General features: G+C 66.5%; 54 protein-coding genes (1 of these 54 cut by a window edge). 22 read left to right on the top strand and 32 right to left on the bottom strand.

What is annotated here, in order from left to right:
• On the bottom strand, positions 1-1,652 hold the 5' portion of the coding sequence (locus tag AD89_RS0104620; RefSeq protein ID WP_025777441.1) for a gamma-glutamyltransferase family protein. 154 nt of this gene lie to the left of the window's left edge; only the first 1,652 of its 1,806 coding nucleotides appear in the window; it begins with the start codon at positions 1,650-1,652; its stop codon lies beyond the left edge, outside the window.
• Positions 1,653-1,859: 207 nt separating this feature from the next.
• On the opposite strand from AD89_RS0104620, the gene AD89_RS0104615 reads away from it, so the two are divergent.
• Together AD89_RS0104615 and AD89_RS0104610 are read left to right on the top strand one after the other, a co-directional pair.
• Entirely contained in the window at positions 1,860-2,561 is a 702-nt protein-coding gene (locus AD89_RS0104615) for a YoaK family protein (RefSeq protein WP_025777440.1), read from the top strand.
• 63 nt (positions 2,562-2,624) lie between these two features.
• Positions 2,625-3,578, top strand: coding sequence for a PCC domain-containing protein (locus tag AD89_RS0104610; RefSeq protein WP_025777439.1), 954 nt, complete (start codon positions 2,625-2,627; stop codon positions 3,576-3,578).
• Between the two features lie 120 nt (positions 3,579-3,698).
• On the opposite strand, the gene AD89_RS0104605 is transcribed toward AD89_RS0104610, so the two are convergent.
• The 10 genes from AD89_RS0104605 to AD89_RS0104560 form a co-directional block, all read right to left on the bottom strand.
• The gene (locus AD89_RS0104605; RefSeq protein WP_025777438.1) at positions 3,699-4,466 is read right to left on the bottom strand and encodes an SDR family NAD(P)-dependent oxidoreductase; all 768 of its coding nucleotides are present in this window, start codon (positions 4,464-4,466) and stop codon (positions 3,699-3,701) included.
• Between the two features lie 116 nt (positions 4,467-4,582).
• Positions 4,583-6,097, bottom strand: coding sequence for a TRAP transporter large permease (locus AD89_RS0104600; protein ID WP_025777437.1), 1,515 nt, complete (start codon positions 6,095-6,097; stop codon positions 4,583-4,585).
• Positions 6,094-6,648, bottom strand: a complete 555-nt coding sequence (locus tag AD89_RS0104595; protein WP_025777436.1) for a TRAP transporter small permease — start codon at positions 6,646-6,648, stop codon at positions 6,094-6,096. Before AD89_RS0104595 ends, AD89_RS0104600 begins: the two co-directional genes overlap by 4 nt.
• Position 6,649: 1 nt before the next feature.
• Positions 6,650-7,690 (bottom strand): DctP family TRAP transporter solute-binding subunit, encoded by a 1,041-nt coding sequence (locus AD89_RS0104590; protein WP_231488424.1) that lies wholly within the window; start codon positions 7,688-7,690, stop codon positions 6,650-6,652.
• Positions 7,691-7,861: 171 nt separating this feature from the next.
• Positions 7,862-8,785: an SDR family NAD(P)-dependent oxidoreductase gene (locus AD89_RS0104585; RefSeq protein WP_081770334.1), complete on the bottom strand. Its 924-nt coding sequence runs from the start codon at positions 8,783-8,785 to the stop codon at positions 7,862-7,864.
• On the bottom strand, positions 8,782-10,449 hold the full coding sequence (locus tag AD89_RS0104580) for an AMP-binding protein (protein WP_025777433.1): 1,668 nt from the start codon (positions 10,447-10,449) through the stop codon (positions 8,782-8,784). The genes AD89_RS0104585 and AD89_RS0104580 overlap by 4 nt, the downstream gene beginning before the upstream one ends.
• A complete protein-coding gene (locus AD89_RS0104575) occupies positions 10,449-11,612 on the bottom strand; it encodes a thiolase domain-containing protein (RefSeq protein ID WP_025777432.1) in 1,164 nt (387 codons plus the stop codon). Before AD89_RS0104575 ends, AD89_RS0104580 begins: the two co-directional genes overlap by 1 nt.
• A 236-nt stretch (positions 11,613-11,848) precedes the next feature.
• Positions 11,849-14,413 (bottom strand): GcvT family protein, encoded by a 2,565-nt coding sequence (locus AD89_RS0104570; protein ID WP_025777431.1) that lies wholly within the window; start codon positions 14,411-14,413, stop codon positions 11,849-11,851.
• Positions 14,414-14,482: 69 nt separating this feature from the next.
• A complete protein-coding gene (locus AD89_RS0104565) occupies positions 14,483-15,997 on the bottom strand; it encodes an iron-sulfur cluster-binding domain-containing protein (protein ID WP_025777430.1) in 1,515 nt (504 codons plus the stop codon).
• Entirely contained in the window at positions 15,994-17,214 is a 1,221-nt protein-coding gene (locus AD89_RS0104560; protein ID WP_231488435.1) for an aromatic ring-hydroxylating oxygenase subunit alpha, read from the bottom strand. Before AD89_RS0104560 ends, AD89_RS0104565 begins: the two co-directional genes overlap by 4 nt.
• 262 nt (positions 17,215-17,476) lie before the next feature.
• Here AD89_RS0104560 and AD89_RS0104555 point away from each other — a divergent pair, with 262 nt between their 5' ends.
• On the top strand, positions 17,477-18,409 hold the full coding sequence (locus AD89_RS0104555) for a LysR family transcriptional regulator (protein ID WP_025777428.1): 933 nt from the start codon (positions 17,477-17,479) through the stop codon (positions 18,407-18,409).
• A 163-nt stretch (positions 18,410-18,572) separates the two neighbouring features.
• Positions 18,573-19,787 carry a formaldehyde dehydrogenase, glutathione-independent gene (gene fdhA, locus AD89_RS0104550; RefSeq protein ID WP_025777427.1) on the top strand — a complete coding sequence of 405 codons (1,215 nt, stop codon included), beginning with the start codon at positions 18,573-18,575 and terminating at the stop codon, positions 19,785-19,787.
• A 135-nt stretch (positions 19,788-19,922) separates the two neighbouring features.
• Here fdhA and AD89_RS0104545 read toward each other — a convergent pair whose 3' ends face one another.
• Complete coding sequence (locus AD89_RS0104545; RefSeq protein WP_025777426.1) at positions 19,923-21,122, bottom strand: M20 metallopeptidase family protein; 1,200 nt, start codon at positions 21,120-21,122, stop codon at positions 19,923-19,925.
• 156 nt (positions 21,123-21,278) lie between these two features.
• Here AD89_RS0104545 and AD89_RS0104540 point away from each other — a divergent pair, with 156 nt between their 5' ends.
• Entirely contained in the window at positions 21,279-21,836 is a 558-nt protein-coding gene (locus tag AD89_RS0104540) for a dihydrofolate reductase family protein (RefSeq protein ID WP_025777425.1), read from the top strand.
• A gap of 56 nt (positions 21,837-21,892) precedes the next feature.
• On the opposite strand, the gene AD89_RS0104535 is transcribed toward AD89_RS0104540, so the two are convergent.
• A complete protein-coding gene (locus AD89_RS0104535) occupies positions 21,893-22,228 on the bottom strand; it encodes a winged helix-turn-helix transcriptional regulator (RefSeq protein ID WP_025777424.1) in 336 nt (111 codons plus the stop codon).
• A gap of 67 nt (positions 22,229-22,295) precedes the next feature.
• On the opposite strand from AD89_RS0104535, the gene AD89_RS0104530 reads away from it, so the two are divergent.
• Together AD89_RS0104530 and AD89_RS0104525 are read left to right on the top strand one after the other, a co-directional pair.
• Positions 22,296-23,078 (top strand): NAD(P)H-dependent oxidoreductase, encoded by a 783-nt coding sequence (locus AD89_RS0104530; RefSeq protein ID WP_025777423.1) that lies wholly within the window; start codon positions 22,296-22,298, stop codon positions 23,076-23,078.
• Between the two features lie 57 nt (positions 23,079-23,135).
• A complete protein-coding gene (locus AD89_RS0104525; protein ID WP_025777422.1) occupies positions 23,136-24,311 on the top strand; it encodes an epoxide hydrolase family protein in 1,176 nt (391 codons plus the stop codon).
• Here the strand turns inward: AD89_RS0104525 and AD89_RS0104520 are convergent.
• Entirely contained in the window at positions 24,292-24,648 is a 357-nt protein-coding gene (locus tag AD89_RS0104520) for a VOC family protein (RefSeq protein ID WP_025777421.1), read from the bottom strand. The two genes, AD89_RS0104525 and AD89_RS0104520, sit on opposite strands and share 20 nt — an antisense overlap.
• 178 nt (positions 24,649-24,826) lie before the next feature.
• Between AD89_RS0104520 and AD89_RS0104515 the strand changes: the two genes are divergently transcribed.
• The 5 genes from AD89_RS0104515 to AD89_RS18105 all read left to right on the top strand — a co-directional run bounded on the left by AD89_RS0104515 (position 24,827) and on the right by AD89_RS18105 (position 29,756).
• Positions 24,827-25,612 carry a SurA N-terminal domain-containing protein gene (locus tag AD89_RS0104515; protein ID WP_025777420.1) on the top strand — a complete coding sequence of 262 codons (786 nt, stop codon included), beginning with the start codon at positions 24,827-24,829 and terminating at the stop codon, positions 25,610-25,612.
• Between the two features lie 204 nt (positions 25,613-25,816).
• Entirely contained in the window at positions 25,817-27,187 is a 1,371-nt protein-coding gene (locus AD89_RS0104510) for an L-lactate MFS transporter (RefSeq protein WP_025777419.1), read from the top strand.
• Positions 27,188-27,203: 16 nt separating this feature from the next.
• Entirely contained in the window at positions 27,204-27,374 is a 171-nt protein-coding gene (locus AD89_RS19860) for a hypothetical protein (RefSeq protein WP_155807369.1), read from the top strand.
• Between the two features lie 180 nt (positions 27,375-27,554).
• Positions 27,555-28,937 (top strand): S1C family serine protease, encoded by a 1,383-nt coding sequence (locus AD89_RS18110; RefSeq protein ID WP_197021713.1) that lies wholly within the window; start codon positions 27,555-27,557, stop codon positions 28,935-28,937.
• Positions 28,938-28,982: 45 nt separating this feature from the next.
• The gene (locus AD89_RS18105) at positions 28,983-29,756 is read left to right on the top strand and encodes a TVP38/TMEM64 family protein (RefSeq protein ID WP_025777417.1); all 774 of its coding nucleotides are present in this window, start codon (positions 28,983-28,985) and stop codon (positions 29,754-29,756) included.
• Positions 29,757-29,774: 18 nt separating this feature from the next.
• On the opposite strand, the gene AD89_RS0104490 is transcribed toward AD89_RS18105, so the two are convergent.
• From AD89_RS0104490 to paaA, 9 genes are all read right to left on the bottom strand, one after another.
• Complete coding sequence (locus AD89_RS0104490; RefSeq protein ID WP_025777416.1) at positions 29,775-30,551, bottom strand: enoyl-CoA hydratase/isomerase family protein; 777 nt, start codon at positions 30,549-30,551, stop codon at positions 29,775-29,777.
• 34 nt (positions 30,552-30,585) lie between these two features.
• Positions 30,586-31,455 (bottom strand): 3-hydroxyacyl-CoA dehydrogenase family protein, encoded by an 870-nt coding sequence (locus tag AD89_RS0104485; protein ID WP_025777415.1) that lies wholly within the window; start codon positions 31,453-31,455, stop codon positions 30,586-30,588.
• Positions 31,452-32,201, bottom strand: a complete 750-nt coding sequence (locus tag AD89_RS0104480) for an enoyl-CoA hydratase/isomerase family protein (protein ID WP_051505055.1) — start codon at positions 32,199-32,201, stop codon at positions 31,452-31,454. Before AD89_RS0104480 ends, AD89_RS0104485 begins: the two co-directional genes overlap by 4 nt.
• Positions 32,202-32,278: 77 nt before the next feature.
• Entirely contained in the window at positions 32,279-33,442 is a 1,164-nt protein-coding gene (locus AD89_RS0104475) for a thiolase family protein (protein ID WP_025777413.1), read from the bottom strand.
• Between the two features lie 106 nt (positions 33,443-33,548).
• Positions 33,549-34,667 carry a 1,2-phenylacetyl-CoA epoxidase subunit PaaE gene (paaE, locus tag AD89_RS0104470; protein WP_025777412.1) on the bottom strand — a complete coding sequence of 373 codons (1,119 nt, stop codon included), beginning with the start codon at positions 34,665-34,667 and terminating at the stop codon, positions 33,549-33,551.
• Positions 34,667-35,230, bottom strand: a complete 564-nt coding sequence (paaD, locus tag AD89_RS0104465; protein WP_081770340.1) for a 1,2-phenylacetyl-CoA epoxidase subunit PaaD — start codon at positions 35,228-35,230, stop codon at positions 34,667-34,669. The genes paaE and paaD overlap by 1 nt, the downstream gene beginning before the upstream one ends.
• A 5-nt stretch (positions 35,231-35,235) precedes the next feature.
• Positions 35,236-36,216 carry a 1,2-phenylacetyl-CoA epoxidase subunit PaaC gene (gene paaC, locus AD89_RS0104460; protein WP_025777410.1) on the bottom strand — a complete coding sequence of 327 codons (981 nt, stop codon included), beginning with the start codon at positions 36,214-36,216 and terminating at the stop codon, positions 35,236-35,238.
• Positions 36,217-36,229: 13 nt separating this feature from the next.
• Entirely contained in the window at positions 36,230-36,571 is a 342-nt protein-coding gene (paaB, locus tag AD89_RS18100; protein ID WP_025777409.1) for a 1,2-phenylacetyl-CoA epoxidase subunit PaaB, read from the bottom strand.
• Positions 36,568-37,587, bottom strand: a complete 1,020-nt coding sequence (gene paaA / locus AD89_RS0104450; RefSeq protein ID WP_025777408.1) for a 1,2-phenylacetyl-CoA epoxidase subunit PaaA — start codon at positions 37,585-37,587, stop codon at positions 36,568-36,570. The genes paaB and paaA overlap by 4 nt, the downstream gene beginning before the upstream one ends.
• A gap of 547 nt (positions 37,588-38,134) precedes the next feature.
• On the opposite strand from paaA, the gene paaI reads away from it, so the two are divergent.
• The 3 genes from paaI (at position 38,135) to AD89_RS0104435 (ending at position 40,957) form a co-directional block, all read left to right on the top strand.
• Positions 38,135-38,662 carry a hydroxyphenylacetyl-CoA thioesterase PaaI gene (gene paaI / locus AD89_RS18095; protein WP_025777407.1) on the top strand — a complete coding sequence of 176 codons (528 nt, stop codon included), beginning with the start codon at positions 38,135-38,137 and terminating at the stop codon, positions 38,660-38,662.
• A gap of 159 nt (positions 38,663-38,821) precedes the next feature.
• Complete coding sequence (locus AD89_RS0104440) at positions 38,822-40,117, top strand: AMP-binding protein (protein ID WP_025777406.1); 1,296 nt, start codon at positions 38,822-38,824, stop codon at positions 40,115-40,117.
• 138 nt (positions 40,118-40,255) lie between these two features.
• Positions 40,256-40,957 carry a TetR/AcrR family transcriptional regulator gene (locus tag AD89_RS0104435; protein WP_035319913.1) on the top strand — a complete coding sequence of 234 codons (702 nt, stop codon included), beginning with the start codon at positions 40,256-40,258 and terminating at the stop codon, positions 40,955-40,957.
• 22 nt (positions 40,958-40,979) lie between these two features.
• Here the strand turns inward: AD89_RS0104435 and AD89_RS0104430 are convergent, their stop codons facing one another.
• Both AD89_RS0104430 and vapB read right to left on the bottom strand, forming a co-directional pair.
• Entirely contained in the window at positions 40,980-41,387 is a 408-nt protein-coding gene (locus AD89_RS0104430) for a PIN domain nuclease (protein WP_035319911.1), read from the bottom strand.
• Positions 41,384-41,593, bottom strand: coding sequence for a type II toxin-antitoxin system VapB family antitoxin (gene vapB, locus AD89_RS0104425; protein ID WP_025777403.1), 210 nt, complete (start codon positions 41,591-41,593; stop codon positions 41,384-41,386). The genes AD89_RS0104430 and vapB overlap by 4 nt, the downstream gene beginning before the upstream one ends.
• Before the next feature lie 16 nt (positions 41,594-41,609).
• Here vapB and AD89_RS0104420 point away from each other — a divergent pair, with 16 nt between their 5' ends.
• Both AD89_RS0104420 and AD89_RS19215 read left to right on the top strand, forming a co-directional pair.
• Positions 41,610-42,638, top strand: a complete 1,029-nt coding sequence (locus tag AD89_RS0104420) for an FAD-binding oxidoreductase (protein WP_025777402.1) — start codon at positions 41,610-41,612, stop codon at positions 42,636-42,638.
• Positions 42,635-43,600, top strand: a complete 966-nt coding sequence (locus tag AD89_RS19215; protein WP_025777401.1) for a diacylglycerol/lipid kinase family protein — start codon at positions 42,635-42,637, stop codon at positions 43,598-43,600. Before AD89_RS0104420 ends, AD89_RS19215 begins: the two co-directional genes overlap by 4 nt.
• Before the next feature lie 144 nt (positions 43,601-43,744).
• On the opposite strand, the gene paaZ is transcribed toward AD89_RS19215, so the two are convergent.
• On the bottom strand, positions 43,745-45,781 hold the full coding sequence (paaZ, locus tag AD89_RS0104410; protein WP_025777400.1) for a phenylacetic acid degradation bifunctional protein PaaZ: 2,037 nt from the start codon (positions 45,779-45,781) through the stop codon (positions 43,745-43,747).
• A gap of 249 nt (positions 45,782-46,030) precedes the next feature.
• On the opposite strand from paaZ, the gene AD89_RS0104405 reads away from it, so the two are divergent.
• Positions 46,031-47,365, top strand: coding sequence for an MFS transporter (locus tag AD89_RS0104405; protein WP_025777399.1), 1,335 nt, complete (start codon positions 46,031-46,033; stop codon positions 47,363-47,365).
• A gap of 145 nt (positions 47,366-47,510) precedes the next feature.
• Positions 47,511-48,560, top strand: a complete 1,050-nt coding sequence (locus tag AD89_RS0104400; RefSeq protein WP_025777398.1) for a serine/threonine dehydratase — start codon at positions 47,511-47,513, stop codon at positions 48,558-48,560.
• A gap of 25 nt (positions 48,561-48,585) precedes the next feature.
• On the opposite strand, the gene AD89_RS0104395 is transcribed toward AD89_RS0104400, so the two are convergent.
• Complete coding sequence (locus tag AD89_RS0104395; RefSeq protein ID WP_025777397.1) at positions 48,586-48,777, bottom strand: hypothetical protein; 192 nt, start codon at positions 48,775-48,777, stop codon at positions 48,586-48,588.
• A gap of 82 nt (positions 48,778-48,859) precedes the next feature.
• Positions 48,860-49,663, bottom strand: a complete 804-nt coding sequence (locus tag AD89_RS0104390) for an ABC transporter ATP-binding protein (RefSeq protein ID WP_025777396.1) — start codon at positions 49,661-49,663, stop codon at positions 48,860-48,862.
• Between the two features lie 189 nt (positions 49,664-49,852).
• On the opposite strand from AD89_RS0104390, the gene AD89_RS0104385 reads away from it, so the two are divergent.
• Positions 49,853-50,776, top strand: coding sequence for an IclR family transcriptional regulator (locus AD89_RS0104385; RefSeq protein WP_025777395.1), 924 nt, complete (start codon positions 49,853-49,855; stop codon positions 50,774-50,776).
• A gap of 33 nt (positions 50,777-50,809) precedes the next feature.
• Here AD89_RS0104385 and AD89_RS0104380 read toward each other — a convergent pair whose 3' ends face one another.
• Positions 50,810-51,724 carry a LysR family transcriptional regulator gene (locus AD89_RS0104380; RefSeq protein ID WP_025777394.1) on the bottom strand — a complete coding sequence of 305 codons (915 nt, stop codon included), beginning with the start codon at positions 51,722-51,724 and terminating at the stop codon, positions 50,810-50,812.
• Positions 51,725-51,798: 74 nt separating this feature from the next.
• Here AD89_RS0104380 and AD89_RS0104375 point away from each other — a divergent pair, with 74 nt between their 5' ends.
• Together AD89_RS0104375 and AD89_RS0104370 are read left to right on the top strand one after the other, a co-directional pair.
• A complete protein-coding gene (locus AD89_RS0104375; RefSeq protein WP_231488422.1) occupies positions 51,799-53,400 on the top strand; it encodes an aminotransferase class I/II-fold pyridoxal phosphate-dependent enzyme in 1,602 nt (533 codons plus the stop codon).
• 55 nt (positions 53,401-53,455) lie between these two features.
• On the top strand, positions 53,456-54,445 hold the full coding sequence (locus AD89_RS0104370; protein ID WP_155807367.1) for an Ldh family oxidoreductase: 990 nt from the start codon (positions 53,456-53,458) through the stop codon (positions 54,443-54,445).
• Positions 54,446-54,530: 85 nt separating this feature from the next.
• Here AD89_RS0104370 and AD89_RS20320 read toward each other — a convergent pair whose 3' ends face one another.
• From AD89_RS20320 to AD89_RS0104355, 3 genes are all read right to left on the bottom strand, one after another.
• Positions 54,531-54,758: a dihydrodipicolinate synthase family protein gene (locus AD89_RS20320; protein WP_231488420.1), complete on the bottom strand. Its 228-nt coding sequence runs from the start codon at positions 54,756-54,758 to the stop codon at positions 54,531-54,533.
• The gene (locus AD89_RS20315; protein ID WP_025777390.1) at positions 54,749-55,003 is read right to left on the bottom strand and encodes an NAD(P)-binding protein; all 255 of its coding nucleotides are present in this window, start codon (positions 55,001-55,003) and stop codon (positions 54,749-54,751) included. Before AD89_RS20315 ends, AD89_RS20320 begins: the two co-directional genes overlap by 10 nt.
• 395 nt (positions 55,004-55,398) lie before the next feature.
• Positions 55,399-56,124, bottom strand: a complete 726-nt coding sequence (locus AD89_RS0104355) for a universal stress protein (RefSeq protein ID WP_155807366.1) — start codon at positions 56,122-56,124, stop codon at positions 55,399-55,401.
• Positions 56,125-56,302: the final 178 nt, after the last annotated feature.

The raw sequence follows: 56,302 nt of genomic DNA, 5'->3' as shown, positions 1-56,302 counted from the left end.
ACATCCTCGCCGAGGCGGTCCTCGACGACCGCTCCGCCCGGAACCCAGGTGCGCGGCCAGAACGACCCCGCCAACGATGTCGTGTGCAGAGCGGGGGCATCGATGGCCTCCTGCGCGTCGTACCCGCCGACGAGCATGCGCAGGATGAGCAGCAGCTGCCACTGTTCCTGCTGATCACCGCCGGGTGAGCCGAGAGCGATGACCGGCTGCCCGTCTCGGGAGATCAAGGTCGGGGTCAATGTCGTGCGCGGACGCTTGCCCGGGCGCAGAGCCGAGGGGGCCGCCTCGTCGAGCCACATCATCTGCAGCCGAGTGCCGAGACAGAATCCGAGCCCGGGGACGGTCGGCGAGGACTGCAGCCAGCCGCCCGACGGGGTCGCGGAGATCATATTGCCCCACCGATCGACGACGTCGAGGTGGCAGGTGTCGCCGTTGTTGACGCCGTTCTTCTGTACTGTCGGTTCCCCGATTCCGGCCTTGATGAGTGCTTCCTTGTCCGCGCCTTCGGAAATGAGCGGAGTGGTGAAGGCGGGAGCGGAGCCGTCCCGCCCGGAACCGGGCCGGAATTCGCCGGAGGCCTCCTCGGTGATGAGTTCTCGCCGGTCCGCCGCGTAATCCTCGCTGAGCAGCCAATCGAGGTCGACGTCGGCATCACCGTAGTAGGTGTCGCGGTCGGCCATGGCCAGCTTGAGCGCCTCGAGGATCGTGTGGGCTCCGATCTCGGTCGACGGGTCAAGGCAGTCATCGTCGAACCCTTCGAGGATCTTCAGCGTCTGCAGCAGCGCCGGGCCCTGACCCCAGGCTCCGATCTTCGCGACCTGGTAGCCGCGGAAGTCGATGGTGACGGGATCTTCGAAGCCGGCGTCGAAACCGGAGATGTCCTCCAGGGTCATCACTCCGGCGTGGTCGCTGCCGGTCGAGTGTCGGTGGGCGGTGGTGATGAAGTCCGCGATCGCCTTCGCGACGTAACCGGACTTCCACTCCTTGCGGGCCGCTCGGATCCGCTCCTCACGCGTGGCAGCGCCGTCACCAGCGGCGATGAGCCTGCGAAGCACATCGGCGTAGACGCGGTTGAACACCAGCTCGCCGGCTTCGGGAACGCGGCCTTCGGGCATCCACTGCGTGGCCGAGGTCGGCCAATGCTCAGTGAAGAGTTCACTGACGTTCTCGATCGCCCCGGCGGCCCGGGCGAGAATCGGATGCCCGTTGTCGGCATAGTCGATCGCGAATTCCAGGACGTCGGCGAGCTCCCACGTTCCGTGGTGTTCGAGCAGGTTGAACCACGAGTCGACGGCTCCGGGAACAGCGGCGGCGAGCGCCCCGGAGCCGGGGACCATGTCGAGGCCCTCGCTGCGGAAGTGCTCGATCGTCGCCGCGGCCGGGGCCGGCCCCTGCCCCATCATCACCTGCGGCCGGGAAGGTTCTGCGGCGGTGGCGAAGATCCCGGTCATGTCACCGCCGGGTCCATTGAGGTGGGGTTCGACGACGTGGAGGACGAAGGCTCCGGCGACCGCGGCGTCGAAGGCATTCCCGCCGCGTTCGAGCACCGCCTGCGACGTTGCGGTGGCCAACCAGTGCGTCGAAGCGGCCATCCCGAAGTGACCCTCGAGGGTGGGTCGCGTGGTGAACGCTGGGGGCGGGGTAAAGGTCATTTGCGTTGTCCTTCGGCAGTGGTCAGCTGATCGTCGTTCGGCGCGTCAGTCTCGGTCAGCAGTCGACACCGACGATACCCGGACAACTCCGAGCTAACCCTCGATTGCATGCCAACTGTCACCTGATTACAGTTTTGTATACAAATTACACCTCTTGGCGACATTCCGGCACTGCCGCCGGCTCCACTCGCCTGCGAAAGGACACCCATGACTCGTCGCCTCGACTTGGCCATGCTGCTGTTGCTGACGTTCTCGACCGGTATGGTCGACGCCATCGGCTACCTCGGCTTCGACAAGGTCTTCACCGGCAATATGACCGGCAACGTCGTCATCCTCGGCATGGGTCTCGCCGGCGCCGATGGCGTCCCCGTCCTCCGCCCCGCCCTCGCGCTCGTGTTCTTCATGGTCGGCGCGGCACTGTCCGGGCGCATCCTCGGCGACATCGGCGAGAATTGGCACCACCGGACGACCGTGATCTTCTCGGCCGTCGCCGTCGGCTGTGCCGCATTGTCCGTCTACGTCGCGGTCGTTCCCGACCCCGAGATCGGGCTGGCCGGCACGATCTTCACCTCGGCCCTGTCCGCGCTCATGGGTGCGCAGGCCGCGGCCGCACGGAAGATGAAGATCGCCGATGTCACCACCGTGGTCGTGACCTCGACGATCGTCGGCCTCGCTGCCGATTCGAGTCTGGCCGGCGGTGACAATGTCCGCTGGATTCGCCGGGCACTGGCCGTCGTGCTCATCCTCATCGGCGCGCTGGCCGGTGCCGCCACGCTCATGCTCAATCAGTGGATCGGGATCGCCCTCGTCGCCGCCATGATCGCCGCCGCGGCAGTGATCGGCCACCTCGGTGAGAAGAAGAGACGAACCCGCGCCGAGGCGGCCGCCGCCGTTGCGTCGAACGCCTGAGTTCACGTTCCACGACATGGATTCTCGGCGACATCGACGCTGGCCGCCGACGATAATCGAGCCATGAGCAATGGAGCCGAGACGACAGACCTGCCGCAGCCGACCTTCCCACTCAAGGCGCCGGGAACGACGGTCATCCACGCGGGACAGCGACAGAGTCCCCGCATCGTCTCCGTCCCGACCCTCTGCACTGAGCACCTCCTCGAACTGCCGGAGGGCGCTGACGTCTTCGCCGCCCTCGAGCAGTCGCTGACCGATTTCGCCGTTCCCGGCATCATGGCCGAGTTCGTGTCCGGGGACTTCGGACACATCGACTACGTCCACCCCGCCTACGGTCCCGACGCAGAGCACCCGATGTCCTTCACCGAGACATTCAGCGTCGATGTCCCCACCGGACTGCGACACGCGTCGGCCACCATCGGCGTCCGTGACGGCTCTCCGTTCAACCACGTGCACGCATCGTGGACCGGTCCCGGCAACGAAGCCAGAGGCGGGCATCTGCTGCCGGGCACGCTGGCAGGGCCGGCCGGACTGACGATCCGACTCTTCGCCCTCGACGACGCGCGACTGATCAGCGACGTCGATCCCGAGACCGGGTTCTCCGCGTTCGCGCCGATCCCTGCCGGCAGTTGCCCGACGGAATCGGTGCGCCCCCTCGGCGAGGCGGTCGAAGACTCGGTCTCCCACGATGCCGTCGTCTCCCGCATCCGTCCCGGTGAGATCCTCGACGAGGCGGTCCTCGCCGTCTGCCGGACCGCCGGCTTCGACTCCGCCGAGGTGACGGCGAGCCTCGGCAGCACGACCGGAGCCGTGTTCACAGGCGGCAGTGCCCCATGGCCGGCCGTCGAGTTCACCCACCTGAGCGGAACCGTCACCGACGCTGCGAGCGAGACCCCGCAGGTCAGCCTCTCCGGCGAGGTCGTCGACGTCGCCGGAGACGTCAGCTTCGGCACCCTCGAACCCGGAGCCAACCCGGTGGCGGTGACCTTCGAACTCTTCGTCCGCCGCACGGACTGACCGCGCACGTCGCCCAACCGGACAGATCCGCAGACGCAACGATCCCCGCACCATCCTGAGAATGCTGCGGGGATCATCTGCTCGCGACCGACCGCTCCAGCGACCGACAATGTCAGCGACTCACGACATCACGGCCCCGCCGTCGACGCGCAGGATCTGTCCCGTCGTGAATGCGGCACCGTCGGTAGCGAGGTAGGCGACCGCCTCGGCGATCTCATCCGGCTGACCCATGCGGTCGAGCGCCTGACCCGAGGTGTCATAGGTCTGTCCAACGGTGAGCGCGGACTCGACCGGTCCCGGCGCCACCGAATTGCAGCGGATGCCCCGGCGTCCGTACTCCTTGGCCACCCATTTCGTCAGGGCGATGATCCCGCCCTTGCTCGCCGCATACGCCGGACCCGAGCGGGCACCGGCCTCCCCGTCGGAGACCGCTCCCCCGTTGATGCCCGAGATCGACGAGATGTTGATGATCGACCCGCTCCCGGCCTCCCACATGTGCGGGTGGACGGCGGCCTTGATGAAGTTGAACGTCCCGCCGAGGTTGGTCTCAATATCGCGTTGCCACTGTTCGGCAGTGATCTCATCGATGCCGATGCGTACAGCCGTGCCCGCATTGTTGACGAGGATATCGAGACCCCCGAAGGTCGACACGAACGACCCCACTGCGGCAGTCACCTCGTCGGCGTCGCGGACATCGAGTGAGAACGCCGCGAATCGCTGATCCGGGTACTCCGAAGCCAGCCCGGCCGCGGCCTCCTCCGCGCCCTTGAGGTCGACGATCCCGACCGAGGCGCCCCGCCTGGCCAGTGCGGTGGCGATGGCCAGGCCGATGCCCTGCGCGGCACCGGTGACCAGGGCGGTCTTGTTCGTGAGCAGATACGGTTCCATGATTCTCCTTCGACAGAGGTGAGTGAGACGTGAGATTCCCGGCCCGACCGAATGGCCGGGCCCGCCGGCCGAGGCCGACGCCCGCAGGCACCGACCCCGACAGCAGGCAGCCCGAACTATCCGACCCCGAGCAGGTCGGGCAGCCAGTTCGAGATCGCCGGGATGTAGGTGATGAGCAGCAGGGCGATGATCGCGCAGATGAGGAACGGCATGATTCCGCGCGCGACCTCCTCGAGTCTGATCTTCCCGATGCCCGCGCCCACATACAGGTTGAGCCCGACCGGCGGGGTGAACAGACCGATGGCGAGGTTGACGGTCATGAACACGCCGATCGTCGTCATGTCCACGCCCACGCCGATGAGGATCGGCACGAGGATCGGGACGAACAGGTAGAACGCGCTGATCGCGTCGACGAAGGCCCCGACGATGAGCAGGATGATCGTGATCGCCGCGAGGATGAGGTACTTGTTGTCCGTCACTCCCAGCACCGCCGTCGAGATCCGGTCGGCCACCCCCTCGACGGTGATGACATAGGAGAAGAGGCTGGCCACGCCGACGATGAACATGATGACCGCGGTCGAGACCCCGGATTCGAGGAACACCTTCGGCATGTCTTTCCAGGTCAGCTCCCGGTAGACGAACACTCCGACGACGAGCGCGTACACGGATGCGACGGCTCCCGCCTCGGTGGGGGTGAAGATTCCGCCGTAGATCCCGCCGAGGATGATCACCGGGATGAGCAGCCCGGGAATGGCCTTGATCAGCGCGGACATGAACTCGCCGAACCCGCCGTCGTGATGGTCCGTGACCGTCGGATCGACGGTTCCGACGCCCGTTCCGGTGGATCCGGAACTCGCCGAGGCGGCCTTCCCGTTCGTCGTCAGCAGCTGAGTCTTCCCCGCTGCCGCAGAATCGCCTGCCACAGACGCACCTGAACCGCCGTTGCCGGCGGAATCAGAACCCGCCGCAGTCGACCCGGCCCCCGCCTCGGCGCCGGTCTTGGCCCTCACCGGCAGGCCGGCGAGCTCACGCACCCGCGGGACGAACAGGGCGGCGATGAAGAATGCGAGCGCCATGATGATGCCGGGCACGATGCCGGCGATGAACAGCCGGGAGATCGAGATCTTGCCGAACTCGGCGGCGACGACGGCGAAGATGATGAACGCGATCGACGGGGGCACGACGATGCCCATCGACCCGGAGGCCGCGACGAGGGAGACCGCATGCTTCTTCTGGTACCCGTGGCGCACGAGCGCGGGGATGAGGATCGCACCGATCGCGGCCACGGTGGCCGGCCCCGATCCGGAGATCGCGGAGAAGAAGAACGCGGAGATGATCGTCACCGCGGCCAGACCGTGGCGCAGGCGTCCGAAGATGAGGAACGCGAGGTCGACGAGCCGCTGTGAGATGCCCGTGTACTGCATGACGATGCCGGCGAGGATGAAGAACGGGATCGCCAGCAGCGTGCCCGAACTCATCGACGGGAACATCACCGAGGGCACAACGTCCAGGACCTGGAAGCCGTCGGTGGTCACGAGCGTGACGACGGCGGACAGGCCGAGGGCGAAGGCGACGGGGATCCCGAGGCCGAGGAAGAGGAAGAAGCTGCCGAAGAGCAGAAGCGCGATCATTTCCGGCCTCCCTTGACATCTGACGAGAATTCGGACGAGTCGACGGTCGGGGTCGCCTCACCTGCGAGTCTGTCGACGACCGCCTCGGCGGAGGTGTCCTCGCCCAGAGCCGTCCGCAGGGCCTGGATGCTGCGGATGATTCCGAGCAGACCGGCCAAGGGGATGGACAGGGTGAACAGCCACTGCGGGATGCCCAGCGACGGGGTCGCCCGGCCGCGCAGACCCTGCGCGATCGTCATCTCCCCGCCCCAGATGAGGAGGACGGCGAGGAAGACGACGATGAGTCCGGTGCCGGTGAAGAGCAGTGCGCGGCGGACGCTGCTCTTTGCATTCTCGACGAGGTAGGTGAACCCGAGATGCGCGCCGAGGCGGATCCCGACGACGGCTCCCATCATCGTGAGCACGACGAGGAGGTTGATGGTGATCTCCTCCGAGAAGGCCAGCGAGGCCTTGAAGATGTAGCGGGAGAGGACGTTGACGAAGGTGACGATCACGATCACCATGAACGAGGCGATGACGACCCAGTCCTCGAAGAATCTGATGACTCTCATCTCACAGTCCTTTCGGGATGAACGCCTGGGCCATGTCCGGTCCCCAGACCTTGCGGTATTCGCTGTAGATCGGACCCAGCTTCGCGCGGAAGGCGTCCTTCTCCTCGTCGCTGAGTTCGTTGACCTCCATACCGGATTCCTTGAGTTCGTCGATGAGCTCGGACTCACCGTCACGGTTCTTCTTGATCTGGAACGCGTTCGCATCACCGGCCAGCCGGGTCACGAGCTTCTGATCCTCGGGCGTCAGGGAGTCGTAGAGATCCTTGTTGACGCCGAGGATGAGCGGGTCGTAGGAGTAGTTCCACAGCGTCAGGTACGGCTGGACCTCCTGCAGGTTCGCCGAGTAGATGACGTCGATCGGGTTCTCCTGCCCATCGATGGCACCCTGCTGCAGCGAGGTGAAGACCTCGCTGAAGGGCATCGTCGTCGGGTTCGCGCCGATCTGCCGGTAGAGGTCGGTGTACATGCCGAAGCCGGGGATGCGGAACTTCATGCCCCGCATGTCCTCGGGGGTGTGGATGGGCCGGTGCGAGTTCGTCAGCTGCCGCATCCCGGACTCGCCGAAGCCGAGCAGGTGCACGCCGCGTTCGGCGAGGTAGTCCTTGTACACCTGCCCGCCGGCACCGGCGAGCGCCTCCTGTCCGTCCTCGACGGAGTCGAAGACGAAGGGCGCGGTGACGGCGCCGAAGCGCGGGTCGACGCCGGCGTAGATGATCGGCGAGTTGTAGGAGAAGTCCTTCGCACCGTCCATGAGCTGTTCGACCCCGGCGGTGGGTTCGCCGGCGGAGAGTCGTTCGCTCGTGAAGATCTTCATCGTGATCCGACCGTCGGTCTCGTCCTCGAGGTCCTTCGCCAGCTTCTGTGCCGCGAGGTACCACGTGCTCGTCGAGCCCGTCGTCACCGTCATCTTCCAGCGGTAGCGCTGCTTGCCGTCGTCGGTGGTGCCGAAGTTCGTTCCGCACCCCGCCAGCAGCAGGGCGCACACCATCAGTACGGCGGACCAGACGAGCATCGTCCTCGTCGTCCGTGTTCTCGGCACCATTGCCTCCTTTGTTTCCGTTATCTCACTGTCGTTGAGTTCGGTGGGGTCGGGCCCCGACCGCGGCGCAGTCCCTCGCCGAGGCGGCCGTTCCATTCACACTCGAGTTCCCCGCCATGTTCGCCGGGTTCTCCGTCACCGAGTTGGCCCGAACCGTGCACACGTCCGTCCGCGTCAACGTTTCGGCATCCCCGCGTAATGGGTCAGTCCCCCGTCGACGGGGATAAGCGTGGAGTTGATATAGGTCGACTCGCGTGATGCGAGGAACACCGCGAGGTCGGCGACGTCCTCGGGCCGACCCATTGACCCGGTCGGTGACTGCGCGTGACGGGCGGCGAGCATCTCCTCGACCGAGTCGTAGTGACCCGAGATCGAGCGGTGGATGAGCGGGGTCTCGATGAGGCCCGGGGCGATCGAGTTCGCGCGGATGCCTTCAGAGGCGTACTGCGCGCCGACGACCTTCGTCAGTTCGATGAGCCCGGCCTTCGAGGCCGCATACGCCGGGTAGTCATAGCCCATATACCGCATCCCGCCGACCGAGGACACCGTGATGATCGACCCGTGCCCGGCCGTGCGCATATGCGGCAGGGCATGCTTGATCGCGGAGAACGCCCCGGTGAGGTTGATATCGAGGGCTCGGCGGAAGCCGTCGGTGGCGAGGTCGTCGACTCCTCCGTTGACGACGATTCCGACGTTGTAATGGAGCACGGTCGGCCCGCCGAGGCGGTCGGCGCAGTGCGCGAACGCCGCCGCCAGCGAGTCCTCGTCGCCGACATCGGCGACGACCGTGGTCAGTTGAGCGTCGAGATCAACCTGGGCATCGAAAGCGGCCCCACCGAAGTGGCCCCGCCCGGCCGTGACCGCACCGTTCGAGTCGGCCCGGGCGGCCGCCTCGGCGAGGGCCCGTGTCGCTTCGTCAAGCGCACCTGGGTCACGGTCGACGATGCAGACCTTCGCCCCCTCACGAAGGAATCCGATCGCCGCAGCGAAGCCGTTGTTCACCTCCCCGTCCGGAGTGCCGCAGCCGATGGCCATGATCGTCGTGCCGACTAACCTACCTGCCGGCCCTGACACGGCTGCCGTGTCTGTTGTGCTCATCGTGCGCTGCCTCGTCCCTGTGAGTATTCGGCCTTGAGTTCCTTGCGCGCGAGTTTGCCGTAGGCGGTCACCGGCATCGTCTCGACGACGTGAATCTCCTTGGGCACCTTGTACTTGGCCAAACCGGACCTGCACAGCGCGGTCAGCCGCTCGGCCAAGTCGGCGATGCTGCTTATGTTCGCGGCATCGGCCCGGTCGCCGCCACCGACACCACCATCGGCACCGGCCGGCGCTTTCGCGCGTTCGATAACGGCCACGCCGATCTCGCCCCACTGCGGGTCGGGCACGCCCACGACGACGGCCTGGGCCACCTCGGTGTCGGTGAGGAGGAGCTCCTCGATCTCGCGGGGGTAGACGTTCGATCCGCCGGAGATGTACATATCGGACTTCCGGCCGGTGAGGAAAAGGTATCCGCGGTCGTCGAGGTAGCCGACGTCGCCGGTGTGGAAGAGTCCGCCGGCGAAGGATTCGGCGTTGGCATCGGGGCGACCGAGGTAGCCTGCGCACACCGTCGGTCCGGCCACGCAGACCTCGCCCTGGACACCGGTGGGCAGCTGCGTGCCGGTGTCGTCGACGATGACGATCTCGACTCCGGTGCGGGCGCGGCCGCAGGTGCCGATGCCGGCATCGTCGACAGGGATGACTCCGTGGTCCTCGGGCCGGAGGATCGTGATCGCACCGGTCACCTCGGCGAGGCCGAAGTACTGGACGAGGCAGGGTCCGAGCCGCTCGAGCGCCCGAGCCTGGTCGGTCGCGAGCATCGGGGCACCGGCGTAGATGACGCGCTCGAGCGTGTGGTCCTCGGGTCCGCGGCCGTCGGGAAAGCCGGCGACGATGCGGTTGAGGATGGTCGGGACGGTGAAGGCGTTCGTGATCCCGTAGGCGTCGATGACCGGCCACAGGGACTCCACGCCGGGCTTGCCGCCGGGGTGGATGACCGACGGGGTGCCGCCGAAGACCTGTCCGAGCATGTGGATGCCCGCCCCGTGCGACAGCGGCGCGAGCACGAGCGAGGCTCCCGTCTCGTCCTCATTGGGAAAGAGGTCGCAGCGGTGATTCATGAGCACCGCGCCGAGGTGGCGGTGCGTGAACGTCGCGGCCTTGGGTCGGCCGGTCGACCCGGAGGTGAAGAAGTACCAGCAGGGATCGTCCTCATCGACCGTCGAGTCGACGGCCTCTGCCGGAGCGGCCGCCGCCTGAGCCGTGGGCAGCTCCCCGATCCAGAAGACGGGGCCGGTGAAGCCGGTGTCTTTGAGGGCCGTGACGAAGTCGGCGTAGGCGCGGTCGGCGATGACGGCGGCAGGGGCCACCTCGGCGCTGATGCCGAGCAGCTCCTCGGTCGACAGGGCCGCGTTCGGTGGGGCGATGACCCCGCCGGAGCGCAGGATCCCCCAGAACGACTGGATCACCTCGGCGTGATTGGCCGAGACGAGGAGGACGGTGTCGCGACGATCCACGCCACCGGCTTGGAGGGCTGCGGCGAGCGCCTCGGCGCGGGCGTCGAGTTCGGCCCAGGTCCACCGCTGCCCGTGATCGTCGTCGACGACGGCGAGGCGGTCGGGCAGACGCCGGGCGGTCTGGGTGAGGAAGTGGGAGACGTTGACACCGCGCCTCGGTGTGGGCGCGAAGTCCTTGGCCGGGGAGGTCTGGGAGACGGCGCGCATCAGCGGACGCGCTCGAGGATCGAGGCGAAGTTCGACACGGCGGCACCGCCCATGTTGAAGACTCCGGCGAGTTCCGGGGACTCGATCTGGATGCCGGGTGAGCGACCGGTCAGCTGAGCGGCGGCCAGGGCGTGCATGGATACACCGGTCGCGCCGATGGGGTGGCCCTTGGCCTTGAGTCCGCCGGAGGGGTTGACGGGCAGACGACCGCCGATCTCGGTGGCGCCCTCGTCGAGCAGGGTGTGTCCCTGACCGGGGGCGGCGAGGCCGAAGGCTTCGTATTCGAGGAGTTCGGCGATGGTGAAGCAGTCGTGGGTCTCGAGGAAGTCGAGGTCGTCGATGCCGATGCCGGCGGCCGTGAGCGCCTGGTCCATGGCCGCGCGGGCGCCCGCCATCTCGAGCGGGTCGCGCTGGGACAGCGGCAGGACGTCGTTGGCGTTGCCCATGCCTCTCCACGTCACGGCCTGCGGCGCGGAGGCGGCGACATCCTCGGCGGCCAGGACCAGCGCCGCGGCTCCGTCGGAGACCATCGAGCAGTCGGTGCGGCGCAGGGGTTCGGCGACATACGGGTTCTTCTCGCTCACGGTGTTGCAGAAGTCGAAGCCGAGGTCCTTCTGCATGTGCGCCAGCGGATTCTGCCATCCGTTCGCGTGGTTCTTCGCGGCGATCTTCGCCAGTGTCTCCGAGTGGTCGCCGTAGCGGTCGAAATACTGGCGGGTGATCTCGCCGAAGACTCCGGCGAAGGATTTGAAGTGCTCTTCCTCTTCCCGGAAGCTGGCGCTGAGCAGCACCTCGTTGACGTCGTGGCCGGAGGCTTGAGTCATGCGTTCGGCACCGATGACCAGGGCCGTTGTGTGGCGGCCGGCGGCGATGGAGTCGTGGGCGGCGAAGATCGCGGCAGACCCCGTGGCGCAGGCGTTCTCGTGCCGGTGGGCGGGTGTGCGGGCGAGTTCGGGGAACACGGTGCCCGGCAGGGCGGCTTCGAAGCCTTGGCGGGAGAGTCCGTTGTTGAAGACGCCGACGTGGATGACGTCGATGTCGGCGGGTTCCAGTCCCGCCTCGGCGATGGCATCGCGGGCGACGTCGGCCATCATCTGGGGCAGCGGTGATTCGGACCGGCCGAACTTGCCGTGGGACCAGCCGATGATCGCAGGTGAGGACATGGACACTCCTTCGGGTACCGGGCTCTGCGGAACGAGCACTGTCCTCACATACTTTCCCGGTCCCATCAGCCGGTCAAAGAAAATCCACCATATGGAACATTGGTGTCGGCCTTCTCCACTCCACCACAGACCCAGCCGCCGAAAAACGGGCGGAGCGTCGAGAAACGGGCGCGTACACCCGTTTCTCGACGCTCCGTGCGTTTTTCGATGAACTTCGGCAGCGACGCCGCCCCGGCTCACCCCTTGAGGCGCGTCATCTCCGGGTCGAAGAGCGGCTCGGCGGTGACTGTGGCGGGCAAGCGACGGCCGAGGTACTCGATCTCCACGGCATCCCCGACCGACAGGGTGTTCGGCAGCCAGGCGTAGGCGATCGACTTCCCGATCGTGTAGCCGTACGCCGCCGAGGTGACGTAGCCATCGGCGGCACCTGAGCCGACCGATCCGTCCGACTTCGCCGAGGCGGCCCCGCCATCGGCGGCACCTGAGCGTTCCCCGCCCACCACGTACACCGGTTCTTTGCCGAGCACGACATCAGAGGGCACGTCGAGGGTGAGGCAGGTCAGCTTCGTCGTCGCCTCAGCCGCCCTCGACTCGAGCGCGGCCTTGCCGATGAAATCGTCGGTCTTCGACGCCTTCACGGCGAATCCGAGTCCGGCCTGAACCGGTTCGTGTTCGCTGGTCATATCGGTGCCGAAGGACCGGAAGCCCTTCTCCAGGCGCATCGAGTTGAACGCTTCGCGACCTCCGGCGATGATGCCGAATTCCTCACCGGCTTCCCACAGCACATCCCACAGCCGCGAACCCAGGTCCGCCGAGGTGTAGATCTCCCAGCCGAGTTCGCCGACGTAGGACAGGCGCATCGCCGTGACCGGCACTCCCCCGAGCACCGCGGGCTTCGTCCGGAAGTACTTGAGTCCGGCGTCGCTGAAGTCCTCATCGGTGACCTTGGCGATGACGTCCCGGGCCAGGGGTCCCCACAGCCCGATGCAGCAGGTTCCCGGTGTCGTCTCGCGCACGGTCACCCACTTCGACGGGTCGGCGGCGGACTGATGCTTGGCCGCCCGCGAGATGGCCGCGAGGTCGATGTTCGAGTTCGCTCCCACCTGGTAGGTCTCTTCGTCGAGGATCGCGACCGTGATGTCGCTCGTGATGCCGCCGGCCTCATCGAGCAGCAGCGTATAGCTGACCGCTCCCGGTTTGCGCAGCATCGACGAGGTGGTCATCCCGTGCAGCAGCTCGCCGGCACCGGGGCCGGTGACCTCGAAGCGTTTGAGCTGGGTCATGTCGAACATCGCCACCGAGGTGCGGGTCTTCCACGCTTCGGCTGCCGCGATGGGCGAGTGGAACTGATCCGCCCAGGAGTCGCGTTCCGGTGCCGCCCACTCGGACGGCATCTCCGACAGCAGTGCGGCGTTCGCGTCGAACCAGTGCGGCCGCTCCCAGCCGGAGGTTTCGAGGAAGAACGCACCGAGCTCCTCCTGCTGCCTCCGGAACGGGCTCGACCGCAGGTCACGCGGGGAGACCCGTGGTTGCAGAGGATGGATGATGTCGTAGATCTCGACGAAGTTCTGCTGAGAGGTCTTGCTGACGTAGTCCGGAGTCGTCTGCACGTCATCGAACCGGTTGAGATCGATGCCGGACAGGTCGGTCTTCGACCGTCCTTCGGCGATGAGCTCGGCCACGGCGCGGGCGATACCGGCACCATGGGTCACCCACACCGCCTCGGCGACGAAGAACCCGTCGACCTGACGTGACTGTCCGACCAGCGAACCGCCGTCCGGGGTGAAGGAGAAGATTCCGTTGAACCCGCGCTGGATCTGCGTCTGTGCGAGTTCGGGCAGCAGAGTCTTCGTCGCCTCCCATTCGGGGGCGAAGTCGTCCGGAGTGAACTCGAGGCTCGAGGGCATCCGTTCGCTCGTGATCTCGTCAGGCGAGTAGGTCTGCAGGGTGTCGAGGTCGACGGGCATCGGACGGTGGGCGTAGGAGCCGATGCCGATCCGCTCGCCCCATTCGCGGTAGTACAGGTCCTTGTCCTGGTAGCGCAGGATGGGGCGCTTCGCCCCGGCGGGCAGTTCGTTCGCACCCACCAAAGAGGGCACCTCGGTGGTCCAGGCGAATTGGTGGCCCAACGGCAGCAGAGGAATCGGGGTGCCGACCATCTCACCGATCTTCGGTCCCCAGAACCCGGCGCAGGAGACGACGATATCGGCCGGTATCCGGTCATCGCCGCAGATCACAGCGCTGACCCGCCCGCCTGTCGTCTCGATATCGGTCACGGTGGTCCGGTCGCGGAATTCGACTCCAGCGGCACGGGCACGGTCGATGACAAGCTGAGTTCCCTTCGCCGCCAATGCAAGCCCGTCACCCGGAGTGAGCAGTCCGCCGTGGACCATGTCCCGGTTGAGCATGGGGAAGAGCTTCGCGCATTCGTCGGCGTCGATGACGTCGGCGTCGACCCCATAGGACCGGTTCCATCCGGCCCTGCGGTGCAGATCCTGCAGCCGATCCTCGGTGGTGGCGATCTCGAGTCCGCCGACGGGCAGGAACGAGCCGCGGCCGTCGGCGTCCTTGAGCGAGGTGAGCTTCTCGATCGTGTACTGCGCGAACTCGGTCATCGACTTCGACCCGTTCGAGGAGAAGACGAGTCCCGGGGCGTGGGAGGTCGAGCCGCCCGGGATGGTCAGCGGGCCCTGTTCGATGACGAGGGTGTTGGTCCAGCCCAGCTGCGCGAGTTCGTCGGCGAGGTTGGCGCCGACGATGCCGGCTCCGATGATGACGACTCGTGGTGATGTCTTCGGCACTGAGTACTCCTTAGTGGTGAAAGTGGTGGAGGCTGATGTCGCAGCCGATGTCCGACAGGTGCCCGTGATTCAGGCGTCGATGACGAGGTCGGTCTTCGCCGTCGAGCAGCACGGCAGGAATTTGCCCGCGTCGATCTCCCTGGCGCGGATTCCGCCCAGATGATTCATCTCGACGTCCCCGTCGAGCTTGACGATCTTGCAGGATCCGCACATGCCCTCCTGACAGTTCGCGGGGATCTTCACCCCCGCCTTCCGCGCGGCCAGCAGGACCGTTTCGTCCTCCCCGACGCAGACATTGAGGCCGGTGCGCACGAACGACATCGTGTGCTCACCCTCACCCACAGTAGGCAGTGCGGCGGGGTCGACGACCTCCGTTTCGTCATCGTCGGACGATCCCGTCGCCGAGGCGGCCGTCCGGCTCCCCGCCGAACCCGCAGACCCAGCGTTCGACGCGGACCCGGAACCCGCCTCGGCGAGGTTCTCGTCGGTGACCCCGACGACCTCGATCTCGACCTCGTCCTCGACGGGCACGACCGCCTCGGCGTCGACCGCTTCGGTCGGTGCGCCGACGGCCTCGACGGGACCATCGGCGTCGTACTCGGGTTCGTACAGATCCAGCGCGGCGGGCTGAGACTCGAAGTACTCCTCGGTCGTCGCCGCGATCTCCTCGGCGATCTCACCGGCGATGGCGACTTCCTCGGCGTATTCGGCACGGATCTCGCGGTCGCCGGAGAAGAACTCCATGAACACCGAGGTGTCGTCGACGCCGACGCTGCGCAGCAGCTCGGTCGCGGAATTGAGGTAGCCCTCCGGACCGCAGGCGAAGACCTGCCGGCCGTTGGCATCGGGGACGAGTTCCTCGAGCAGCTCCTGCGACAGACGACCCGTCCGCCCCGTCCACTCCTCACCGCACTCGCGATCGCCGAGGCAGTAGATGACCTTGATCCTGAAGTCTGCCTTGGCGAGGAAGTCGAGCTCCTCGGAGAAAGCGAAGGAGTCGGGGGCCGAACCGTGGTAGAGGAGGACGACGTCGGCCTGCCCGGGCAGGGCATGGACGGTCCGGATCATCGACATCAGCGGGGTGATCCCGGCCCCGGCTGCGAGCAGCAGGAACCGTGCCCTCCGGTCGTAATCTGCGAGGTGGAACGCACCGACCGGGCCGAGCATGTCGAGGACAGTGCCGGGGCGGAGGTGGTCATGCGCCCATGGCGACACCTTGCCATTGGGGTCGCGTTTGATCGTGATCGAGAACGTCCACGGCTCGGTCGGGGCCGAGGAGATCGAATAGCTGCGCGACACCGGCTCGGCATCGGGTCCGTCGATGGGGAAGTCGATGTTGATGTACTGCCCGGAGCGGAACGCCAGGGGCGCACCGTCCATGCGACGGAAGACGAAGACCATCATGCCACCCGCCTCGGGGATGGTCTCCACACATTCGGCGGTGAACTCCTGCGGGTGCCAGGGGCCCAGCGCGGTGGCGGCCCCGGCCGGGCCCGCGGTACTCGACAGCACCCGGTTCCACGGCATCTCCAGGCCCCGAACCCGCTGGGCGAGCGGTGTCGCCGGCGCAGCGGAGGACCTCATCCGATGTGCTCCCGCATCCGAGTCACGTACCAGTTGATGAAGGCCTCGACCTGGTACTCGCTCTTCATGTACGGGCCCTGCTCGTAGAACGGGCTCGCCGCTCCCTGCTGGCAGAGTTCGACGAAGGCCTTGTCCTGCAGGTTCGTCTGCTTCCACGTGTACGTGAGGGTTTCAAGGTCATAGTCGACGCCTTCGACGGCGTCATCGGCAACGAGCCAGGTGGTGCGCACCAGCGTCTGGTGTGCGTTGATGGGGTACGCGCCGAACGTGATGACATGATCGCCGAGGAGGTGGAACCAGGAGTTCGGCTGCAGATGCATCGAGCAGCGACCGAGGCGGAAGTCCGGCAGGTCGCCGAGCAGCTTCTTCGACAGCCGGCGCCCGTCTGCCGAGAAGGACTCTCCCGCCCCATCGAGCGATTCGCGGGAGATGCGGATGCCGCCGACGCGGGTGTCGAGCTCTTCGACGACCTCGTAGGGCAGGCCGTAGCGGCGGCAGCGGTACTCGAGGGAGGCCTGGGCCTGCTGATTGCGATCCCAGACGTCTTCGAGGTGCGGCGGGATCGTCTCGTCGGTCAGGCCCCACGTGGGGAACAGCGAGCACGCGAGCTCGGGGTGGCCGTCGCAGTGATAGCACTCGCGGTTGTTCTCCATCACGAGCTTCCAGTTGCCCTCTTCGACGATGTTCTGCTGAAAGGCGACCTTCGTCTTCTCCAGCTCGTGCGGGGCGATATAGGGTTCGAAGATCTTCGCGGTCTCGTGGAAGTCCGTCGGCGGCTCTTCGGCCAGGCAGATGAACACGAGTCCGGCGGCGATCTTCCCGTGCGCGCGTTTGAGCGCGTAGCAGGACTTGTCGAAGGTCATCTCCCCCGGCGCCGAGGCGTGGATGAGGTCGCCCTCGGGAGAGTACGTCCACGAGTGGTAGCCGCAGACGAGGTTGCCCGTCGTTCCCTGCGGATCGGTGAGGACTCGTGCCCCGCGGTGCCGGCAGACGTTGTGGAGGACGTTGACGCCGCCATCGTCGCCTCGCAGGACGATGAGGGAGTACGGACCGTAGTCGAGCGTGACATAGTCACCCGGCTCGGGGATCTCGGCGACGCTGCACGCGAAGACCCAGTGCTGACCGAAGATGGCCTGCATGTCGAGGTTGAACAGATTCGGATCCGTGTAGAACGGCGCCTCGAGCGAGAAGCCTGTCCGACGGGTGTCGAGTCGGATGCGGGTCTCGTCGAGCTTCTCCTCGGTGAAGCCGGCAGGGAAGCCCTTCTTCGTCGGTGCCAGGTTGGTAGCGGTCAATTCTCATCTCCCTTGATGTCTGCCTGCAGCGGCCCACCGGTGGAACGGGCGAATTCCTCGGCGGAGACCGCGGAAACCGTGTGCTGCCGGAACGATCTCGACAGTCACACTAGCGAGGAACACCCTGCAGAAAAAGCGCGAGATTTCGTTACATATTCTGCGGATTCACTGCATAATTGTGCGCATGATCGATCCGCGCCTGACGACGCTGCGCACCTTCGCCGCCTGCGGCACCGTCGCCGCCACCGCCGAGCTCACCGGCTACTCCGCATCGGCGGTCTCCGGCCAGCTCAGAGAGCTGCAGCAGGCCCTGGGAATGACGCTGCTCGTCAAGGACGGACGCGGCCTGCGATTGACGTCGACCGGCCGCTATCTCGTCCGCCGCTCCGACGAGCTGACCGCCGCGTGGGAGGACATCCGCGCCGGTGCGCTCGGAGCCGGCGACCAGGCACCGACGCATTTCGGCATCGGCGGCTTCTCCACCGCCTCGTCGAATCTGCTGGCGCCGCTGGCCGCCAAGCTGCGCACGACTCGTCCCGGGATCAGCGTCCACGTCATCGAAGCCAGCCCAGCTCGCTGCTTCGAACTTCTCATCGCCGAGCGCATCGACCTCGCCGTCATCGTCTCGATGCAGGGCAATGTCCAGGTCGAGGAGGACGACCGGTTCGAGAGCATCGACCTCCTCGACGATCCCCTCGACGTCATGGTGCCCTCCGATCACCCGGTTGCAGGTCGGGAGTCAGTGACGCTGAGCGAACTCGCGGGAGAGGAGTGGATCACAGCAGGCCCGGGATCGCCCTATCACTCGCTTTTCATCGCTGCTTTCACAGCGGCGGGAGTGACACCATCGGTGGCACACGAGTCGGCCGAGTGGGAGACCTCGGCAGCCCTGGTCGGGGCAGGCATCGGAGTCAGCCTGCTGCCGCGACTGGCGAGTCTCGCCGGCGAAGACAACGTCAGCCGGGTTCGCCTGACAGGCTCCGGCCGACTGAGCCGAAAGATCATCGCCGCCATGCGGGCAGGCAGTCGCAGATCTCCGCTGATCAGGGATTCCCTTCAACATCTGCGCACGACCTCCCAGTACATTCTCTCGACGCGCCTGCGCGAAGACTCCTGAGCCTGCAGATGTTCCCTGCAGGGGGCTTGACAGAGCTCTCTCACGACGGCGAGACTGCATCTAAGTCTGATGTCAGACTGATATGTCAGAGCTGTCGACGCACTCCCGTTCGTCGCACTCGCATATCGAATTCCCACGCTTTCGCACCCATGGAGGCTCAACGATGAGCAATAAGGCAATCAGCTATGCAGGTCCCGGGAAGGTCGAGGTCATCGACACCGAGTACCCGGACTTCGTCCTCAAGGACGGGCCTGGAGTCAATCCCGCCAATATCGGTCGCAAGGTCGATCACGGTGTCATCCTCAAGACGGTGGCGACGAACATCTGCGGCTCCGACCAGCACATGGTCCGGGGCCGTACGACTGCCCCGGAGGGGCTGGTACTCGGTCACGAAATCACCGGTGAGGTCGTCGAGGTCGGGCGGGACGTCGAGTTCGTCAAGGTCGGCGATCTCGTGTCGGTGCCGTTCAACATCTCGTGCGGTCGCTGCCGCAACTGCAAGGAAGGCAAGACCGGAATCTGCCTCAACGTCAATCCGGACCGCCCGGGTTCGGCGTACGGCTATGTCGACATGGGCGGATGGGTCGGCGGACAGGCCGAGTACGTGCTCGTGCCCTATGCCGATTGGAACGTCCTGAAGTTCCCGGACAAAGACCAGGCGATGGAGAAGATCCTCGACCTCACGATGCTCTCCGACATCTTCCCCACCGGCTTCCACGGTGCTGTCAGCGCCGGTGTCGGTGTGGGTTCGACGGTCTACGTCGCCGGTGCGGGTCCCGTCGGAATCGCCGCGGCCACCTCGGCGCTGCTGCTCGGTGCCGCCTGTGTCATCGTCGGCGATCTCAACGAAGATCGTCTGGCACAGGCCCGCGGATTCGGCTGCGAGACGGTCGACGTGTCGAAGGGCGACCCGAAGGATCAGATCGCGCAGATCCTCGGCGAACCCGAGGTCGACTGCGGCATCGACGCCGTCGGCTTCGAAGCGCGCGGACACGGCAAGGACGCCGGTCACGAAGCACCGGCGACGGTGCTCAACTCGCTCATGGACATCACCCGAGCCGGCGGCAGCCTCGGCATCCCCGGTCTCTACGTCACTGGCGATCCGGGCGCGCCCGATGAGGCGGCGAAGGAAGGATCGCTGTCGATGCGCTTCGGGCTCGGCTTCGCGAAGTCGCATGTGTTCGTCACCGGCCAGTGCCCGGTGATGAAGTACAACCGGGGGCTGATGCAGGCGATCCTCCACGACAAGGTCTCGATCGCGAAGAACGTCAATGCGACCCCGATCCGCCTCGAGGATGCCCCGCAGGGCTACGCCGACTTCGACTCCGGTGTGGCGAAGAAGTTCGTCCTCGACCCCCACGGCCTCATCTCCGCCTGAGGCTCGTTCCACGGGCTGTTCTGCGAACAGTGGTCGCAATCGGATAGTGCGAGCCGAAATTCAGGTCGTAACCGGATACTCAGGAGGCCCTGAAAGTATCCGGTTACGACCTATTCTTGCGACCACAGCCGGCCATCAGCCCCGCTCCTCATCTTCCAGCCGCGCAAACGCCAGGTGGGCGAGCGCCGCAGCCTGATCGCCGAGCAGACCGTCGTCGAAGACCACCCTGGGCGAATGGTTCGTCTCGGCGTCCGGGTCGATGCCTTCGGGCGTCGCGCCGAGGAAGACGAATGTGCCCGGCACCTTCTGGAGCACAAAGGAGAAGTCCTCCGACCCCATCCGCGGATGCTCCATCTCGACGACCCGCTCGGTCCCGAACACCGAGCCCAGCCGCTCAAGAACGACTGCCGACTCGGCAGGGTCATTCACAGTCACAGGGAATCCCACCTGGAAGTCCACCTCGGCGGTGCACCGGTGCGCCCGGGCGATGTTCTCACCGATCTCCGTCACCCGCTCCTGCAGCAGTGCCAGAGACTCGGCGGAGAGGAAGCGGATGGACGCGGTGAGCTTCGCCGAGTCCGGGATGACGTTGCTGGCCTGCGCGGCTTCGAGCTGGGTGACCGAGACGACGACGGGGTCGAAGATGTCGAATGACCTGCCGGTCATCGTATTCAGGGCCAGCACCACCTCGGCGAGCGCCGGCACGGGGTCGCGGGTCGCCTGCGGTTGGCTGCTGTGTCCGCCGGCCCCGTGGATGGTCAGGGTGAGATCGGCGAACCCGGCCATGAGCGGTCCGCCCTTCGTCGTGAAGCGACCTCGAACGTCGGCTTCGACGTGGATGCCGTAGGCCGCGACAACCGGGACTCCGGCGGCCTCGAGCACGCCTTCGGCGATCATCGGCTCGGCCCCGCCCTCGACCTCCTCAGCCGGCTGGAACATGAAGATGATCGATCCGGGGATCTCCTCGCGGTGAGCGGCGAGCAGGCGGGCGGCGCCGACGAGGCCGGCCGTGTGCAGATCGTGACCGCACGCATGCATGTTCCCGTTTGTCGATGCGAAGTCGAGGCCGGTGCCCTCGACGACCGGTAGCGCGTCCATGTCTCCACGCAGCAGGACTGCGGGCCCGGGCTTCCCGCCCTTGAGGACGGCCACCACCGAGGTGAGCGACCGGCCCGTGGTGATCTCGAGCCCCAGTCCGGCGAGCTCATCGAGCACCGTGCGCTGCGTGAAGGGGAGGTCGAACCCGAGTTCGGGATTCGCGTGCAGCTTCCGTCGCAGGGAAATGAGATCGCCGAGGTGGCCCTGAGCTTCGGTGCGGAAATCTGGGGTGGTCATGGGGCTCCTCATCGTATGGGTGGCGTGCTGTGCGGGTCGGCTGCTGAGACCAATCTATGCCTGCACCCGTCTGCGTGCACCCCGACGCACCCTTGTTGCCGGTCCGCGCAGGCAAGTAATGTTGACTACCCACGTCACTCAACGAGGAGACCGAGCGTGCGCATCATCATCACTCAGAACATCACCCTCGACGGTCGTGTCGAGATGCTCGACGACTGGTTCGACCCACAAGCCCAGGACGAGGAGCTCACGGCCGAACTCATGCGGCAGTCCTCGAACGAGGACGTGCTGCTGCTCGGTCGGCAGACCTTCGAGGACTTCCGCGACTATTGGCCTCACGCCACCGACGACACCACCGGGGTCGCCGACCACCTCAATCAGGTCGACAAACGCGTCGTGTCCTCGACGCTGACCGAACCGGGATGGCAAAACACGCAGATCATCAGCTCCGATCCGCTGCGCGCGGTCGCTGACCTGCGGGAAGCACCGGGACGGGATGTCATCGTCACCGGCAGCATCACCCTGGCTCACGAACTCATCGCGGAGGGTCTCGTCGATGAGTATCGGATGTTCACCTACCCGGTGTGGCAGGGTCGCGGACGCGGCTACTTCCACGATGGAGCACACTCGGCCAGACCGCCGCGCCTCAAACTCATCGACTCGAAGGCCTTCCCGAGCGGCATCACCTACTCGGCCTACGAGCCGAGCGCCTGAAGCACCATACGGCAGGACCAAGCGCCAGAGCCCGCGGACGGCACTTGCCCCTGTCTTCAGTCCGCGTGAGTGCGTTCGAAGTCCTTGCCCCACTCGTTCATCGCCTCGACGATCGGCTGAAGACTGCGTCCGAGATCGGTCAGTGAGTACTCGACACGCGGCGGCACTTCCGGATAGACAGTGCGCAGAACCAAGCCGTCCTCCTCGAGCTCGCGCAGCTGCCTGGTGAGAGTCTTCGTGTTCACCAACGGCACCAGTCGCCCGAGTTCGTTGAACCGGCGAGTTCCGTCGAGCAGATGCTTGATGACAGTGAGCTTCCAGGTGCCACCGACCGCCGAGACCGCAACCTCGACCGGGCACACCTCCATCGCGCGACGGACCGGCAACCGCATATGCACCTCCATGGGGACAGAAATGTCCGTACTAGACGCTTGTACTCTAAGAGTCCACGATGGAGACATGCAATACGACGACACCCCTCCGACTGTCCTCTGGCTGAGCGCCCACCCCGAACCACGCTCGCTCAACGGAAGCTTGCGCACGATCGGAATCGAGCATCTGCGCACACTCGGCCACACCGTCTTCGAATCCGATCTCTATGCCATGGAATGGGACCCGGTGGTGCGTCCGCGCGATGCAGCCAACCACCCATCGCATCGGTTCCGCATCAGTGCCGACACGCGCACAGCTCACCTCACCGGCGCCCAACCTGACGCGATCGTCCACGAACAGGAGAAGCTGCGACGGGCAGATGCGCTCGTCATTCAGTTCCCGTTGTGGTGGTACGGGATGCCGGCGATCCTCAAAGGCTGGTTCGACCGAGTCTTCGTCAGCGGGTTCGCATTCGGCACCGACGAGACTACCGGAAGACGGCTCCGCTTCGAACAGGGCCCTTTCACCGGCAAACGCGCATTCGTCATCACCACCCTCGGAGATCGCCCGCACGCCATCGGCCCCCGCGGGAAGTCCGGCGAGCTCAAGGAACTCCTCTTCGGCCTCCTGCACGGGACCTTCGCCTACACCGGCATGAGCGTCCTCGAACCGTTCGCCATTCCCAGCGCCGACCATATCGACGACCTGACGCCGATCCGTACCCGACTCACAGACCGCCTCGGCAAGCTCTTCACTGCCCCGACAATCCCCTACCGGCCGCAGTTCACCGGCGAGTACACCACCGACTGGGAACTCGCACCCCACCTGCGCCCCGGAGAGCACGGACTGCGGATCCACACCGCCTGCTGACCGAGCGCGCAATACCGATCCGTTGTCCGTCGCACTATCGAAAGGCCCACCGACCCCATGAGCACAAGTGCCGTCGTACCCTTCGACCTCCACCTCCCGCAGTCCGAAATCGATGACCTCAACCGCAGACTCGCCACTGCCCGCCTGCCCGAAGCAGAGACCGTCGCGAGCCAGATACCGGCACCGGGACCTGGCCGGTGGTCCCAGGGTGTCCCGCTCACCGACCTCGTCGACCTCGTGGACTACTGGCGAACCGACTATTCGTGGCGAAACTTCGAGGCTCGGCTCAACGAGATCGGCCAGTTCCGCACCGTCATCGACGGACTCGGAATCCACTTCCTCCACCGCCCGTCTTCGCGAACCGACGCAACCCCGTTGGTCCTCACCCATGGGTGGCCCGGCAGCATCGCCGAGTATGTCGATGTCATCGACGAACTGGCCGAACCGACCGGTCCCGAGGCACCGGCGTTCCACTGCGTCGTTCCCTCACTGCCGGGTTTCGGCTTCAGCGACAAGCCGGGCAGCACCGGCTGGTCGACGGAGAAGATCGCCGAAACCTGGGTGACGCTCATGAGCAGGCTCGGTTACGACCGCTTCGCAGCCTTCGGCGGTGACTGGGGAGGGGTGATCACCACGATCCTCGGCGGACGCTTCCCCGACCACCTCATCGGAATCCACACCACCTACGCCCCCGGCGTCCCCGGCGCATCACTCGACGAGCTGACAGCAGGCGAGCGCGCATGGGCCGAAGACGCAGAAGACTTCTGGGCCAATCGGGCCGCGTATGCCCATCAGCAGGCCACCCGCCCACAGACCATCGGCTACGCCCTCGTCGACTCCCCCGTCGGCCAGCTGGCGTGGATCCTCGACAAGTTCGCCGAATGGACGGACACCCGAGACAGCCCGTTCGAGACGATCTCACGGGACCGACTGCTCGACAATGTCTCTCTGTACTGGCTGATGCGCACCGGTGCTTCCTCGGCGCGCATCTACGCCGAAAGCCACGACTCCCTCGACCCCGATCTGCGCGTCGACGTTCCCACGGCGGTCACGATGTACCCCTGCGATATCGAACGGTATCCGCGCGCATTGTCACAGCAGCGCTACCGGCGCATCGTCCGTTGGCAGGCAGCCCCGAAAGGCGGACACTTCCCGTCCCTCGAAGCACCGTACGAATTCCTCGCTGACCTCAGGGCCGGACTGACGGCAGTCCTCACGCCGTGCCGAACATGACCTTCCGGCCATCGGGGTCCTCGACCGTGACGACGACGTCGTCGACCGCCACCAGCGGAGTGCCCGCGTTCTTGATCCGCTCGAGGAACTCCGCCTGATCCGGAATCCGGAAGTACAGGTGCGTGAGATTCGACTCGGCCACTGGCGGGAACGCATAGTCGGCAAAGGCCTCCGCCGAATGCAGAGCCACCTGCACTCCCCCGGCCTCGACGACGAAGTACGCGTACTCCTCATCGCCCTCGGTCGTCAGCGGCAGCCCCGCGATCTCCCGATAGAAGGCGGCGGTCGCCTCGGCGTCGGTGCAGGTGAGGAACACCCCGCGAAACGTCGATTCCATGGCCGACTCCCTTCGCTGCGGATCGCACGGACCATGCTCCGTGCAATTGCGGTAGCCGCAGTGTACCCGAATCCACCTACCGCAATACCCCTTGCCAAGTGACGCACATACTCCACACATTCGTCGGGGAGTCGGTCCTGTTAGCCTGACAGGCTGAAACCGATGAGCAGGAGTGAATGTGCGAACGAACCGGTGGCTGCTGGGCCTGGCCATGTCCGTCTCCGTGGTGGCGCTGGCCGCCTGCGGAAGTCAGGGCGACGAAGCAAAGCCGAAGGAGTCCTCGGCCGCAGCCGAAGCGTCCCCCGGCGCCGACTCCGCCCAAGACCAACAGGGCCAGCAGGGCAAGCCGAACACCAAGGACATCCCCGAGGTGGTCGCCGAGGTCAACGGCAAGAAGATCAAGAAGAGCGAGTTCGTTCCCCTCTTCGAAACCCAGTACCAGCAGATGCAGATGCAGGCTCAGCAGTCCGGCCAGCCGGTCGATGAGAAGGGACTGAAGAAGCAGACCGCTGAGAACCTCGTGAGCACCGAAGTCCTCGTCCAGGAAGCCGACAAGCGCAAGATCGACGTCACGGACAAGGACATCGACAAGGGGCTCAAGGAATCCGCGAAGTCGGGGCAGATGAGCGAGAAGGACTTCCTCAAGGCCATGAAGGACCAGGGCATGGATGAGAAGAAGGTTCGCTCGGAGCTGAAGAACCAGCTGAAGATCGAAGGCCTCGTCGAAGACGAGTACGGTGAGTTCAAGGTCAGCGGCGAAGAGATCGGGCAGGCCTACGAACAGGCGAAGACTCAGCAGGAGCAGATGGCTCAGCAGGGCGGCCAGGGCCAGCAGGAGATGCCGCCGATCGAGGACATGCGTCCCCAGCTCAAGGAGCAGGTGAAGAGCCAGAAGTCTCAGGAGGCAACTCAGAAGTTCGCGAAGAAGCTGCGCAAGCAGGCCGACGTCACGATCCACCTCTGAGACCCGAGAGCCACGGATTTCGTGCCAGTTGGCAAGAAACTGCCGTCTTTTCCCAAGAAAATGCTGAGCATTCCTCGCATTTTGTTTGTATGGAACTTACCCTGAGGTGGACTATCCGGTCGGTCGGCTGACCGCCGGTCGCACGTTCCGTCCGCTGACCGGTGTCGACGGTGACACGAGTTTCATTCACGAAAAGGACTTCCCGTGGCTTCCATTCTCACGCGCTCGGCAATTGTCGCGCCGAAGAACTTCAACCGGTGGCTGATCCCACCGGCCGCTCTGGCCATCCACCTGTGCATCGGCCAGGTCTACGCATTCAGCGTCTTCAAGATTCCGTTCATGACCCACTTCGACTCCGGTGAGGTCTCGATCGGCTGGATCTTCTCGATCGCGATCCTCATGCTCGGCATCTCCTCGGCCGTCTTCGGCCCCTGGGTGGAGAAGAACGGCCCTCGCGCCTCGATGGTCGCCGCCGGAACCTGCTGGGTCGTCGGCTTCTTCATCGCCTCGCTCGGCATCGTGGCCGGTCAGCTGTGGCTGGTCTACCTCGGCTACGGAGTCATCGGCGGCATCGGTCTGGGCATCGGCTACATCTCCCCGGTCTCGACCCTGATGAAATGGTTCCCGGACCGTCCCGGCCTGGCAACAGGGCTGGCCATCATGGGCTTCGGCGGCGGTGCGCTCATCGCCAGCCCGATGTCGAACCAGCTCATGGCCCTCTATGGCGGCGGTGCCGATCCCGAACACCTCGTCGCCGGTCTGACCCCGACCTTCGTCACCCTCGGCATCGTCTACGCCGTAGTCATCGCCGCCGGCGCCTTCGTCATCCCCGTCCCCCACCCGGAATGGACCCCGAAGGGCTTCGACCCGTCGAAGGTGGAGGCCAAGCCGATGCAGACGAAGGGCAACGTCTCGGTGCGCAACGCCATCCGCACACCGCAGTTCTGGCTGCTGTGGGTCGTCCTGTTCCTCAACGTCACCGCGGGCATCGGCATCCTCGAGAACGCCGCCCCGATGATCCAGTCCTACTTCGGCATCACCGCCGCCGCGGCCGCCGGCTTCGTCGGCCTGCTCTCCATCGGCAACATGGGCGGACGATTCATCTGGTCGACGACGTCGGATTACCTCGGCCGGAAGAACAACTACATGCTCTACCTCGGCGTCGGAGCGGTCCTCTACCTCCTCGTCGCGCTCTTCGGCGGCGATTCGCTCATCCTCTTCGTGCTGGCCACACTGGTCATCATCTCCTTCTACGGCGGCGGATTCGCCACCGTGCCCGCCTACCTCAAGGACCTCTTCGGCGTCTACCAGGTCGGAGCCATCCACGGCGCCCTGCTCACCGCCTGGTCTGCCGCCGGTGTGGCCGGTCCGCTCATCGTCAACTCCGTCGTCGAGGCGGGAGAGGCAGCAGGGAAGGAAGGCCCCGCGCTCTACACTCCGGGAATGTTCATCATGGTCGGCGCGCTGGTCATCGGCTTCATCGCCAATGCCCTCATCCGCCCGGTCAGCGAGAAGTACTTCGAACGCGAAGAGGACGTCAAGGCCAAGCAGGCCACCGCCCTCGAAGAGAACTGAAGGAAGGATCACGATCATGAATGATTCGACTCCCGTCGCCCACGTCCCCGACTCCGGCTCACCGCAGTCGCCGGTCGGCGGCGCCTACAAATCCGTCGGCTCCGTCCTCACCGTCGTCGTGGTCGGCGGTCTCCTCTGGGGCCTGTCCCTGACCGTGATCAAGGCCGTCGCGATCTTCACCGGCTGACTCCCTCGCCGAGGCGGCCCCGACGCAGCCGCGAACCCGCCCTTGTCATCGCGGGCCCACAGAATCGAAGCCTTGCCTCAGCCGCGCCACAGCCTAGCCACAGCGTGCGGGTGCTGAATAGGAGTCATCAGGAACTCCTACTCAGCACAGAAAGGCACGACCATGAACGAGTCGAAGCGCATGAGGTCAGCACAGATGGCGACCGGCGCTGGGTACAACGGTGAGAACGCATTCGGCACCGAGACGACGGCAGCATCCGTCACCCGATCCCGCCCCCGCAGGCGTCGACTCGCCATGGCCGTCACCGGAGCGGCAGCGGCGCTGGCGCTGAGCATCGGATCGGCTGCCGGCCTGTCGGCCGCTGCTGCCGGCCATGCCCGCACGGTCGCGGCCGGGACCACCCAGTCGGCCATCCCATTCACCGGGCAGCCGACCGACCCCAGGCAGGGAGGCAGCAGCGGCCAGGGAGGCAGCCAGGGCGGATACTCCGAAGGCACCACGCCGGGCGGCGGCTCGCAGTCGCCTGACACCGGGCAGGGCGGTGACGGTTCGTCCCAGCAGGAGGCCAGTCCGGCGAGTGCGGAGGAGTCGACCGGCGTCGTCCTCATCGACACCCAGCTCGGCTATGAGAACGCCGAGGCGGCCGGCACCGGCATGGTGCTGAGCAAGGACGGTCTGGTGCTGACGAACAACCACGTCATCGCCGATTCGACGAAGATCTCCGTCACCGTCGCCACGACCGGCAAGACCTACGAGGCTTCCGTCGTCGGTTCGGATTCGACGCAGGACGTGGCCGTGCTCAAGCTCAAGGACGCCGCGGACCTGCAGACGGCGACGATCGACGACGACTCCGTCTCGGTCGGCGACGACGTCACCGCCGTCGGCAACTCCGAGGGCGGCGGAGTGCTCCAGGCCGCCGACGGTTCGGTCACCGACCTCGGCGCTTCGGTCACCACCACCGCGCAGGGCACCGAGGATTCGGAGACGCTCGATGACATGATCCAGGTCCAGGCCGATATCGTCTCCGGGGATTCCGGCGGTGCGCTGCTCGATGACGAAGGCGAGGTCGTCGGCATGAACACCGCGGCTTCCTCCGGCAGTGCCGTGGTCACCGGCTTTGCCATTCCCATCGAGTCGGCGCTGACGACCGCCGAATCGATCATCAACGGACAGCAGACAGCCACGAACACGCTCGGATATCCGGCGTTCCTCGGCATCGGGGTCCAGCAGGATTCGCAGAGCGGCCAGTCGGGCCGGTCTGGTCAGGGCAGCCAGTCGATCCAGCCGGGAGACGGCAGTCCGAACGGACAGTCGAACTCATCGTCGCAGACCGCAGGTGCCGTCGTCGCGGGAGTCTATGAGGACACTCCGGCCGCCGAGGCGGGACTGACCGCCGGTGACACGATCACTGCGATCGGCTCGACCCACGTCACCGACGGCAACTCGTTGTCCGAGGCCATCGCCGAGCACAAGCCCGGAGACACCGTGTCCGTGACGTGGACAGGCACCGACGGTCAGTCCCACACCGCCGAGGTGACCCTGACCGAGGGCCCCGCAGCCTGACGCGGAGATTGCCCGACCGCCGCGGGCGAGACGTAAGATCGGGCCATGCCCGGACACGAAGACGCCTCGCCCTTAGAGCGGTCGCCCCGCCCCCGGCTGGGCCGGGGGCGCCTCGACTGGCCGACGATCCTGCGCAATATCGCCCTCGCTCTCGCCCTGCTGGCAGGAGTGTGGGCGGTCTTCAACGTCCGCCTGCCTTCGGTCGATGTGCTGCAGAACGACATCGCGGCAGCCGGATTCTGGGGCTTCGCCGTCTTCATCCTCATCTACATGGGCGTCGCCGCCACACCGATTCCCGTGACGATCATGGCCACTGCCGGCGGCCTGATCTTCGGCGTCGGCTTCGGCACCCTGCTGTCGATGATCGGCGTCGTCGCGGGCTGTTGGATCGGGTACTGGATCGCTCGGGCGCTCGGCCGGGACACCGTGCTGCGGCTGCTCGGCTCCCATGCCGAGACGATCGAATCCAAGCTCACCGGCGGCGGGTTCTACGCAGTGTGCGCCCTGCGCCTCTTGCCAGGGCTCCCGTATTGGCCGGTCAACTACGGCAGCGGGGCACTGGGCATCGACAACCGCACGTTCCTCTTCGCTACCGCTGTGTCGTCGCTGCCCGGTCAGCTCTCCCTCGTCGCCGTCGGGGCGTTCATCGGAGATCCCGGCGTCCTCACCGGGACAGTGGTGGGCATCTCATGGGCGCTGGTCATCGTCCTCACGCTCATCACACTCAAACGCTGGCGGTCGGCGAGCCATGCAGAAGACCACCCGAGCGACCACACCACGGACGACCGTCCTGACGCATCACCGGCCCAGGAGTCCTGACCCGACGCTGCCCGAACCTCATTCGAAGTTCGGCTTTCGACGCTCCTGAAACGCGCGGAACCCTTCGGCATAGTCCGGGGTCTGCCGCGCCGATTCCTGCAGGGCTGCCTCTTGGGCCAGCACCTCGGCGAGGTTCGGGCGTTCGTCGGCGAGCTTCTGGACGAAGCCCTTCTCCATGGCGAAGGCCTCGGCCGGTCCGGTGACGATCTTCTCCAGCTTCGATTCGACGAAGTCGGTCAGTTCCGCTGCTGGGACAGCACGGGAGACGATCCCGGTGGCGGCCGCCTCGGCGCCGGTCATGAAGTCACCGGTGATGATGAGGTCCATCGTCCGGTGGTAGCCGACCCGGTCGAGGAACACATGGTGGGCACCGGAATCGAGCATCGCACCGATCGCGGCGAACGGGGACCCGAACTTCGCGTCATCGGCGGCGACGATGATGTCGGCGGCCGCGGCCACTCCGTACCCGAGCCCGAGTGCCGCCCCCTGGACCTGCGCGATCACGGGGATCGGCAGCGCCCGGATCGCCTGGAAGACGGGGGCGAAGATCTCGGCGAGGAAGGCGTGGGCATCGTCGGTCTCGACGTCGACGTTCGCGATGTCACGGCCGGAGCAGAAGACCTTGCCCTCCCCGCGGATGACGAGCGCGCGGACGTTCGGGACCGCCTCGGCGACCTTGGCCACGGCGGCGGCGATATCGCGCAGGTTGTCCGCGTCGAGGGCGTTGCGGGACTCGGGTCCGTCGAGGACGATCTCGGCGATCGGGCCGCGGTTCTTCAGCTGGATCTCGGTCATGGATGCTCCTTTGCGTGTCCGTGTTGCGGGAATGTCACCAGGTGTAGAAACCCTGCCCGGACTTGCGGCCGAGTTCGCCCGCGGCGACCTTGTCCGTCAGTATCTGCGGGGGTGTGAAACGCTCGCCGATCTCTTCGGCGAGGTGCTCGGCGATGCCGAGGCGCACATCGAGGCCGACGATGTCCGTCGTCCTCAGCGGCCCGGCCGGATGCCGGTAGCCCAGAGTCATGGCCCGGTCGATGTCTTCGGCACTGGCGACGCCGTCTTCGACCATCCGCATCGCCTCCAGAGCGAGAGCCACGCCGAGGCGGGAGGAGGCGAATCCCGGCGAGTCCTTCACCGTGATCGCCGTCTTCCCCAGTCCCGTCACCCAGTCCTTGGCGACGTCGACGAGTTTCGGATCGGTGTAGGTGCCGACGACGACCTCGACGAGTTCGGACACGGGCACCGGGTTGAAGAAGTGCAGCCCGATGAGCGCCTGCGGGCGCGGCAGGGCCGCGGCGAGCTCGTCGATCGACAGCGCCGAGGTGTTCGTCCCGATGCTCGCGGCGGGAGCGTGCTTCGCGATGGTCGCGAGCACCTCCTGCTTGAGTTCGACGATCTCGGGCACGGCTTCGACGACGAGGAGGGCCTCGTCGAGCAGGGTCGGATCGCGGTCGACGATGACGGTTCCGGGCACCTCGATGCCTTTGGACGCCGATTTCTCGATCGATGCGTCGATGCGCTCCCGGGCCGCTGCCACGGTCTCATCGGTGTTCTCGATGACGATGACGCGGGCTCCGGCGGTGGCGAAGGCATGCGCGATTCCCGCACCCATCCGTCCGCCGCCGTAGACGCCGACGACATCAGGGACACGGGCGGTGGTAGCGGCCGCCTCGTTGGGGGTGTCTGTAGTGTCGCTCATGTGTTGTCGCCTTCCTTCGCCGCCTGTTCGGCGGCCTTCTTCGCCTTCTTGGCCTCGCGTTTGGACAGGAACGCGTCCATGCGGGCGAACTTCTCGTCTGTTTCGAACAGGACCGCCTGGGCCACATTGTCGATGAGCGGATGCGCCTCTCTCGGGGCGTGGAACGCCGACTTGCTCAGGCGCACGGCCAGGGGTGCGAAGCTCGCGATCCGATCGGCCAGCGCCTGACCGGCGAGTTCGAGGTCCTCGGGGTCGACGACGTCATTGAGCAGACCGATGGCTTTGGCTTCATCGGCCTGCACGGTCCGTCCGGCCAGCAGGATCTCCTTGGCGCGGGGTTCGCCGACGAGTTCGCGCAGGCGCCACGCGGCTCCGGCTGCGGCGAGGATGCCCAGACCGGTCTCCGGGTTGCCGATCTTCGTCGACGGGGTGCCGATGCGGAAGTCCGCGGCGAAGGCGAGCTCGGCTCCGCCGCCGAGGGCGAATCCGTCGATCAGCGCGATGACCGGCATCGGCAGCTCCTGGATGCGGGAGAAGATCTTCGAGTTGATCCCGGCCAGGGCATCATCGCGGCGACGATTGCGCAGCTGCGAGATGTCGGCCCCGGCGGCGAAGATGCCGGAGGTGCCGGTGAGGATCGCAACCTTCGGTTCGGCCTCGAGTTCGGCGCACACGGCGTGGAGAGCATCGACCATCGACTGGTCGATGGCGTTGCGGACCTCGGGCCGGTTGAGTCGGATGACCATCCGGTCGGAATGGCGTTCGATGAGCAGCGGGGAGGCGGAATCGTTCACGCCGGCGCCGCCGTTCACGCCGCCGGCACTCACACGCGCTCCAGCAGCAGTGCCGAACCCTGGCCGACGCCCACGCACATGGTCGCCAGTCCCTTCGTCGCCCCGGCCTGCTCCAAGCGGTTGAGCAGGGTCAGGGTGATGCGGGTCCCGGAGCAGCCCAGCGGGTGGCCGAGAGCGATCGCTCCGCCGAATCCGTTGACGGTCTCCGGGTCGAGGCCGAGGTCGCCCATGCAGGCCAGCGACTGGGAGGCGAAGGCTTCGTTGAGTTCGACGGCTTCGAGGTCGCCGACATCCCAGCCGGTGCGTTCGAGCACCTTGCGGGTCGCTGGGACGGGGCCGATGCCCATGATCTCCGGGGACACACCGGCATTGGCGCCGGCGACGACCCGGGCGCGCGGGCTCAGTCCGTGCTTGTTCGCATAGTCCTCGGATACGAGCACGACGACGGCGGCACCGTCATTGAGCGATGAGGAGTTCCCGGCGGTGATGACCCCGCCGGGTCCGTGGATGGGACGCAGCTTGCCGAGCTTCTCCAGCGTCGAATCGCGTGGTCCCTCATCGGCGGTGACCTCGCCGACGGGCAGGATCTCAGGCTCGAAGCTGCCGGCCTTCTGCGCGGCCAGCGCCTTCTGATGCGACTGGAAGGCGAATTCGTCGAGGGCTTCGCGGCTCAGCTGCCACTTCTCGGCGACGCGTTCGGCCGTCTGCGGCATCGACAGGGTCACGTCCTCACCGAAGGCGGGGTTCGTGAACCGCCAGCCGATGGAGGTGTCCCAGGTCCGGCCCGGCTTCGACCACGCACGCGAGGGCTTCTCGCTCACCCATGGGGCACGGGTCATCGATTCGACTCCGCCGGCCACGACCACCTCGGCGTCTCCGGCGGCGATCATCGCCCGGGCCGTCGTGATCGCGGTCATCCCCGAGGCGCAGAGACGGTTGACGGTGAACCCGGGCACGGATTCGGGCAGTCCGGCCAGGAGTACGGCCATGCGCGCGATGTTCCGGTTGTCCTCGCCGGCCTGGTTCGCCGAGCCGAGGATGACCTCGTCGATATCGGTCGGGTCGATGCCCGCCCGCTCGACGACGGTCTTCATCGTGGCAGCCACGAGGTCGTCGGGCCGCTGGTCGGCCAGAGCACCCCCGTAGCGTCCGATGGGGGTGCGCAGTCCGTCCAGAATGAATGCCTCGGGCATGGGTCTCCTCGCTGAAGAGTTCGGGTAGGTGACATGGTACGGGCTTGCACCCGTTGGTGTGCGGGCCCGCGCCCGCTGGGGTTCGGGACGCTTGGGGTCGGGCCGCTTACGAGTCGAAGTCGACGGTGACTTCGTCGCTGACGGGGAACGTCTGGCAGGTGAGGACGAAGTTCGCCTCGACCTCGGCGTCCTCGAGAGCGTAGTTGCGGACCATGTTGACCTCACCGCCGCAGATCTTCGCGCGGCAGGTTCCGCACACCCCGCCCTTGCAGGCGAACGGCAGATCAGACCGGGATTCCTGTGCGGAGTCGAGGATGGTCTTGCCCTGCGACATCGCCGAGGTGGACCGTTTGCCGTCGAGGATGACCGTGACGTCGCTGGTGGCTCCCTCGACGACCTTGTCCGCGTGGACGACTTCCGGCGGCGGTTCGTCGACGTAGAAGAGTTCGAAGTGGATCCTCTCCTTCGGCACGTCGAATTCGGCGAGCACCTTGCGGGCGTCTTCGAGCATGCCGAAGGGACCGCACAGCCACACATGGTCCATGCTGCCGATCGGGACGATGGCGGTGAGCAGGTCCCGCAGCTTCTCCTCGTCGAGACGGCCGGAGAAGAGGTCGACATCGCGGGGTTCGCGGGAGAGCACGTGGACGAGGTCGAGCTGCTGGTTGCGGGCGTCCTTGAGGTCGGCGAGCTCCTCGGCGAACATCACGGTGTTCGTGTGCCGGTTGCCGTAGAGCAGAGTCACCGAGGCGTCGGGGTTCGACAGGACGGTCGAGGCGATGGAGAGCATCGGGGTGATTCCCGAGCCTGCGGCGATGCACAGGTGCCTGCCGCCGGCGGAGGCATCGGCGCGGAAGCTGCCCGAGGGAGGCTGCACCTCGATGACGTCACCGGGACGGACCTCGCGCACCAGCCACAGGGAGAAGAGTCCTTCGGGGACTTCGCGCACACCGATGCGCGGGGCGGTTCCGGCCGGGGCGCAGATCGAATAGGTGCGGCGGTGCTCGGCGCCGTCGATGATGCGGCGCAGGGTCAGGGACTGTCCTGCCGCGAAGTCGAAGAGTTCGCTGTATTCGGCCGGCACGTCGAAGGTCACGGCGGCCGAATCCTCGGTGAGGTGGTCGACGGACTTCACGGTCAGCGGGTAGAAGGCCGACCGGGAGAATCCGTCGGCAGGCTCGGTGGCGGGGGCCGCCTCGGCGGTGTGATCGATCGTCTGAGTCATCAGATCTCCTTCACATGGTCGAACGGTTCGAGGCAGTCGTTGCACTGGTACATCGCCTTGCACGCGGTCGCGCCGAACTCCGAGGACAGGCGGACGTTGTCCGATCCGCACAGCACGCAGGTCACGGCGCGGCGGGTGGGCATGAGGGTCAGCGCCACGGGACCGGTGCGGACGGGGGCGGTTCCGGGTGGGGAGATTCCGGCGTCCTTGAGTGCTTGTCTGCCGCGTTCGGTGATCCAGTCGCTCGTCCACGCGGGGGTCAGGGACACGCGCACCTCGGCATCGGGGAATCCGGCCTCGAGGAGTTCGCGCTGCAGGTCATCGCGCATCGTCGCCATCGCCGGGCAGCCCGAATAGGTGGGAGTGATGGTGGTGACGACGTGGCCGTTCTCGATCGTGACGTCGCGCAGCACTCCGAGATCGAGGAGGGTGAGCATCGGCATCTCGGGGTCGGTCACGCGTTCGGCGGCGGCCCAGGCACGGTCGATCGCCTCGGCGTCGGTGACTGGTGCGGTGTCGGTGGTGCCTTCCGGGCGGGTGTCGGTCGGGTGGGTCTCGAGCATGGCGGTCACCACTGCCCCTCCGGGTGCTCGCGGGCGACGACCTGCATCTCGGCGAGCAGCTTCGACAGGGCCTCGGTGTGGAGTCCGTCGCGGCCCTTGCCGCCGTGGACGCCGACTCCGGCCAGACCGCCGCGTTCGGGCCGGTCGATTCCGGCCGCGGCGAACACCTGGTCGAGGATGACAGATGCCTCATCGGCCACGCTCGCGGGGTCGACGCCGATTCCGGCTTCGGCCACGGCAGTCTCGACCGGGTGGGTCTCGAAGAGTTCGGACCACAGCGGCCACAGGCCGTTCAGTGCGGTGACCAGGCGGGATCGCGATTCCTCGGTGCCGCGGGCCAGGGTCACGACCCAGCGTCCGGCGAAGTCGCGGTGGTAGGACATCTCCTTCACACCCTTGGCCGCGATGGCCGCGAGCACGGTGTCGCGGCTGCCTGTGAGGCGTTCGAAGATCGACAGGCGCCAGGTGGAGTAGATGAGGATCTTCGCGACCGCCTCGGCGAAGTCGCCGCCCGGCACCTCGGCCAGGCGGACATTGCGGAAGCCCAGGTCGTTGCGGAAGTACGCGAGCCGGTCCTCATCGGGCACCGGGGAGCCGGCGGGCAGTTCGGGCACGAGCTGCGGATCGGCCGCTGCGGCGCGGGCGAGCAGGAGACGGGCCTGACCGAGGAGGTCGAGGGCGATGTTCGCCAGCGCGATGTCCTCTTCGAGGTCCGGGGCGTTCGAGCACCATTCGGAGATCCGCTGGCTGAAGACGAGCGCGTCATCGCCGAGCATGAGGCAGTACGCCCCGAGGTCCTTAGCATCGACACCGTCGGGCACGGTCGTGTCGACGCCGGCCAGGGGGTCTTCGAAGTCGGTGCCGAAGGCCCAGTTCGCGTCGTTGACGAGCAGTCCGGAGTACGCGTTGTCGTGGTCGCCGTGGTCGACGTTCGTGCCGGCTTCGTCGTGTTCGACGTGGATGGTGGGTTCGTTGTTCGCAGTCATCTCTCGCCCCTTCTCACATATGGGGGACATCGGAGGGGATGTCGTAGAAGGTCGGGTGGCGGTAGACCTTGTCGCCGCTGGGGGCGAACATCGGGTCCTTCTCGTCCGGGCTCGAGGCCGTGATGTCGGAGGCGCGGACGACCCAGATGCTCACGCCTTCGTTGCGTCGGGTGTAGACGTCGCGGGCGTGGTGGACGGCCATCTGATCGTCGGCGGCGTGCAGGGATCCGACGTGGACGTGGTTGAGTCCGCGCTTGCCGCGCACGAAGACCTCGTACAGCGGCCATTCTCCGCGGGTCGAGCCCGCAGTCGAATTGTCCTTCGCCGAGGTGGGGCCGGGGTTGGTCTCGGTCATTTCGCTGCCTCCTCAGGCGTGGTGGTGTCGACTCCGGCGGCAGGAGTCTCGTCAGCCGCCGCCTCGGCGGTCTGGTTCTCGGCGAAGGCGAGCGCGGCTTCGCGCACCCACGCCCCCTCGTCCCAGGCGCGCTTACGATGGGCGATTCGCTGAGTGTTGCAGGGGCCATTGCCCTTGACGACGTCCCAGAACTCGTCCCAGTTCGGGGTGGAGAAGTCGTAGTGTCCGCGCTCTTCGTTCCACTTGAGGAACTCATCGGGGAACGTCACGCCGAGGGCTTCTGCCTGCGGGACGGACATGTCGACGAACTTCTGGCGCAGCTCATCGTTGGTGTGGGTCTTGATGCCCCAGGCCATCGACTGCTCGGTGTTCGGGGAGTTGTCGTCGGGAGGACCGAACATCATCAGCGCCGGCCACCAGAAGCGGTTGACCGATTCCTGGACCATCTCGCGCTGGGCGTCGGTGCCGCGCATCATCGTCATCAGCAGCTCGTAGCCCTGGCGCTGGTGGAAGGACTCTTCCTTGCAGATGCGGATCATCGCACGGCCGTAGGGGCCGAAGGAGGTCCGGCACAGCGGCACCTGGTTGCAGATGGCCGCCCCGTCGACGAGCCAGCCGATCGTGCCGACATCGGTGTAGGACAGGGTCGGGTAGTTGAAGATCGAGGAGTACTTCTGCTTGCCGGCGACGAGCTTCTCGGTGAGCTCGTTGCGTGTGGCGCCCAGGGTTTCGGCGGCCGAATAGAGGTAGAGGCCGTGTCCGGCTTCGTCCTGGACCTTCGCCAGCAGGATCGCCTTGCGCCGCAGGGAAGGTGCGCGGGAGATCCAGTTGCCTTCGGGTTGCATGCCGATGATCTCCGAGTGCGCGTGCTGCGCGACCTGGCGGATGAGCGTCTTGCGGTAGGCCTCGGGCATCCAGTCCCGGGGTTCGATCCGATCCTTGGCCTCGATCGTGGCGTCGAACTGCTCCTGCAGCGCCGCCTCGTCGAACCGGTTGTCGTTCACTTGAGTTGTCATGACCACTCCGCCCTTGGATGTGCCCTTGTCAGGACCTGCCTCGGTCAGCGGCTGCCGACCTCGAATCGGTCCGACCATCGTATGGCCCTCTGGTCCGGGGCATCCATTTACTGACCATTTGTTCTGTATTGTTGCCACCAGTGTCGCACACCCCTCGCCCGGGCGCAATGCCACCTAAGCGAAAGAGCCGCTCAGCCCCGCCGCCGCGCCGAGCCGCCCCCAGCGCGGCGCCCGCCGAATTCAGGTCAGCATCGGATACTTTCAGCGCCGGAGAATGTCCGAGAGCGACCTATATTTCTCGGCAGCTGTCCGATAGTGACCTATTCCCGCCTGGGCTTGACGATGCGTGCGCAACTCGCGGGTCGATTCGCCGCGGGACTTGACACCGAAGACGATCGGCACGATATTTATTGACCAGATGGTCGTTTATTCCCCGACGGGCTGACCGTCCGGAATCACGGGGAACTCTCACCGTCGTCCACACACAGCGGCGCAGGCGCTCCTCGTGCACCGGCGCCCGAACCCGCGACTCGAGGAGGAGCCGACCATGGGGCAGCCCGCCCACGATACGACGACCGCGGAGTCGCAGACCCCGAACGACCCCACCCCCACCGAGGCGGCCCCCGAGTCCCCCACCGAGGCGTCCTCCCCGGTCCCAGAGACCACGAAGTCCTCACCTGAGCTCACCGGTGCGGCCGCGATGTTCGCCAATGACCGAGCGTCCCAGCACTTGGGCATCACCGTCGATGACCACGGTCCCGGGTGGGCGCAGTGCTCGATGACGGTCACCGAGATCATGACCAACGGCCATGACATCACGCACGGCGGCTACATCTTCCTCTTCGCCGACACGACCTTCGCGATGGCCTGCAACTATCCCGGTTCGATCACGGTCGCCTCCGGCGGAGACATCGACTTCCTCAAACCCACACACCTCGGTGACGAACTCGTCGCTCGCGGCCATGAGGTCATCAAGCAGGGACGCTCGGGCATCTACGACGTCACGGTCACCCGCGGCGACGAGATCATCGCCACCTACCGCGGTCGCTCGCGCACGCTGCCCGCCCGCAAGTAGACCTGGCCGACCGCCCGACCTCCCGACCCGCGACCGGCTCCCCGCCGAGCCGGACCACCCCCACCGAACCACCCGTCGACGACCGGACACCGAAGAACGGTGGACCACCTCGGCGGTCTTTGGATCTGACACACAGAAGAGATTCGCAAGGAGACGATGATGACTGAGACCGACCTCGACGCCGGCGAACGGATGAGCCTGGACGAGCTGCGCGCCGACCAGCTGACAAACCTCAAGACCACGGTGACCGCGGTGTACGAACGGGTGCCGTTCTACCGGAAGGCCTTCGACGAGCTCGGCGTGACTCCCGCCGACATCACGAGCCTCGATGACATTGCGAAGCTGCCGTTCACGACCAAGCAGGACCTGCGCGACAACTACCCGTTCGGGCTCTTCGCCGTCCCGCAGGAGCAGGTCGCGCGCATCCACGCCTCCTCGGGAACGACGGGTCTGCCGACGGTCGTGGGGTACACGATGGGCGATCTCGATCGGTGGGGCAGCCTCATCGCGCGGTCCATCCTCGGTGCCGGCGGCAAGCGCGGACAGATGATGCACAACGCCTACGGATACGGCCTGTTCACCGGCGGTCTGGGCGTCCACGGTGCCGAGCGCCACGGCTTCACGGTCGTCCCGATCTCCGGCGGTCAGACCCCGCGCCAGGTGCAGCTCATCCAGGACTTCAAGCCGGACATCATCACGGCCACCCCGACCTATCTGCTCACGATCCTCGACGAATTCCACAAGCAGGGCATCGACCCGACCTCGACGAGCCTGAAGACCGCGATCTGCGGTGCCGAGCCGTGGACGGACGAGATGCGCAAGGAGATCGAGAGCTCCTTCAACATCAACGCCGTCGACATCTACGGCCTCTCCGAGGTCATGGGACCGGGCGTGGCCTGCGAGTCCGCGGTGACGAAGGACGGCCCGACGATCTGGGAGGACCACTTCTACCCGGAGATCGTCGACCCCTTCACCGGTGAGGTGCTGCCCGACGGGCAGGAGGGCGAACTCGTCTTCACCTCGCTGACGAAGGAAGCGCTGCCGATCATCCGCTACCGTACGCACGATCTGGCGACCCTGCTGCCGGGCACCGCTCGCCCGAACTTCCGCCGCATCTCGCGCATCACCGGCCGTTCCGATGACCTCATGATCATCCGCGGCGTCAACGTCTACCCCGCGAACGTCGAGACCGTGCTCTTCGAGTTCGCACCGCTGAGCCCGCACTTCCAGCTCGTCCTCACCCGCCCGGGTCGGATGGACGAGATGACCGTCGAGGTCGAGGCCCGCGAAGGCGTCGGCGCCGTCGAACTCGACGGTCTCGACAAGCTTGTGGCTGCCCGCATCAAGGAGCGCCTCGGCGTCTCCTGCACCATCGACATCAAGCTGCCCGGCGACCTGCCGCGTTCGGTCGGCAAGATGAAGCGCATCATCGACCGCCGCGAAGGTGTGCGCTGAGTTGACGGCGACGGCGCGTGTCACAGCAGGGGTTCCTGCCGGTGGGTTCACCGGCGCGGCCCCGGCCGTGGCGCGTGGCTCCGCCTCTCTTGACGTTCGAGAGGGCACTCACCGAGGTGGCCGATTAGACTGATGCGCATGCCCGAATCGTCCTCACCTGCGTCGACAGCCGCGGATTCGACAACGTCGCCCGCCGAATCGACGACCACCGCGTCGACGTCCTCGTCGACTCCCGCCGCGGCGGCCGCCCCCAAACGCTCCCGCCGCGGCCGTCCCGGATACGACCGGGAGACCCTCATCAACAGGGCCACCGAAGTCTTCGTCTCCCGCGGCTACGACGGCACGTCGATGGACACGGTCGCCCGTGAGCTCGGCATCACGAAGTCGGCGATCTACCATCACGTGACGTCGAAGGAAGAGCTGCTGCATCTGGCGATCAGCCGTGGCATCCGCGCGCTCGATTCCGCTGTGGAGACCGAGAGTATGCGTGAGAACGTCTCCGCACTCGAACGCCTGCGCCTGGCCGTGCGTGCCAGCGTGGTCATCCTCATCGAGTACCACCATTCGGTGACTCTGCTGCTGCGCGTGCGCGGAAACTCAGCCTTGGAACGCGAAGCCCTCGAGGCGCGCCGCAAGATCGATGCGAAGGTCCGGGCTCTCGTCGAGGCGGCCATCGCCGAGGGCGGCCTGCGTTCGGACTTCACCCCCGGGCTCATCACCCGCCTGCTCTTCGGCATGGTCAACTCGATCACCGAGTGGTACCGGCCCAGCTATCCCGTCGACCCCGACACCATCGCCGAGGCGGTCACGACGATGGCCTTCCAGGGGCTGGAGGCCTGAGGCTCAGCCCTCCCCCGGGCGCTCAGTCGATCCGCTCGAGCTCCTGCTCAGTGATTTCAGCGATCAACTCGAAATCCTTGTCCTGATGCAGGACAACAAGGCCATTCACCTCGCCGATCGCGGCAATAAGCAGATCTGGGACCGATGGCGCGCGGTGATGACCCTGGTCAGCCAGGATGCCCTGCACCTCAATGGCTCTTCTCTCGACCGCCGGTGTAATCCCTGCAAGTGGCATCAGGGAAATCGGGGGTGTTTCGATGGCTGCGGACCAGTCTGTTGGGCTCGTCGCCGAATACCCTACTTCCAGCAGAGTCGGGATTGAGATCTGGACCAGACCACGGTTGATCCGGTCCAGCCACTGCTCGGCCTCACCGCTGCGTCCGACTCGAACCAACGCAGATTTGTCAATGAGCCACGTGAGCCCCTTCACCCCCACGCCCCACTCATATGCTGCTCATCTGCCAGTCGATCGAATTTGCGCAGATCCTCGATAGTCGCCGCTTCATCGGAGCGAAGCGCCTCCCGATCAATCGTCCGCCGCAGATATTCAGCACGAGACAACCCCGCGCGCCGAGCCATCGCATCGACTCTCGACAGCGTCTCATCCGAAATGTTTCGGATCAGCACATCAGTCATCTCGCATCACCTCCATTTGATATCCAATGATATCATCCGAACCGCGAAGTGGGAACGGATCACCCACGGCCGCATCGATGAGAACGTCTGCGGCCTGCGCTGTTCGACCCCGAACGGTCCCGTCGAGCTGCCCACCACCCCGGCCACGGCGGCCGGCCCGAACCCGCGGCAGCTCTTCGTCGGCTCCGAAGGGACGCTGGGCATCATCACCGAGGCGACCCTGCGGATCCATCGCGTGCCGAAGGCAGTGCAGGGCGACTCCTGGTTCTTCCCGGACTTCACCTCGGGCAGCGCAGCACTGCGAGAGATGGAGCAGTCGGGACTGCACCTCGACATCGCCCGTCTCTCGGATGCCAACGAGACCGCGTTCGGTCTCGCGCAGCTCGGCAGCGAGCTGCAGCGCAAGGGCGTTCTCGCTTACCTGCGCGCCCGCGGCCTCACGACTCCCTGCCTCCTTATCGTCCGCTACGACGGCACCCCCTCCGATGTGCGTGCGCGTCGGTCCCAGGGCCGTTCGATCGTGCGTCGGCACAAGGGCGTCAACCTCGGCGCGGTTCCGGAGACCTCGTGGGAGAAGCACCGCTTCTCGACTCCGTACCTGCGGGATCAGCTGCTGCGTGAGGGCATGATCGTCGAAACGATGGAGACCTCGACCCCGTGGTCGAAGGTGAATGACCTCCACGGCACGATCACCGCCGGAATCGAGACAGCGATGGTCGAGCGCGGCACTCCTGCATTCGTGCTCTGCCACGTCTCGCATCTCTACGCCACCGGCTGTTCGCTGTATTACACGGTCTTCGCCAAGCAGGAGGTCGGGGCGGAGATCGCCCAATGGAAGGCGCTGAAGTCCGCGGCCAGCGACGCCATCATGGCAGGCGGCGGAACGATCACCCATCACCATGCCGTCGGCACCGATCACGCTCCGTGGCTGCCGGCAGAGGCCGGTCAGATGTGGCTGCGGATGCTGCGTGCGGCCAAGGCCGAGGTCGACCCGACCGGCATCATGAATCCCGGCAAGCTGATGAACGGACCGGAACGACTGTGAGCGGCATCGACGACAAGGGCGACTTCGGCACGGATTCCACAGACCGGGGCTCTGCACGGCCGGTCGCCGACCCGGCGGTCGTGCCCGTGATCCTCAATCCCACGGCACGGCGCGGAGCGGTGCTCAGACGCATCGATCCGCTCGTCCACGCCTTCGCAGCACACGGCCTCGAGGCGCGGCTTGTCAGAAGCACGAGCGCCGACCACGCGAAGAAGCTCACCGCAGAGTGCGCCGCCGAGGGCGCCACGGTCGTCGGCGCACTCGGCGGGGACGGGATGGCACGCACAGTGGCCGCGGGGCTCGTCGACACCGCAACATCACTGGGCGTCATCGCCGGTGGGCGCGGCAATGACCTCAGCGGCAAACTCGGCATCCCGAAAGGCGTCGAAGAGGCCGTGGCCACCATCGCGAACGGAACCGATCGTGCCATCGACGTGCTCGATCTCGACGGCACGATCAGCCTCGGCAACGTCTGCCTCGGCCTCGATTCGACCGTCCAGCGGCATGCGAACTCGACCAGGGTCGTCCGGGGCCATTGGGTGTACCTGTACGGGATCCTGCGTGCGATCCTGCCGCCGAGGAGCATCGACCTCGAGCTGACCGTCGACGGACAGCGCCTCGACTTCCGGGGCCTGACCGCGGGGTTCGCGAATTCCGGCCGCTACGGGGGCGGACTCACACTCTCCCCCGAGGCGGCGATCGACGACGGACTCATCGACGTCGTCCTCCTCAAGGAGGCGTGGCTGCCGAGGCTCGCCATCGAGCTCGTCGCGTTCATGTCCGGCAAGCACGACCGGCATCCGCATATCCACTTCGCCCACGCGCGGGAGGTGAAGATCGACACCCCCGCCGGGGCCGCGCCGGTCGAGATCGTCGCCGACGGCGACGCGGTCGCGCAGACCCCGGCAACAGTGACGATCCGCCCGTCATCCCTCAAGGTCCGCGTTCCCCACGACCGGTGATTCGGGTCGCCCAAGGTTCCGGCGGCAGTCATCCGCCGCGGGAACACTCAGCACAGCGAGAAGGCCCAGTCCCGGACGTTCCGTGCGGTCGAACTGCTCGAAATCCCGCACAGGACGTCCGGAACTCGACAACCTTTTGCGCCCTCAGTACTCTTTGGCCACCAGGGTGAGCACGTCGTAGTTCGCGACGGGCTCCTCGTTCTGGTTGACGACCTGCGCGTCCCAGCGGACCTCGCCGTATTCGTCGGTCTCACGCGGAGTGATGCGCTTAGCGGTGAGCGTCACCTTGAGCTTGTCACCTGGGGAGACGGGCGTGATGAAGTTGAGCCCCTCGAGTCCGTAGTTCGCGAGCACCGGACCCGGGTCCGGCTGGACGAAGAGTCCGGCGGCGAAGGACACGATGAGGTAGCCGTGCGCCACGCGTCCCGGGAAGAACGGGTTCGCGGCGGCCGCCTCCTCGTTCATGTGGGCGTAGAAGGTGTCCCCGGTGAAGTTCGCGAAGTGCTCGATATCGTCGAGCGTGACCTCGCGCCATTCCGAATCCAGGGTGTCGCCGATGCGCAGATCCGCAAGCGACTTCGTGAACGGATGCTCGCCGAGGCGGCGCTCCGATCCGTTGACCCATTCCCCACCGATCGCGGTGAGCATATCCGGGGAGGCCTGGATCGCGGTGCGCTGCATGAAGTGTGTGATACCGCGCAGTCCACCCATCTCCTCACCGCCGCCGGCCCGACCGGGGCCGCCGTGGATGAGGTTCGGCAGCGGCGAACCGTGACCGGTCGACTCGTCGGCATCGTCACGGTCGAGGACGAGCACGCGGCCGTGCCACGGGGCGATCTTCCGGACGAATTCGGTGGCGAACTCACGGTCGTGGGTGACGACGGAGCCGACCAGGGAGCCGCGGCCGCGGGCGGCCAGACGGACGGCATCCTCGGTGTCGGAATAGGTGATGATCGAGGTCACGGGCCCGAAAGCCTCGATGTCGTGGACGGCATCGGACCAGGCGTCATCGGCCTGGAGGACGGTGGCCGCGACATAGGCTCCGCCGTGTTCGGCAGCCAGGCGATCGGATTCCTCACGTCCGCCGGTCAGCAGGTGGGCTCCCCCGGCGATGATCCGGTCGACCGCGTCGAGGACGTCGGTGCGCTGTTTGTCGGAGACGACGGGGCCCAGGCGGGTCGACTTCTCGCGCGGATCGCCGACGCCCTGGGTGGCGAGCTTCGCGATGATCGCTTCGCCGACCGCCTCGGCGTGGGCCTTAGGCACGAACGTGCGGCGGATCGCGGTGCACTTCTGTCCGGCCTTGACGGTCATCTCGGCGACGACGCCGGAGACGAAGAGGTCGAACTCTTGAGTGCCGGGTACGGCGTCGGGACCGAGCAGGGAGAAGTTGAGCGAGTCCGCCTCGGCGAAGAAGCGGGTCCCGCGCTGGGTCACACAGTCGAGCGCGGACAGCGTGCGGGCGGTGTTCGCGGAGCCGGTGAAGGCGATCGCGTCCTGCTCTGCGAGGTGGTCGAAGAGCGGGGTGACGTCACCGCTGACCAGCTGGATCGCGCCGTCGGGGAGCAGACCGGACTCGATCATGTCGGCAACGACGGCGCGGGTCAGGTGGGCCGTATCGGTGGCGGGCTTGACGACGACGGGGACGCCGGCGACGAACATCGGGCCGAACTTCTCGAGCATGCCCCAGACGGGGAAGTTGAAGGCGTTGATCTGCAGGGCCAGGCCCTGTCGGGAGGTGAGGATGTGGCGGCCGACGAAGGTGCCGTTCTTCGACAGGCGCTCGACTCCGCCGTCGAGGTGGACGGTCGAGTTCGGCATCTGGCGGCGAGCGACGCCGGAGTAGGTGAAGAGGGTGCCGATTCCGCCTTCGATGTCGACGAAGGCGTCGCGCTTCGTGGTGCCGGTGGAAAACGAGATCTCATGGTAGTTCTTCGTGCGCTCCATGAGGTAGGTCGCGAGCTTCTTCAGGATCACACCGCGCTGGTGGAAAGTGAGTGCCTGCAGCGCCTCGATGCCGGTGGTCCGGGCATGATCGGCGACAGCGGCGAAGTCGATTCCGGCCGAACTCACCGAGTGCAGGAGCTCTCCGGTGCCGGCGTCGCGGACGGGTCGGGCGGACTCCGTCGCTCCGGGTGTGTGCCAGCCTCCGGCCACATAGGAACTGAGGATTTCGGTCATGCTTTGCTCTCCCTCGCGGAACGACGTCTCCCGGTTCACGGTGGCCGATGTCGGCACCGCTGCCGATTCATAGAAATATACTAACCAATTGGTCGGTAATTGTCATCGCAAGGAGTGGCGTACGCCACTGCGCTGGTCTATGATCGAGAGCGATTACTGACCGAACGGTCACCATCGGCCGGCCCGAAGACGGACTCGCCGGTGCGCCGCGGTCCTCGGCAATGTCGCCCAGCAACGGAAAGTCCAGGCATGTCCACAACCGCTCAGCACACGATCACCCGCGAGGAGCGCAAGGTCCTCGCCGGCACCCTCGTCGGCACCACCATCGAGTGGTACGACTTCTTCATCTACGCTCAGGCCGCCGGTCTTGTCCTCTCGGCTCAGTACTTCGGCCCGCTGGCCTCGGACAATCCGGCGCTCGGCCAGATCATGGCCTGGGCGTCTCTGGGTATTTCGTTCCTCTTCCGACCGTTGGGCGCAGTCCTCGCCGGCCACCTCGGTGATCGGATCGGGCGCAAGAAGATGCTCGTGCTCACGCTCATCCTCATGGGGGCCGCGACCTCGCTCATCGGCCTGCTGCCGAACTACGCGATGATCGGCATCGGCGCACCGATCCTGCTCACCCTGCTGCGGATCCTCCAGGGCTTCTCCGCCGGCGGCGAATGGGGCGGTGCCGCACTGCTGTCGGTCGAGCATGCCCCGGTCTCCAAGCGCGGGATCTTCGGCGCCTACCCGCAGATCGGCGTGCCCGTGGGCATGATTCTCGCCACCGGCGTCATCTGGATCCTGACCACCGTGCTCACCCCCGAACAGTTCGCGAGCTTCGGCTGGAGGATTCCGTTCCTCTTCTCCGTCGTCCTCGTGCTCGTCGGCTATTACATCCGCCGCCAGGTCGAGGAGTCACCGGTCTTCGCCGAACTCGCCGAACGCAAGGCCGAGTCCTCGGCCCCGCTGGGCACGCTGTTCAAGAAGAACACGAAGGAAGTCGTCCTCTCTGCGCTCATCTTCATCGGCAACAACGCCGTGGGCTACATGATCATCGCGTTCTTCGCCGCCTACGCCTCTCGTCCTCTCGCCGAGGGCGGATCCGTCGGCCTCGACCGGGCGCCCGTGCTGCTGGCGACGACCCTGGCGAGCTTCGGTTGGCTGGTGTTCACGATGTGGGGCGGTGCGCTGTCGGACAAGCTCGGTCGCGTGCGCACCTTCCAGATCGGCTACGTCCTGCTCATCGTGTGGCTCATCCCGACATTCCTCATGATCGACATGGCCAATATCTGGATGTACGGCATCGGCATCTTCGTCCTCACCGTCGGCATGGGCCTGTCCTACGGCCCGATGTCGGCGATGTATGCGGAGATGTTCCCCGTCGAGGTCCGCTATTCAGGTGTGTCGATCGGCTATGCGCTCGGCGCGATCCTCGGCGGCGCCTTCGCCCCGACCATCGCCGAGACCCTGCTGGCCGAGACGGGTTCGTCGATCTCGATCGCGATCTACATGATCATCGTGTGCGTCATCTCGCTCATCGGCGTCAGCCTCGTCAAGGAGACGAAGGGCAACGACCTCGGTTTGGCCAAGCTCCACTGAGACTGCAGCGAACCCCCGGTTCGTCACCTGCACCTCGATTTCCTGGTCGATCCACGGTGATTCCTCGGCCTGAAATGCCGTGGATCGACCCAACAATCCACCGAGGCGGCGCACCCGCTCAGCAGCTCTCGCATAGGCTGATGAGATGACTGCACCGACCCCTTCTGAGCTGACGTATCCCGACATCGAAGCCGCGGCCGCCCGGATCGCCGGACGGGTGCGGCCGGTCACCGTAGCCTCGGCACAGCCGGGCACCCTCGCCCAGGCGGCCTCCCCCACCGCGGCCACGTGGAGCTCCGGTCCCGCCGAGGACCCGAACGCATCCGGCCTGCTCTTCGCCCTCGAGTTCATGCAGTACACGGGCACGTTCAAGGCCCGCGGTGCGCAGAACTTCATCCAGGCGCATCTCGCCGAGGGCACCTTCCCCGAGGCGGGAGTGACGATCGCCTCGGGCGGCAATGCAGGCCTTGCCTGCGCCTGGGCCGCCCGTGCCGCCGGTGTGACGGCGACTGTCTTCCTGCCGACCACGGCACCGAGCGTCAAGGTCGAACGGCTGCGCTCCTATGGGGCGCGTGTGGAGTTGGTCGGTTCCGAATACGCCGAGGCGGCCGCGGCCTGCCAGGAATTCGTCGACTCATCGGGTGCGTTGGCCTCGCACGCCTACGACCATCCGCTCATCGCGGCCGGTGCCGGCACCCTGATGACCGAGATCCTCACGCAGGTGCCCGACCTCGACACCGTCGTCGTCTCCGTCGGAGGCGGCGGACTGTTCGCCGGTGTCGCGACGGCCGCGACCCATCACGGAGTGCGCACGGTGGCGGTCGAACCGGAGAACTGCCGGGCGCTGAACGCCGCAGTGGAAGCGGGTGAGCCGGTCGACGTCACGGTCGATTCGCTGGCAGCGGACTCGCTCGGCGCACGCCGGGTCACGCCGCTGGCACTGGAGGCGGCACGGTCGGATCTGGTCACCTCGGTGCTGGTCAGCGATGAGGCGATCATCGGAGCGCGGCAGCACCTGTGGGATGACCACCGGCTGGCGGTCGAGCATGCGGCGGCGACGGCATTGGCGGGAGTCCGCGGTCAATACGGCGAGTCGGCGAGCGACGGGAAAACTGTGAGCGGCTATGTGCCGGTCGAAGGAGAGAAGGTCTGCGTCGTACTCTGCGGGGCGAACACGAGCCTCGGCGATCTCTGATCTGGGGACGGCCGCCTCGGCGACGTCAGCGCGTTCGGTCGCGGTCCTTGGACTTCAGTGAGGCCTTGATGAGGCCGAAGATCGCGAGCGCCACGACAACGGTGATGATGGCCTTGACGAGGAACCACGCGACGGAGAACGCGACGTTGACCACCCACCACGCGATGATGATGGCGATGATCGCGCCGATGACGCTCCACACGGTACTCATCTTCATGCCTCCAGCCTAGGCCCGAGTGCACGGCGGTGCAATGCGCGCGGTGATCGTCCCAGCCGATACCCAGCAGTCGTGCAGTTCGTCAGCCGAGCACCGCACCGGACCGGACCGCGCGGGCCGACCACCGGCGGTCGGCGAAGCCCACCTCGATCGGGTGGTCGAAGGCGGCAGAGACCTGCTCGGAGGTGAGCACCTCGGCGATGGGACCGGCAGCGGTCAGCCGACCGTCGGAGATGAGCGCCGCGTGCGTGGTGGTCTCCGGAATCTCCTCGAGATGGTGGGTGACCAGCAGTGTTGCCAGCTCCGGCGAGCGCAGCGACAGGGCATCGATGGTTTCGAGCAGCTGTTCGCGGGCGGCGACGTCGAGACCTGTGGTCGGTTCGTCGAAGAGCAGCAGCTGCGGGTCAGCGATGAGCGCACGTGCCACGAGCGCACGGCCCCGCTCCCCCTGCGACAGCACCTTCCACCCGGCATCGGCACGAGAGCCCAGCCCCACCTCGGCGATCTGGGCATCGGCCTTCGCAATATTCGCATTTGCGGGTTCCCACCGCATGGGGCGCTCGACGGTGCCGGTCAGCCCGGTGAGGACGACCTCGCGGACGGTGAGGTTCGAGCGCAACGGGTGGCGCGGGTTGACGTGTCCGATGAGGCGGCGCAGGGCTGCGAGATCGACCCGACCCATGCGTGATCCGAGGATGTCGACGGTGCCCGAGCTCGGGAACACCTGCGCCGAGGCGAAGCTCAGCAGGGTCGACTTCCCCGCCCCGTTCGGCCCGATGAGCACCCAGTGTTCGCCGGCACCGATACGCAGATCGATGCCGTGGAGAATGTGCGTCTGCCCTCGGCGGAACGTCACATCGGCGATATCGAGCACAGTCTCCGCCACGTCTCACTCACCCCTCAAGATCGACGGCCCCACCGGCCGGTTGGACCCATTCGATTCTAGGACCCACCTCGCCGAGGCGGCTCCCACCCTGAGATTCCGACGTTTCGCATGGTGGATCAGGAGCTCGCCCCACTGCCGCGGTCTCATCAGTGCGGTCTCGTCAGTGCAGCGTCGGGCCATAATGGAGACATGCACAACGGCGCCGATTCGAATGAGGACCTCCGCGAGGAATATCGCATCAAGATGCGCGGTCGGCTGCTGCGCCGGTCGGCGTCGTTCAACGTCGCCCACGCCGTCGACAGCCTCGAACCCGGCACCGGCGCGCAGAGCATCCAACGCGCGCTCACGCTGCTCAACCTCGTCGGGCTCATCGCCGGGGAGCGCCGTGAAGGCGCGAGCCTGTCCGAGCTCGCCTCGATCAGCGGTCGACCGAAGGCCAGCGTCCACCGCATGCTCCAGGCGCTCATCGCCATGGGCTACGTCGAACGCCTCGAAGAGGGCGGGTATCGCCTCGGCGTGCAGTCGCAGATCCTCGGTCAGCTGGCCCAGAAGTCGGTCGATCCCCTGGTCACGGAGTCAGAGTCGAGTCTGCTGCGCCTGGCCGAACTCAGCCAGGACACCGTGTTCCTCACTCTGCGCACGGGCAGCTATTCGATCTGCGCCCGCCGCGAGGAGGGCTTCGGTGAGATCTTCAACAACGCCCTGTCCGTAGGCGACCGACATCCCCTGGGCATCGGCGCCGGATCGCTGGCGATCCTCTCCGAGCTCTCCCCCGCCGAGGTGGACGCCCAGTTCGAGGCCAACGCCGAGATCCTCGCCGAGAGGTATCCGAAGGTCTCCGTCCCGCACCTGCGCGACATCATCGATCAGGCCCGCATCGACGGCTTCGTCCACAATCCGGGGCTCTTCGCCAAGGGGTCGTGGGCGGTGGCAGTGCCGCTGCGCATCCGCGGTTCCCGCCCACGTGCGGCCCTGTCGATCGCCTCGATCGCCGACCGCGTCACCGGCTCCCGAGTCGAACGCCTCGTCGCTCTGCTGCGCCGGGAGTCGAAGGCCATCGCCGAGGCGCTGAGCTCCCAATCCGATCCTGCGCCGGAATCGGGAGACCTCTGAGGCGAGCGCCGACGCAATCAGCTGAGGCCTCCTTCACCCCGCCGAGGCGGCCCCGCGTTCGGCCGCCACCGAGCTGAGTACCTCGCCCATCCACCCCACGGCCGCCGGGTTCGGCCCCGAGCGGGTGACGAACGAGACCCGACGCTGCCCGAGGTCCTGCTTCGCAGGCCGGACGACGACGTCGAAGTCTGTGTCGACGGCGGCTTCGGTGGTCAGCGCACAGCCGAGTCCCTCGGCGACAAGACCGTGGATCATGTAGAGGTCATCGCTGCGCATGACCTCGCGCACCTCTCGGCCGAGGGAGCGGTACACCCGCCTGAGGACACGCACGGAGGCCTCGGATTCGCTGTGGCTGCACACCCAGTCGACGTCGCCCATCTGCTCGAAGTCGAGGACCTCGTGGGCGGCGAGTTCGCCGTCGCGGGCGACCATGACCCGGTAGGGCTCGTCGAGGAGAGTGCGCAGGCGCAGTTCGGGCCCGGCGAATTCGGGCAGTTCGGGAATGTCATAGATGAGTCCGGCATGGACCTCGCCGCCGTGAAGCAATCGGATCACTTCGCTGGGTTCGGCCTCGACGACTTCGACCCGGACGTCTCTGCTGTGTCTCAGTTCGGCGATCGCGGCCGGCAGCAGTCGTGAGCCGATCGAGGAGAACGACCCGATCCGCAACGTCACCACACCCGCGTCCCGCTGAGCAGTCACGAGCTGTTCGGCGCGATCGATGCGCGCGAGCACGGGAGCGATCTCCTCGGCAAAGGATTCACCCAAGGGCGTCAGACGCGTTCCGCTGCGGGACCGGTCGACGAGCCTGATCCGGAGGTGGGATTCGAGGGTACAAAGATGATGGGTCACGGTCGGGACTCCGTGGTCGAGCACCTCGGCGGCCCTGTTGAGACTCCCCTCGTCACGGATCGCCAGGAGGACCCGGAACTGCTGCAGATTCATCATGTCATAGAGACTATGTCACTAAAGTCGAAATCTTGCTATATCGTAGGCCGACCGGAGTGCCTAGTGTGGGCCGTATGCTCCCCGATTCCACGCTTCACCCGACCATGCCGACCGCCTCTCCTGACACCCCCGCGGAGGCGTCCGTCGGCACACGCATCGACCCTCGTCACCACACCGCGCCCTATGCCGAGGCCCTGCGGTCCCTGGCCTCCGAGGACTGGTTGCGTCTGCATGTTCCCGCCCACCAGGGCAGTGCCGACCACGCCCCGGGACTGGCCGAGATCGTCGGCGAGGCCGGCATGGGCATCGACTTCCCCATGCTCTTCAGCGGCATCGACCAGGAGAACTGGCGGATGATCAACCACGATCGCATCACCCCGATCGTGGCCGCCCAGCAGCTCGCCGCCGAGGCCTGGGGCGCGTCGCGGACCTGGTTCATCACCAACGGCGCATCCGGCGGCAACCACATCGCCACGACCGTCGTGCGCGGACTCGGCCGCGAGTTCGTCCTCCAGCGCAGCGTCCACTCCTCCGTCATCGACGGCGTCATCCACGCTGATCTGCGTCCGCACTTCGTCCACGGCCGGGTCGACCCGGGACTCGGCTCCTCCCACGGAGTGACCCCCGCCGAAGTCGACTTCGCGCTGACCGAGCATCCGGACTCCGCGGCCGTCTATCTCGTCTCACCCAGCTACTTCGGCGCGGTGGCCGACATCGCCGCGATCGCCAAGGTGGCCCACTCCCACAATGTCCCGCTCATCATCGATGAGGCCTGGGGATCCCACTTCGGGATGCACCCTGACCTGCCGGTCAACGCCGTGCGCCTGGGCGCGGATCTCGTCGTCTCGAGCACCCACAAGGGTGCTGGGTCCCTCGCGCAGTCCGCGATGGTCCATCTCGGTCACGGCCCCCAGGCGAAGCGCATCGAGATGCTCGTCGACCGGGTGGTGAAGTCCTACCAGTCGACCTCGAGCAGCGCGATCCTTCTGTCCTCGATCGACGAGGCCCGCCGTCATCTCGTCACCCACCCCGAGGCGATCGGAGCGGCCCTGGACACTGCGGAGGAGATCCGTGATCGGGTGCGAAGCGACTCGCGGTTCCGCGATGGCACTCCCGACATCCTCGGCGGTCATGATGCGATCGCGGTCGATCCGTTCAAGGTCGTCATCGACACCCGCGGGGCCGGGATCACGGGATCACAGGCGCAGTATCTGCTCATCCGGGATCACCGGATCTACTGCGAGCTCGCGACGCCCTCGGCCCTCGTCCTGCTTGTCGGCGCCACCTCGCCGGTCGACGTCGAGCGCTTCTGGACCGCCCTGCAGGCCCTGCCCCGTTCGGAGTCGGAACCCGAGCGGCCCATCGTTCTTCCCGGCACCTGCGTGAAGCGCCTCGAGATCAGTGATGCCCACTTCGCCGAGGCTGCCACGGTTCCCTTCGCCGAGGCGGTCGGTCGGATCTCCGCGGATTCCCTGGCCGCGTATCCGCCCGGTGTGCCCAATCTCCTGCCCGGCGAGGTGCTCAGTGCTGAGGTCATCGACTTCCTCCGGACGACCGCCGCGGCACCGTCGGGGTATGTGCGTGGGGCCCAGGATTCGCGGATGGACACCTTTCGCGTCGTGGCCGAAGACTCACCGCCGGTGACTCGCGCATCGAACACTGTGGCTCCCGCATAGCGCGCTGCGACTCCCACATAGAGCGGAGCGTTCCGCCTCCGGTAGCGTGATGAGCATGCCTGAGACTTGCGACTCGACGACCGTGTCCCTGCCGATCACCGAACTGCGGGACCTCTACGTCTCAGCGATCACCGCGTCCGGCGGGTCACCCGCGCTGGCGCAGTCCTTGGCGGAGGCGACCGTTGCCGCCGAGCGACGGGGCAAGACCCAGGTCGGCACGGCGCACCTCTTCGACTACCTCGACGGCCTCGAGGCCGGCCGCATCAACGGGCAGGCGCGGCCGAAAGTGACGAAGCAATTGCCGGCAGCACACCACGTCGATGCCGACCGCGGCGCTGCGCAGCTCGCCTTCGACGCCGCTTTCGACGACTTCGCCTCGTCTGCCGCAGACCTCGGCATCTCCGTGCTCAACATCGCCAACGCCTTCACCGCCGGCGAACTCGGCTATTACACGACCCGACTAGCGGAGCGGGGTCTTTTGGCGTTTGCAGGCGCCAACTCGCCGGCGCTCATGTCGCTGTTCGGCTCACCGGGTTCGGCGACCGGAACGAACCCCTTCTCATTCGCCGTCCCGCACCCCGATGGCCCGCGCATGTTCGACCAGGCGACCAGTGCCACAGCCTGGGTCAACGTCCGGGACGCTGCCGAACGAGGAGAGGCGATCCCCGAGGGGTGGGCACTGGACCCGAGCGGGGCGGCCACGGTCGATGCCGAGGCCGCCCTCGCCGGTTCCCTGCTGCCGTTCGGCGGGGTCAAGGGCAGCAATGTGGCTCTCATGATCGAACTCCTCGCCATCCACGGCGGGGGCCGCTTCTCAGTCGACGCGCCCGCCTTCGACTCGGGGCAGGAGAACCCGGGCACGGGACTGTTCGTCATCGCGATCGCGCCAGACGCGTTCGATCCCGACTATTCGCAGCGGGTCACCGACCACCTCGACCGCCTGCACGCCAGCTTCGGCGTCGACTTCGGTCGCAAACGCAGCCTCGAAGCCGTCGAGCTGCCGGAGGAACTCCACTCAGCGCTGCTCACCCGCAGCCGCAGCTGAGCTTCGCCGACCGCTCGAGTTACCGTCGAGCGCACACCACATAACTCGCTACAGCGACGGCAACGTGAGCGGTCGGCGTGTGTGCTCAGTCGCCGAGGGTGGCAAGTGCCGCCTTGATCCGCTCCCTGGCGTCGGGATCGGTTTCAGCCAGCGGGCGCCTCGGCAAACCGACGGGGACGCCGCGCAGCTCGAGTCCCGTCTTCACGGCCTGGATGAACGGTTCGGACATCATTGCGTCCTTCAGCGACATCGGGATCCGGAACGGATACGACTGGACGGGTCCGTCGATGAGCAGCTTGCCGTTCAACGACACCGCAGACAGCGATCCGGGGATCTCCGAAGAACGGGCCTGGTCTCGGTGATGAGTGAATTCGTCGCTGTCTTGCCTCCGGCGAACATGTCTCTGCCCCAGTTGAGGAAATAGCGTCCGCGGTTCTCCGAACGGATCCGACCGCCGACTCGGCAACCCGATTCCAGCAGCGTCATATCCCAATCGCGCAGTCGCCATGCTGCAGACAGTCCGGCGAGTCCGCCGCCGACGATGACGGCATCTTTCATGGGGAGCACCCCCTCTCTTCTCTGAGCGTCCCCGCACCTTCACGCGGATCATCGGCACACCGAATAAAATGTGATCACATTTTTTCGCAAGTGTTTTGATCGCATCCGATTCTGAGGGATCTGCCGTGGGTGAAGACCTAGGTTGCCGACCTCCGAAATCAGCCGTGCCGATCAGTCATGCACGCATGGCTGACCCTGCGCGGAAACATGGGTCGCTATCGGATAGCTGCGCCGAAATATAGGTCACGATCGGACACTTCTCAGCGGGAAAAGTATCCGATCGTGACCTATATTTGCTGGAACGTCTCCGAAAGTGACCCCTAGCCGCCTGTCTGACCCCGCCCTGAGTGTATCGCCCCCTGAGTCTGGGCCGATCCGCCCCCAGCGTTCGACCTTCAGGCGCCCAACCCGGCGCGGATGCGGCGGACGGCGTCGTCGAAGGACTCCTCGGTCACCTCGGCGGCTGCCCCCGGGACCACCGGCGTCGACGGCATCCATGAGTCGGCGCTGGTGCTCGTCACGAGCACGGGCACCGGGGAATGCTGGATGATCCGGGCCGCATTCGTACCCAGGAAGACCCGGGAGCGGCGCCCCTCCGACGAGGACCCGATGACGAGCAGTTCGCCGGGCTCCCATTCGATCGCCGCCAGAGCCGCCTTCCAGTCCTTGCCGATTCCGACCGCCTCGGCGATGGGCTCTCCTGCCGCAGCCTCCCCGTGGTCGGCCCCGTCGAGGCTGTCGATCGCTTCGGCCTGCGCGGCCTTCAGCTCGGCGTCCAGCGCCCGGCGTGCGGATTCCTCGTCGAGGGACTCCGGCGGAACGGTACGGCCGCTGACGCCGAAGGCCGCGATGCGCAGACGCGCGCAGGTGGCGTGAGCGAACCCGGCGGTCGCCGCGAGCACCGCCGGCACCGGGGAGGAATGCAGCGGCCGGTCGGAGGTTGCGCTCACGCGGATCCGCCCACGGGTTCCCTCGGTGCCGGTTCCGAGAACGATCATCGTGGCCCGGTGGGCGGCCGCCTCGGCGAGGAGGCCCTTCGCCTGGGAACGGTTCTCCACGGCCACCGCCACGGTGGTCAGATCGGGACAGATCTGCGCCGCCGCAGCCTCGGCCTCGCGCACCGCCTGCCGAGAGCGCTTCTTCGCCCACGCAGCGAACTGCAGGTCGCTGCCGATGGTGTCCGGCCCGTCATCGGCGGTGGGCCGATCGAGGGCCCGGGCAACTTCGTCGCCCCGACCGTGTTCGCCGATGTGAAGGTCGGCTCGGAAGCCTCATAGGAGGAGATCTTCGGACCCGTCG

The organism is Brevibacterium sp. VCM10 (assembly GCF_000583215.1).
GTDB classification, from domain to species: Bacteria; Actinomycetota; Actinomycetes; order Actinomycetales; family Brevibacteriaceae; genus Brevibacterium; species Brevibacterium linens.
This window is presented reverse-complemented; position numbering and strand designations above follow the sequence as displayed.

Coding starts and splice junctions, on each gene's coding strand:
- AD89_RS0104375 (WP_231488422.1), top strand. CDS start 51,799: ATGCTCCCCGATTCCACGCTTCACCCGACCATGCCGACCGCCTCTCCT.
- AD89_RS0104485 (WP_025777415.1), bottom strand. CDS start 31,455: ATGAGCGACACTACAGACACCCCCAACGAGGCGGCCGCTACCACCGCC.
- AD89_RS0104545 (WP_025777426.1), bottom strand. CDS start 21,122: ATGACCACCCCAGATTTCCGCACCGAAGCTCAGGGCCACCTCGGCGAT.
- AD89_RS19860 (WP_155807369.1), top strand. CDS start 27,204: ATGAATGATTCGACTCCCGTCGCCCACGTCCCCGACTCCGGCTCACCG.
- vapB (WP_025777403.1), bottom strand. CDS start 41,593: ATGACTGATGTGCTGATCCGAAACATTTCGGATGAGACGCTGTCGAGA.
- paaE (WP_025777412.1), bottom strand. CDS start 34,667: ATGACTCAGACGATCGATCACACCGCCGAGGCGGCCCCCGCCACCGAG.
- paaA (WP_025777408.1), bottom strand. CDS start 37,587: ATGACAACTCAAGTGAACGACAACCGGTTCGACGAGGCGGCGCTGCAG.
- AD89_RS0104565 (WP_025777430.1), bottom strand. CDS start 15,997: ATGAGGTCCTCCGCTGCGCCGGCGACACCGCTCGCCCAGCGGGTTCGG.
- AD89_RS0104370 (WP_155807367.1), top strand. CDS start 53,456: ATGCCTGAGACTTGCGACTCGACGACCGTGTCCCTGCCGATCACCGAA.
- AD89_RS0104525 (WP_025777422.1), top strand. CDS start 23,136: ATGAGCACAAGTGCCGTCGTACCCTTCGACCTCCACCTCCCGCAGTCC.
- AD89_RS20315 (WP_025777390.1), bottom strand. CDS start 55,003: ATGAAAGATGCCGTCATCGTCGGCGGCGGACTCGCCGGACTGTCTGCA.
- AD89_RS0104395 (WP_025777397.1), bottom strand. CDS start 48,777: ATGAAGATGAGTACCGTGTGGAGCGTCATCGGCGCGATCATCGCCATC.
- AD89_RS0104595 (WP_025777436.1), bottom strand. CDS start 6,648: ATGAGAGTCATCAGATTCTTCGAGGACTGGGTCGTCATCGCCTCGTTC.
- AD89_RS0104530 (WP_025777423.1), top strand. CDS start 22,296: ATGCAATACGACGACACCCCTCCGACTGTCCTCTGGCTGAGCGCCCAC.
- fdhA (WP_025777427.1), top strand. CDS start 18,573: ATGAGCAATAAGGCAATCAGCTATGCAGGTCCCGGGAAGGTCGAGGTC.
- AD89_RS0104435 (WP_035319913.1), top strand. CDS start 40,256: ATGCCCGAATCGTCCTCACCTGCGTCGACAGCCGCGGATTCGACAACG.
- paaB (WP_025777409.1), bottom strand. CDS start 36,571: ATGACCGAGACCAACCCCGGCCCCACCTCGGCGAAGGACAATTCGACT.
- AD89_RS0104490 (WP_025777416.1), bottom strand. CDS start 30,551: ATGACCGAGATCCAGCTGAAGAACCGCGGCCCGATCGCCGAGATCGTC.
- paaC (WP_025777410.1), bottom strand. CDS start 36,216: ATGACTGCGAACAACGAACCCACCATCCACGTCGAACACGACGAAGCC.
- AD89_RS0104535 (WP_025777424.1), bottom strand. CDS start 22,228: ATGCGGTTGCCGGTCCGTCGCGCGATGGAGGTGTGCCCGGTCGAGGTT.
- AD89_RS0104405 (WP_025777399.1), top strand. CDS start 46,031: ATGTCCACAACCGCTCAGCACACGATCACCCGCGAGGAGCGCAAGGTC.
- AD89_RS0104590 (WP_231488424.1), bottom strand. CDS start 7,690: ATGGTGCCGAGAACACGGACGACGAGGACGATGCTCGTCTGGTCCGCC.
- AD89_RS0104475 (WP_025777413.1), bottom strand. CDS start 33,442: ATGCCCGAGGCATTCATTCTGGACGGACTGCGCACCCCCATCGGACGC.
- AD89_RS18105 (WP_025777417.1), top strand. CDS start 28,983: ATGCCCGGACACGAAGACGCCTCGCCCTTAGAGCGGTCGCCCCGCCCC.
- AD89_RS0104580 (WP_025777433.1), bottom strand. CDS start 10,449: ATGCGCGCCGTCTCCCAGACCTCCCCGGCCAAGGACTTCGCGCCCACA.
- AD89_RS0104400 (WP_025777398.1), top strand. CDS start 47,511: ATGACTGCACCGACCCCTTCTGAGCTGACGTATCCCGACATCGAAGCC.
- AD89_RS0104605 (WP_025777438.1), bottom strand. CDS start 4,466: ATGGAACCGTATCTGCTCACGAACAAGACCGCCCTGGTCACCGGTGCC.
- AD89_RS0104380 (WP_025777394.1), bottom strand. CDS start 51,724: ATGATGAATCTGCAGCAGTTCCGGGTCCTCCTGGCGATCCGTGACGAG.
- AD89_RS0104520 (WP_025777421.1), bottom strand. CDS start 24,648: ATGGAATCGACGTTTCGCGGGGTGTTCCTCACCTGCACCGACGCCGAG.
- paaZ (WP_025777400.1), bottom strand. CDS start 45,781: ATGACCGAAATCCTCAGTTCCTATGTGGCCGGAGGCTGGCACACACCC.
- AD89_RS0104385 (WP_025777395.1), top strand. CDS start 49,853: ATGCACAACGGCGCCGATTCGAATGAGGACCTCCGCGAGGAATATCGC.
- AD89_RS0104585 (WP_081770334.1), bottom strand. CDS start 8,785: ATGAGCACAACAGACACGGCAGCCGTGTCAGGGCCGGCAGGTAGGTTA.
- AD89_RS18110 (WP_197021713.1), top strand. CDS start 27,555: ATGAGGTCAGCACAGATGGCGACCGGCGCTGGGTACAACGGTGAGAAC.
- AD89_RS0104600 (WP_025777437.1), bottom strand. CDS start 6,097: ATGATCGCGCTTCTGCTCTTCGGCAGCTTCTTCCTCTTCCTCGGCCTC.
- paaI (WP_025777407.1), top strand. CDS start 38,135: ATGGGGCAGCCCGCCCACGATACGACGACCGCGGAGTCGCAGACCCCG.
- AD89_RS0104615 (WP_025777440.1), top strand. CDS start 1,860: ATGACTCGTCGCCTCGACTTGGCCATGCTGCTGTTGCTGACGTTCTCG.
- AD89_RS0104480 (WP_051505055.1), bottom strand. CDS start 32,201: ATGGTCATCCGACTCAACCGGCCCGAGGTCCGCAACGCCATCGACCAG.
- AD89_RS0104610 (WP_025777439.1), top strand. CDS start 2,625: ATGAGCAATGGAGCCGAGACGACAGACCTGCCGCAGCCGACCTTCCCA.
- paaD (WP_081770340.1), bottom strand. CDS start 35,230: ATGCTCGAGACCCACCCGACCGACACCCGCCCGGAAGGCACCACCGAC.
- AD89_RS0104575 (WP_025777432.1), bottom strand. CDS start 11,612: ATGTCCTCACCTGCGATCATCGGCTGGTCCCACGGCAAGTTCGGCCGG.
- AD89_RS0104440 (WP_025777406.1), top strand. CDS start 38,822: ATGACTGAGACCGACCTCGACGCCGGCGAACGGATGAGCCTGGACGAG.
- AD89_RS0104555 (WP_025777428.1), top strand. CDS start 17,477: ATGATCGATCCGCGCCTGACGACGCTGCGCACCTTCGCCGCCTGCGGC.